A 56,025-nucleotide genomic window follows, 5' to 3' on the forward strand; every position below is an offset into this window, starting at 1 on the left:
CGCCACTGCTACCCCGGGAATCATTCCGCTGGTCGAGGTGGAGGATACGACAACCTATACCATCGGCGTGGGACGCAAGTTCACCGAGAACTGGTCGGGTTCGGTTTCGTTCCTTTACGAACCGGACGAAGGGGACACGGCATCGCCGCTGGCGCCGACCAACGGGCGCAAGGCGATTACGGTTGCCGCGATCTACACGATGGACAACCTGAAGATCACCACCGGCATCAACTACACCAAGCTGGGCGATGCCGACCTGGGAATCGGGGAAAGCGGAAACAAGACCACCGTTGCAACGATGGACGACAGCGACGCGTGGGGTGTCGGCGTCCGCATCGGCTACAGCTTCTGACACCGCAGCAGTGCGGCACCGGCAAGGCCCCGCTTCGGCGGGGCCTTTGCTTTCGGCATCCTGCGCATTACCTATGCGCCCGAAACAAAGGGGCATCCGATGATCTATGGCAGCGGCGGCGAATGGCTGGGGACAAGCGCCAAGCGCATTGTGCTGTTCGGGATGTCGGGCCTGGGCAAAACCTATCTGGCCAATATGCTGCGCGAAGCGGGCGACTGGTTCCACTATAGCGTCGATTACCGGATCGGCACCCGCTACATGGGCGAATTCATCGCCGACAACTTCAAGCGCGAGGCGATGAAGGTTCCTTTCCTGCGGGAACTGCTCTTGTCTGACAGCATCTATGTCGCCAGCAACATCACCTTTGACAACCTGGCGCCGCTGTCCACCTATCTGGGCAAGCCCGGCAGCCCGTCGCGCGGGGGGCTGCCCTTTGACGAATACTGCCTGCGCCAGAACCAGCACCGCCGTGCGGAAATCGCAGCCCTTCTGGACACGCGCCATTTCATGACCCGCGCCCGCGACATCTATGCCATCCCGCATTTCGTCTGCGACAGCGGCGGGTCCATCTGCGAGGTCGTGGACCCCGACGATCCCGCCGATCCGGTCCTGCAGGCCTTGGAACGCGACCTGCTGATGGTCTGGATCAAGGGGTCGGATGCCCATACCGCCGAACTGGTCCGCCGCTTCGACCGCGCACCCAAGCCCATGTATTACCAGCCTGAATTCCTGGAAAAGGCCTGGATCGCCTATCGCGTGGAAAAGGGCCTGGACGGGGACGAGGTCAATCCCGACGACTTCATCCGGTGGACCTATGCCCGCGCCCTGGCCCACCGCCAGCCGCGATACGAAGCCATGGCGCGGCGCGGCGTCACCATCCTGGCCGAGGAAGTGGCCGAAGTCCGAACCCCCGCCGATTTCGACCGCCTGATCGCACGCGCCATCGACCGCAAGGAATGAACCCATGCCCATCACCCTGAACGAGAACCTGCCCGCCTATCGCATCCTGTCGGACGAAGGCGTGATGGTCATGTCTCCGGGCCGGGCGGCGACGCAGGACATCCGGCCGCTGCGCATCGCGCTGCTGAACCTGATGCCCAAGAAGATCCAGACCGAAAACCAGTTCGCGCGGCTGATCGGCGCCACGCCCCTGCAGATCGACTTTCAGTTGATCCGCATGTCCGACCATGAAAGCCGCAACACCGCCGCCGACCATATGGAAAGCTTCTATCGTCCCTTCCGCGATGTTGCCGCCACGGGCGAGAAATTCGACGGCCTTCTGATCACCGGCGCACCGGTCGAAAAGCTTCCTTTCGAGGACGTGACCTATTGGGACGAACTGACCCAGGTGTTCGCCTGGACGCAAAGCCATGTCCATTCCACCTTCGGCGTCTGCTGGGGCGGCATGGCGATGGCCTGGCATTTCCACCGGCTTGAAAAGCACCCCCTGGACCACAAGGCATTCGGCTGCTTCCGCCACCACAACCAGGCCCCTGCGTCCCCCTATCTGCGGGGGTTCTCGGACGATGTGCTGGTCCCCGTCAGCCGCTGGACAGAGGTGCGCCAGCCCGACGTGGACGCCCGCCCTGCCCTGCGCACCCTGCTGGCCAGCGACCAGTGCGGTCCCTGCCTGCTGGAGGATCCGGGCCACCGCGCGCTGTATGTCTTCAACCATTTCGAATACGACAGCACCACGCTCAAGGAAGAATACGATCGCGACGTGGCTGCGGGCAGGCTGATCAACGTGCCGTCGAACTATTATCCCGACGACGATCCGGCCCGCGCGCCGTCGAACCGCTGGCGCAGCCATGCGCATCTGCTTTACGGTAACTGGATCAACGAGATCTATCAGACGACCCAATACGATCTGAACCGCATCGGCGAAGGATAGGACATGGCCCAAACCCCGGACCTTCCCCTGGTCGGCAAGATCACCGAGGCCTTGAAGGCCGCACCCAAGGACATCAGGAAGCTGGTGGAGGGCGCGGACAAGGACGGCATCCTGGATCCGACCTATCCTTATCGCCGGGAACTGGACAAGAAGATCTACGAGGCGCAGATGGACCAGTTGCAGCTGCAACTGGTGCGCATGATGGGGGACGTGGTGGCGACCGGCAAGCGGCTGGTCGTGCTGTTCGAGGGGCGCGACGCCGCCGGCAAGGGCGGCACCATCGAACGCACCCGCGAAAACCTGAATCCCCGATCCGCCAGTATCGTCGCCCTGCCCACCCCGACCGAACGCGAGGCGGGTCAGTGGTATTTCCAACGCTATGTGGACTGGTTGCCCGCCGCAGGGGAAATAACCCTGTTCGACCGAAGCTGGTATAATCGCGGCATCGTCGAGCGCGTCTTCGGCTTTTCGACCGAACAGCAGCGCAACGCCTTTTTCCGCCAGTTGCCAGGCTTTGAACAAACCCTGGTCGATGACGGGATCATCCTGGTCAAGCTGTGGCTGAATGTGGGCCGCGCCGAACAGATGCGCCGCTTTCTGGACCGGGAATCCGATCCTCTGAAGCAATGGAAGCTTTCCCGGATCGATGTGGACGGGCTGGCGAAATGGGACGATTACACCGCCGCGATCCGCGACACGCTGAACCTGTCGCATTCGCCCATCGCGCCCTGGACCGTGATCCGGTCCGACGACAAGCGACGCGCGCGGCTGGCCGCGATCCAGACGATCCTGGGCGCAGTGGATTTTGCGTGCAAAGACATGGATCAGATCGGTGTCGCCGACCCCGCCATCACCGGCGGGCCGGAATTGCTGGACCGGTAAGGAGGGACCGATGGAACTGCGAAACAGCCGGGCCATTGTCACCGGCGGCGCGTCGGGCCTGGGCGCCGCGACCGCGGCATGGTTCCGTGAACAAGGCGCCACCGTGGTCATCCTGGACCGGGACGCGGGGGATGATCCCAACCACGTCCAGGCCGACGTGACTTCGGCCGACAGCACCGCTGCGGCCATTGCGCAGGCCGTGGATCGCATGGGTGGGATCGACATCTGCGTGAACTGCGCGGGCGTGGTCATTGGCGAACGGACGGTCGGGCGGAACGGACCGCATGACCTGGACGCCTTTCGCCGCGTGGTCGACGTGAACCTGATCGGCAGCTTCAATGTCCTGCGGCTGGCGGCAGCGGAAATGGCCCGGAACGGGCGGACCGAGAATGGCGTGATCGTCAACACCGCATCCGTCGCGGCCTTTGACGGGCAAAAGGGCCAGGCCGCCTATGCCGCATCCAAGGCGGCAATCGCGGGCATAACCCTGCCGCTTGCGCGCGATCTGGCGGGCCTGGGGATCCGGGTCTGCGCCATCGCACCGGGCATCTTTGCCACGCCGATGCTGCGCGGGCTGCCGCCCGACGTGCAGGACGGGCTTGCGGCCGAGGTCACCTTCCCGCCCCGGCTTGGCGATCCACGGGAATTTGCCCGCATGGCCGCGCATATTGTCGAAAACGCCTATCTGAACGGCGAGGTGATCCGCCTGGACGGCGCCCTGCGGATGCGGTGATCACCGGTCGTTGAGAGCCGCGCGATGCCCTTGCGCGAGGGTTTCGCGGCCGTTAGCGTTTGGTCAAACCGCCCAACAGGAAGGCCGATTTCATGCGCTTGCTGACAACTACCGCCCTTGCCTCTGCCATCGCCCTGCCCGCCCTTGCGGCGGACCCGGAACTGACCGTCTTCGACTGGGCAGGGTTCGAGGAACCGTCGATCTTCCAGGGCTATGTGGACAAGCATGGCGACAGCCCGACCTATGCCTTTTACGGCGACGACGACGAGGCGTTCCAGAAGGTCGCCTCGGGGTTTCAGGCCGATGTGGCCCATCCCTGCAGTCAGATGGTCAGCAAATACCGCGATGCCGGACTGATCGAGCCTTGGGATACGTCGAAAATCCCGAATTTCGACAAGATCGCGCCCGAGTTCCTGGAATCCGAGGTGTTCAAGGATGACCAGGGCGTGTGGTTCATCCCGACCGACTGGGGCGCGACCGCCATCGCCTATAACACCGAGACGGTCCCGGCCGAGGACGTGTCCACCCTGCAGGTCTTCACCGACCCCAAATACCAGGGCCGCACGTCCCTGCCGGATTCGTCGGACGATGTCTGGGCGCTTGCCTATCTGGCGACCGGGACGACCGACTGGACGGACGTGACCGACGAACAATTCGCCGCCGCGGCCGATTGGCTGCGCCAGGCGCATCAGAACGTCGCGGCCTATTGGGCCGATCCGTCGGAACAGGCCCAGTTGATGGCGTCCGGCGCGGTGGACATCGCCTGGTCCTGGAACGACGGCGTCGTCTATCTGCAAGCCGACAACTATCCGGTGGGCTTCCAGCGGGCGCCAAAGGAAGGATCGTCCACCTTCTTTTGCGGCTATATCAACCTGAAGAACGGGCCGGGCAACGAGGAAAAGGCCTATGACTTCATCAACGCCTGGCTGGAGCCTTCGGCGGGCAAGGCGCTGCTGGACACGATCGGCTATGGGCATACCTCGACCGAGGCGATGGCGACCATTGCCGAGGAGCCTGCCGTAAAGGAAGGTCTGGGCGAGATCGACGCCCCGATCCTGGCGCAGACCCCGAACGATCCGGCGCAGCGCGAAAAGCAGCTGGCCGAGTTCGAGAAGATCAAGGCCGGGTTCTAGGCGGAAAGGCGGGGGACCAGTCCCCCGCACCCCCTTGGGATATTTAGATGAAGAAGAAAGGACGGGGCTTAGGCAGCCTCGTCCTTTTTGCGTGGGATATAGTTCAGGATCGGCGCCAGCCAGCGTTCGACCTCGGACAGGTCCATGCCCTTGCGCGCGGCATAGTCGCGGGCCTGGTCTTCCTCGATCTTCGCCACGCCGAAGTAATAGCTGTCGGGATGCCCGATATAAAGGCCGGACACCGACGACCCCGGCCACATCGCCATGCTTTCCGTCAGCCGCACCCCGGTCGCGGCCTCGGCATCCAGCAGGCGGAACAAGGTCAGCTTTTCGGTATGGTCGGGCTGCGCGGGATAGCCGGGCGCGGGGCGGATGCCCTTGTAGGGCTCTCCGATCAGATCCTGCGGCTTGAAGGTTTCGTCCGCGCCATAGCCCCAGAATTCCTTGCGGACGCGTTCGTGCAGCATCTCGGCCATGGCCTCGGCGATGCGGTCGGCAAGGGCCTTGACCATGATGGCGGAATAATCGTCATTCGCGCGTTCATAGCGGGCCGCGATCTCGGATTCCTCGGGACCGGCGGTGACGACGAAGCCGCCGACATAATCAGGCCGGCCCTCGGGCGCCACGAAATCGGACAGCGCCACGTTCGGGCGGTCGCCGCGCTTCGTCACCTGCTGGCGCAGGGTGTGCAGGGTTGCCAGCGGCTTCGACCTGTCCTCGCCCGTGAACAGGCGGATGTCATCGCCCACCGCGTTGGCAGGCCAGAAGCCCAGCACTGCGCGGGGGTTGAACCACTTGCCGTCGATGATGCGGGCCAGCATCTCCTGCGCTTCCTTGAACAAGGCGCGAGCGGCCTCGCCCTGCTTTTCATCGTCAAGGATGCGGGGATAGACGCCCTTCAACTCCCAGGTTTGGAAGAACGGCGTCCAGTCGATATAGCGCGCGATTTCCGCCAGATCCCAGTCTTCGACGATCCGGGGGCCGGTGAACTGCGGGACAGTGGCGCGGTAGCCGGACCAGTCCACCTTCAGCGCATTGGCCCGCGCCGCAACCAGCGGCAGGCGCTGCTTCGCAGCCTCGGCCCGTTCGTGGCGTTCCGCAACTTCCAGGTATTCGGCGCGGATCCCGTCCACATAGCCCGCCTGCTGGGTGGGCGACAGCAGGGACGACACCACCCCAACAGCGCGGCTGGCATCGGTGACATAGACGGCTGCGCCCTGGTGATAGCGCGGCGCGATCTTGACCGCCGTGTGGATTTTCGAGGTCGTGGCGCCGCCGATCAGCAGGGGCACATGGAAGCCCTCGCGTTCCATTTCCGAGGCGACATGGACCATCTCGTCCAGGGACGGCGTGATCAGGCCGGACAGGCCGATCACATCGACCTGCCGTTCCTTCGCGACCTCGAGGATCTTCTGCGCAGGGACCATGACCCCCAGGTCGATCACTTCATAATTGTTGCAGGCCAGGACCACGCCGACGATGTTCTTGCCGATGTCGTGAACGTCGCCCTTGACCGTCGCCATCAGGATCCTGCCCGCCGCCTGCCGTTCAGTGCCGCCGGTCAGACGCTTTTCCTCCTCCATATAGGGAAGAAGGACGGCGACCGCCTGCTTCATCACACGGGCGGATTTCACCACCTGCGGCAGGAACATCTTGCCCGCGCCGAACAGGTCGCCCACCACGTTCATCCCCGCCATCAGCGGGCCTTCGATGACGTGCAGCGGGCGTTCGGCCTGAAGGCGTGCTTCCTCGGTGTCGGCCTCGATATATTCGGTGATGCCGTTCACCAGCGCGTGTTCCAGCCGTTTTTCGACGGTCCATTCGCGCCAGGACAGATCCTTTTCGCGTGCCTTCTGCCCGCCTTCGCCCTTGAAGCGTTCGGCGATCTCCAGCAGGCGTTCGGTGGCATCGGGGCGGCGGTTCAGGACCACATCCTCGCAGGCGTCGCGCAGATCCGCTTCGATCGCGTCATAAACGGCAAGCTGCCCCGCATTCACGATGCCCATGTCCATGCCCGCCTGGATCGCATGATACAGGAACACAGCGTGCATCGCTTCGCGCACGGGCTCGTTGCCGCGGAACGAGAAGGACAGGTTCGACACCCCGCCCGAGACATGGGCGTGGGGCAGGTTCTGGCGGATCCAGCGGGTGGCCTCGATGAAATCGACGCCATAGTTGTTGTGCTCCTCGATCCCCGTCGCCACGGCGAAGATGTTGGGGTCGAAGATGATGTCCTCGGGCGGGAAGCCCACTTCCTCGGTCAGGATTTCATAGGCCCGCGTGCAGATCTCGATCTTGCGGGCGCAGGTGTCGGCCTGTCCCTGTTCGTCAAAGGCCATGACCACGACCGCCGCGCCATAGGCGAGGCAGAGGCGGGCCTGATGGCGGAACTGCTCCTCGCCTTCCTTCATGCTGATGGAATTGACGACTGGCTTGCCTTGGACGCATTGCAGGCCCGCCTCGATCACCTCCCATTTGGAACTGTCGATCATCACCGGAACGCGGGCGATGTCGGGTTCGGCCGCCAGCAGGTTCAGGTATTCGACCATGGCGGCACGGCTGTCGATCAGCCCTTCGTCCATGTTGATGTCGATGATCTGCGCGCCGTTTTCCACCTGATCGCGCGCAACCTCCAGGGCTGCGGCATAATCGCGGTTGGTGATCAACTTGCGGAAGCGGGCAGACCCGGTGACGTTGGTGCGTTCGCCGATGTTCACGAAGGGAATGTCGGGCGTCAGGACAAAGGGTTCTAGGCCCGACAGGCGCAAGTGACGTTCAAGCATATTCCGGAACCTTTCGGGGGGCATAAGCCGCAACAGCCTCGGCAATGGCGCGGATGTGGTCGGGCGTGGTGCCGCAGCAGCCGCCGACGACGTTGACCAAGCCTTCGCGCGCGAATTCGGCAACCTGCACGGCGGTATCGCCGGGGCCTTCGTCATATTGGCCAAAGGCATTGGGCAGGCCGGCGTTGGGATAGGCGCAGATGTTTGTGTCCGCCACGCCCGCCAGTTCCGCCAGATGCGGACGCATGGCCGATGCGCCAAGCGCGCAGTTCAGGCCCACCGACCAGGGCCGGGCATGGCGGACCGAATACCAAAAGGCGGTGGGCGTCTGCCCCGACAGCGTGCGCCCGGATGCGTCGGTGATCGTCCCCGAAATCACCAGCGGCAAGGCCTGCCCGTGCGCTTCCATCGCTTGGATGCAGGCGAAGATCGCGGCCTTGGCATTCAGCGTGTCGAAGATCGTTTCGATCAGCAGGATGTCGGCGCCGCCTTCAATCAGGCCCAGTGCCTGTTGCAGATAGGCTGTGCGCAGATCGTCAAAGGTGACGGCGCGGTATCCGGGGTCGTTCACATCCGGGCTGATGGACGCGGTGCGGTTCGTCGGCCCGATGGCACCCGCGACGAAACGCGGCCGCCCGTCCTGCGCGGTTGCGCGGTCCAGCGCCCGGCGCACGATGCGCGCGCCCTCGACGTTCAGGTCGTGGACGGCCTCCTGCATCCCGTAATCGGCCTGGGCGATGGTGGTGGCGGAAAAGGTGTTGGTTTCGACGATATCCGCGCCCGCCATGGCATAGCGGTAATGGATCTCCTCGACCGCTTGGGGCTGGGTCAGGATCAGCAGGTCGTTGTTGCCCTGCTGGGGATGATCGGAATGATGGCGGCAGGCATGGCCCGACCCGCGGCCCGTATAATCGTCCTCGGCCAGTCGAAGCTGCTGGATCTGCGTGCCCATCGCCCCGTCCAGGATCAGGATCCGTTCGGCCGCAGCCGCGTCAAGCGCCGCGAAGGCGGGGGATCGGGAAAGTCTGCCGGTCATTGTGTCAACCCTTGCCAGGAAGGCGCAGCTATAGCGACAGGGGCGCGCAACGGCAAATTCATAATCCTACAGAAGATTATGAAAGCGCGGCATATCTCTTTTACCTTGGCTTCAATATCCTCGGGGGGTCCGGGGGGCGAAGCGCCCCCGGCTTATCGCTCACTCGGCGCTGTTACGGGCATAGACATCCTCGTATCGGATGATGTCGTCTTCGCCCAGATAGCTGCCGGTCTGCACCTCGATCAGGACCATGGGCACCTTGCCGGGGTTTTCCATCCGGTGAACGGCGCCCAGCGGCACATAGATCGACTGGTTTTCCGTCACCAGCGTCACCTTGTCATCGACCGTCACCTTGGCTGTGCCCGACACGACGATCCAGTGTTCGGACCGATGCACATGGCTTTGCAGCGACAGGGCCGCGCCTGGCTTCACGACGATGCGCTTGACCTGAAAACGGTCGGCCAGGGCTAGTGTCTCGAACCAGCCCCAGGGGCGGTGATCGCGCGGGAATGCCGTGGCCTGCTTGCAGCCCTTGGCCTTCAGCGCGGTGACGGCGTGGCGCACGTCCTGGGCGCGGCTTTTGTCGGCCACCAGCACCGCGTCCGATGTCGCGACGACCATGACATCCGTCAAGCCGATCCCCACGACCTGCAAGTCGTCGCTGTCCGACCGCAGCAGCACGTCGTGGCAGTCGATCGCGGTGGAATTGCCGTCCGTCACCACCCCGGTGTCCGAGGGTTCCTCCAGCAAGGCCTCGCGCCAGACGGCGTCCCAGCCCCCCAGGTCGGACCAGCGTTCGGAAAAGCGCACCACGGTCAGGTTGCCGGCCTTTTCCATCACCGCATAGTCGATGGACTGGTCGGGCAGGCTGTCCCAAGGCCCCTTGGCCAGCCGCAGAAAGCCGATGTCGTCCTTGGCGTCGTCCAGGGCAGCCAGCACGGGGGACAGGTATTCCGGCGCATGGGCGCGAAAGGCGTCAACCATGATGCTGGCCTTGAACAGGAAGATGCCTGCGTTCCACAGGAAATTGCTTTGTGCCAGCATCTGCGCCGCCGTCGCCGCATCGGGCTTTTCGACAAAGCGGGCCAAGGGCTGAGGGCCGTCGCCCTGGCCCGCCAGTTCCAGATAGCCATAGCCGGTCTCGGGCCGGTCGGGGGTGATGCCGAACGTGACGATCCGCCCCTCGGCCGCCGGTCCCGCGCCCTGCCGCACGGCACGCCCAAAGGCCGCCTCGTCCGGGATCACATGGTCGGAGGGGGCGACCAGCAACAGCCCTTCGGGATCTTTCGCCGCGACCATCAGCGCGGCGACCAGGATCGCGGGGGCGGTGTTGCGGCCCGACGGCTCGATCACGATGGCGCCCGGGCGTATGCCGGCCTGTTCCAGTTGCTCGGCCACGATAAAGCGGAAATCCGCGTTCGTCATCACCACGGGATCGGCAAAGTCCGGTCCTGCCAGCCTGCGGGCCGAGGCTTGGAACAGGGTCTGGTCCCCCATCAAGGGGGCGAACTGCTTGGGAAAGCTCTTGCGGGACACGGGCCACAGGCGGGTTCCCGATCCGCCTGCCATCAGGACGGGGGTGATCTTGGTCATGTAGCTGTCCCTTGCGGCCGGTCTTGTTACGCAAGGGATAGCCTGCGCCGTGGGCTGAGAAAAGCCCGCACATATGAAAAGGCCGGCCCCGAAGGACCGGCCTGCAGCGCGGGGACAAGCCCCTACGCTTATTCGTAGATGTGGATGACCTTGCGGGTCTCGGGCTCGACCACGACGGGGCGGTCGTTGACATAGACGTATTGCACGGTCGAGTTCGGCACCGTCTGGATCGTCGCCGTTTCCGGCACAACGGTGCCAACCGCAAGCTCGCCGTCCAGAACAACGGACTCGGTGCGGTTTTCCATGATATAGGTGCGGGTTTCGGGGGTCAGCGCGTCTTCGCTGACGTCGCCCATGACAGCACCTGCGACGCCGCCGATGGCCGCACCAACCGGGCCGCCAACCGCCGCGCCAGCGATTGCACCGGTCGCCGCGCCGCCAAGGGCGCCGCCGCCGGTGGTGTTCGGGTCGCTTTCGACCTGCGTCACCGAGGTCGAAGGCTGGGTTTGAACGATGGTCGTTTCGGCAAAGCTGGCGCCCGCTGCAAGCGTCGCCACTGCGGTCATGGTCAGAAGGGTTTTCATCGTGATCTCCATTTCCGTATCTGCGTGTAAAATTCGGAAACCGGCGTCGAAGTTCCCGACGATCACGGATTATTGCCGTGACGCCACGGCATTAACCATGTTTCTTCATCGGCTTACCCGCCACATAGGTCTGGCGGATGCTGCGGTCGTCGCCCATGATCTGCAGCACGAACAGTTCCTGTTCCAGCGTTTCAGCCCGTTCCATGCGCAGCGCCATCGCGGGCGTGGCGCGGGCGTCCAGCACCACCAGATCCGCCATGCTGCCGGGCGCCAGTGTGCCGATCTGATCCTCCATGCCCAGGGCCAGGGCATTGCCCCGCGTGATCCAGTGAAAGGCCGACAGCGGTGTCAGCTTTTGCCCGCGCAGTTGCAGGATCTTGTAGCCTTCGTTCAGGGTTTGCAGCATCGAATAACTGGTGCCGCCGCCGACATCGGTGGCGATGCCGCTGACCACGCCCGCTGCCCGCAGCCCTGCCTCGTCGAACAGCCCGGATCCCAGGAACAGGTTCGAGGTCGGGCAGAACACCGCCCGGCTGCCGGTTTCGGCCATGCGCGCGATCTCTCGCGGGCGCAGATGGATGGAATGGCCCAGCAGCAGCTTGTCGGACAGCAGGCCATAGGTTTCATAGATGTCCAGGTAATCGCGGGCCTGGGGATAAAGGCTCAGCGTGAAGTCGATCTCGTCCAGGTTTTCCGACAGGTGCGTCTGGACATGGCAATCGGGATGTTCGCGCACCAGCGCTCCCGCCATCTCCATCTGTTCGGGGGTCGAGGTGATGGCAAAGCGCGGGGTAATCGCGTAGCGCTGGCGCCCCGTTCCGTGCCAGCGGTCGATCAGGGCCTTGCTGTCGTCGTATCCCTGCCGGGGCGTGTCCAGCACCTCGGGCGGGGCATTGCGATCCATCATCACCTTGCCCGCGACCATTGCCATGTTCCGGGCGTGGGCTGCGGAAAACAGCGCCTCGGCGGATTCCTTGTGAACGGAACAGAAGGCAACGGCGGTGGTCGTGCCGTGGTCGGTCAGCAGGTTCAGAAAAGCGTCGGCCATGGCGGGGGCATGGCCCTGCTGGCGAAAGCGCGCCTCCTCGGGGAAGGTATAGGTGTTCAGCCAGTCCAGAAGCTGCGCGCCCCAGCTGGCGATCACCTGCAGCTGCGGGAAATGGATATGCGTGTCGATGAAGCCCGGCAGGATCAGGTGCGGGCGATGGTCGATTTCCGCCAGGTCGGGGCGCGCCAAGGCCGTGTAGTCGTCCACGGCAAGGATGCGGCCATCCTCGACCAGGATCGCGCCGTCCTCGAGGTAGCGGTGGTTGGCGTCGGTGTCCTGTGGGTCGGCATGGAAGCCCAGAACGCGGCCCCGGATCAGCTGTTGCATGGATATTTTCGTGAAGAAGAATTGACGGTCAGCCGCGCGATCAGTTCGGCGGCGGTGAAGGCGGCAATGACGGCCGGGCGCTTGTCATGGGTGAAGCCCGCGCCGATGGGGCAGATCAAGGGCGCAGGGTCCAGGCCCCGTTCGCGGGCAAAGCGGCTGAACTGCGCACGCTTGGTGGCGCTGCCGATCATGCCGACATAGGGCAGGTCGTGCCGCGCCAGTGCCTCGGCCGCCAGCAGGAAGTCGAGCGCGTGGTCATGGGTCAGGATCACCACGGAACTGCCAGGGCGGGCGGCGCGGATCTCGGCCTCGGGCAAGGGGGTCAGGCGTGTTTCGATGCCGGGCGCAGCCTGGGCCAGTTCCTCGGGACGTTGGTCGATCAGCAGGGGGTTGACCGGCAGGGTATGCAGGGCCTGCGCCAGCGCGCGCCCGACATGGCCCGCGCCAAAGACCAGCACATCGGGATGATCCTCGGGCGTGGGGCCATGGCGGTCCAGTTGCAGGACCACGCGTCCCCCGCAGCATTGCCCGATCTCAGGGCCAAGGGGAATGTCCATGCGGGCCTCGGCCTCGTCTGACGCCAGCATGGCTCGCGCGCGGTCGATGGCCATGTATTCCAGCTGGCCGCCGCCGATGGTGCCTTCCACGCGATCGGGGCCGACGAACATCTCGGCCCCCGCATCGCGTGGCGTGGACCCGAGGGCCGATATGACCCGGACCCGGATCATCCCCGCAGCGCCTCAATCGCCATCAGCACGCGCTCGGCCGTGGCGGGGGCGTCCAGGCGGGCCGGTTCGCGGTAACCGCTGAAGGACGCAACGGCCATGTTGATCGCCTCGAAGACGCTGATGCCCAGCATGAAGGGAGGCTCGCCCACGGCCTTGGACCGCTTGATGGTGCGCTCGGTCGCCTCGGACCAGTCGGCAAGGCTGACGTTGAAGATTCGCGGGCGGTCGGATGCCAGCGGCACCTTGTAGGTCGACGGCGCATGGGTGCGCAGCCGTCCCTTGTCATCCCACCACAATTCCTCGGTCGTCAGCCAGCCTGCGCCCTGGACAAAGGCGCCCTCGACCTGGCCCTTGTCCAGCGCCGGGTTCAGCGACCGGCCCACGTCGTGGATCACGTCGGTGCGGTCGATGACGTATTCTCCGGTCAGGGTATCGACCGACACCTCGGACACCGCAGCGCCATAGGCATAGTAATAGAAAGGCCGCCCCCGCCCCGTCGCGCGGTCCCAATGGATCTTCGGCGTCTTGTAGAAACCCGCCGCCGACAGGTGGATCCGCGCCATATAGGCCGCCGCGATCACGTCGTTCCAGGGGATCATGTGGTCGCCCGCGCGGATATGGCCGGGGACGAACCGGACGTCCTCGCGCGGCTGCTGCCAGCGTTCGGCCACGAATTCGACGAGCCGGGCCTTGATCTGCTCGGCCGCGTCCAGCGCCGCCATGCCGTTCAGGTCCGTCCCCGAGGACGCCGCCGTGGCCGAGGTATTGGGCACCTTTTCCGTCGTGGTGCGGGTGATCTTGATGCAGGTGATGTCGCACTGGAAAGCCTCGGCGACGATCTGGGCGACCTTGGTGTTCAGGCCCTGCCCCATCTCGCACCCGCCATGGTTCAGGGCGATGGAGCCGTCGTTATAGACATGGATCAGCGCGCCTGCCTGGTTGAACCAGGTCGCGGTGAAGCTGATGCCGAACTTGACCGGCGTGAGCGCGATGCCCTTGCGGATCACGCCGCCTTTGGCGTTCCAGTCCAGCACGGCCTGGCGGCGGGCCTGATAGTCGCTGGATGCCTCCAGATCGGCGAAGATGCGGGGCAGGATCTGGTCGTTGACCTCCTGGTGATAGGGGGTCAGCTGGCCGTTCTGGTAGAGGTTCGCCTTGCGGATTTCCAGCGGGTCACGGCCCAGGGCATAGGCGATTTCCTCGATCATCCGTTCGGCGACAATCACCCCTTGCGGACCGCCGAAGCCGCGAAATGCGGTGTTGCTGACGGTGTTCGTCTTCATCGGATGGCTGCTGATCCGCACGTCGGGGTAGTAATAGGCGTTGTCCGCGTGAAACAGCGCGCGGTCCGTCACCGGGCCGGACAGGTCGGCGGAAAAGCCGCAGCGGGCATACCAGTCGCCCCGGACGGCGCGGATCTTGCCGGTGTCGTCAAAGCCCACCTCGTAATCCACGACGAAATCGTGGCGCTTGCCGGTGGCGGTCATGTCGTCGTCGCGGTCGGGACGGATCTTGACGGCGCGGTTCCAGCGCTTGGCGGCGATGGCCGCGACGCAGGAAAACAGGTTCATCTGCGTTTCCTTGCCGCCGAAGCCCCCGCCCATGCGGCGCACGTTCACCACGACCGCGTTGTTCCGGCAGCCCAGGACATGGGCGACCATGTGCTGCACCTCGGACGGGTGCTGGGTCGAGACGTTGATTGTCACGTCCTCGTCCTCGCCCGGGATGGCCATGGCGATCTGGCCTTCCAGATAGAAATGGTCCTGCCCGCCGATGTTGAAGCGACCCTTGATGCGACGGGGCGCGGCGGCCATGCCCGCGTCGGCATCGCCCCGGCGCAGCGTCAGCGGGTCGGTGACATAGCCCATGCCCGCGTCCTTCGCGGCCATCGGGTCCAGCGCATGAGGCAGAACGTCATAGGTGATGCGCGCCTTGTGCGACGCGCGCCGCGCTTGGTCGCGGGTTTCCGCGATCACGGCAAAGACCGGCTGGCCCCAGAACAGAACCTCGCGTTCCGCAAAGATCGGGTCGTCGTTCTTGCCATTGGGCGACACGTCGTTGACGCCGGGAATGTCCTCGGCCGTCAGCACGCCCACCACGCCCGGGGATGCCAGCGTTCCCGAAAAATCCATGCCGGTAATCAGCCCGTGGGCGCATTGCGACAAGCCCAGATAGGCGTGCAGCAACCCGTGAGGCTCGGCCAGGTCGTCGGTATAGTCGGCGCGGCCGGTGACGTGCTTGATGGCGCTGTCGTGGATGGTGTCCTGATGGGCCTGGCCGCGAATGGCGGTTTCGTCTTTCATCTCACGCTCCTACGGCTTGGCTCAGGCGCACGGGCAGGCCGGGCTCGGATTGTTCCAGCCAGAAGCGGCGGAACAGGTTGGCGGCGACCGTGCGGCGATAATCGGCGCTGGCGCGCCAGTCGGACAAGGGCTGGAAGTCGTCGGCCACGGCGCGGGCTGCGGCCTCGAACGTCTTGCGGGCGAAGGGCTGGCCAGTCAGCGCGGCCTCGGCCCCCGTGGCGCGCTTGGGCGTGCCCGCCATGCCGCCGAAGCAGATCCGGGCATCGGTGATGGTGCCATTGTCAACGGTCAGGCAGAAACCTGCGGCGACGGCGGTGATGTCGCTGTCGCGGCGCTTGGTGATCTTGTAGGCGGCGATCATGGCCTGCGGATGGGCCGGGATGATGACTTCCTCGACAAACTCGCCCGGCGCACGGTCTTGTTTCCCGTATTCGATGAAGAAGTCCCCCAGCGGCAATTCGCGCCGCGCCGCGCCCTTGCGCAGCACGATCCGCGCGCCCAGCGCGATCAGCAGGGGCGGCGTGTCGCCGATGGGCGATCCGTTGGCGATGTTGGCCCCGATGGTGCCCATGTTGCGCACCTGCCAGCCGCCAATGCGCAGCCAGTAATCATAGGCGGCGGGGATGTGCTGGCGGATCAGGGGCGCGGCTTCGGAATAGGTCACGCCCGCGCCCAGCCGGATCTCGCCATTCTCGACACGCTTCGACTTCATCAGGTGGCCGATGAACACGGCGGGCGAAATGTCGCGCATGAACTTCGTGACCCACAGGCCCACATCGGTCGCCCCTGCGATGATCGTGGCCTTCGGCTCGGCCTCCAGCACGGCGGCCAGGTCGTCGGTGTCGGCGGGGATGACCGCGCGTTCACCGTTCTTCGACAGTTCGACCCGATCGCCCCGCATATCGCGCAGTCTTGCAGCCACAAGCTCGCGTTCCACCGCCAGGGCGTCGGCGGCCTGACCGCCTGCGCGGCTGGCGGCAAGCGCGGCCTTGATGATCGGCTCGTATCCCGTGCAGCGGCAAATATTGCCCTGCAGCGCGACCTCGATATCGGTGGCCGAGGCCTCGGGATTGGTCATCCACAAGCCATACAGCGCCATGATGATGCCGGGCGTGCAAAAGCCGCACTGGCTGCCATGATATTCCACCATCGCCGCCTGGATCGGGTGCAGCCCGCCGTCGGGACCGCGCAGGTGTTCGATCGTCACGACATGGCAGCCGTGGCAGCTTGCCAGAAAGCGGATGCAGGCATTCACGGGTTCATAGACCAGCCCATCATCGGTCAGCCGGCCCACCAGCACGGTGCAGGCGCCGCAGTCGCCCTCGGCGCAGCCTTCCTTGGTGCCGGTCAGCCGCCGGTCGATGCGCAGGAAATCCAGCAGCGTGTCGGATGCCCCGACAGCGGTCAATTCGACGGGCCTGCCGTTCAGCAAAAAGCGCAGCGCGGGTGTCATGGCATTCCTTTGTGGCTGTGGACCCATGGGAAAACCTAGGCCGAAAAAAACGGTTGCGAAATCGGTGCCGACCCGGAAGACTTTACACGATTCCTTGAAAACGGCCTAACATCCATGTCCTATCTTGAAAGCCTGCGCGTCTTTGTCCGTGTGGTCGAACTGGGGTCGATCACCGCGGGGGGCAGGGATCTGCGGCTTTCACCGGCGGTCGCCTCGAACCGCATCAAGGATCTGGAAAACCGATTCGGGGTGCGGCTGCTGAACCGCACCACCCGCAAGCTGACCCCGACCGAGATCGGGCGCGCCTTTTACGACAACGCCCGCCGCGTGATCGACACCCTGGACGAGGCCGAGGCGCTTGTGTCCAGCTTTTCCGGCCGTCCGCAGGGGGTGATCCGCCTGACCGCACCCCTGGGTCTGGGGCGGCGGCTGATCGCGCCGCTGATCCCGCCCTTTTGCGCCGAAAATCCCGGGGTGGATTTCCGCCTGCGGCTGTCGGACCGCAACGTCAATATCGTGGAAGACGCCATCGACTTGGCATTTTTCCTGGGGGAACCTGCCGATTCCGCATTGAAATGGCGCAAGATCGCGGACTGTCCACGCGTGCTGGTCGCATCCCCCGACTATCTCTCGCGCAGCGGGACGCCGAAAGCGCCCGAGGATTTGGTCGATCACAACTGCCTGTTGCTGCGCTATCCCCGCAGCCCGGAATACTACTGGGTTCTGCAATCCGAGGACGGCCCGCAGAAGATGATGGTCAGCGGGCGGTTCGACACCGACGACGGCGATGTTCTGACCGCCTGGGCGCTTGGCGGCGAAGGCATCGCCAACCGGCCGCTTTACGAGGTCGCGACGGACATCAAGGCCGGGCGCCTGGCCGAGGTCTTGCCAGACAACCGGCCCCTGCCCTCGCAGTTCGGCGCCCTGACGCCGCATCGGCGGTTGCAGGATCCAAAGGTGCGGATGTTTGCGGATTTCGCGGTGCGGGAATTGAAAAAGGTGTTCTGACGGCGAAAGACCAGGCGGGCCTTACATCCCCGCCAGATCCGCCGCACCTGCTGCCCGGAACCAGCGGATGATCTGCTCGCGTTCCTGCGGTTCCATATAGGTGACATTCGCCGGCGGCATGGCATCGGTCAGGCCCGCCTGGACATAGATCTCGCGCGCGTGGCGGGCGATGTCGCCGGGGGTTTCCAGGAAAACCCCCTTCGGTGCATGGCGAATTCCCTCATAGCCGGGTTCGCGGGCATGACACATGGAACAGCGGCCCAGCACCGCGTCGCTGACCTGCTGGAATCCTTCAGCCTCGGCAAAGCGGGTTTCCACCGGGGTCAAGGGCCGGGCCTCGGCCTGCTCCAGGCTGTCCTGGTTCAGGCCAGCCGATGACAGCCACATCACCATGATGAACAGCACCACCGTCACCGCCCAGGTCCACCACTGGTATCCCTTGCGGGCGTGCATGGTGTTGAAGAAGTGCCGGATGGTCACGCCCATAAGGAAGATCAGCGCCGCGATCAGCCAGTTGTACTGGCTGGCAAAGGCCAGCGGATAATGGTTCGACAGCATCAGGAAGATCACGGGCAGCGTCAGATAGTTGTTGTGCGTCGAACGCAGCTTGGCAATCTTGCCGTATTTCGGATCGGGCGCCCGCCCGGCCTTGAGGTCCGCCACCACGATCCGCTGGTTCGGCATGATGATGAAGAACACGTTGGCCGTCATGATCGTCGCGGTGAACGCGCCCAGGTGCAGCAGCGCCGCGCGGCCGGTGAAGACCTGCGTATAGCCCCATCCCATCACCACAAGCGCCACGAACAGAAGCAGCATCAGGATGGTCGGCGTCTCGCCCAGGCGCGACTTGCACAGCGTGTCATAGATCAGCCAGCCAAGCGCCAGCGAACCGGCCGAGATCAGGATCGCCTGCCAGGTCGCCAGGTCGGCCTTGGCGGTGTCGATCAGATACAGGTTCGCGCCCGCCCAGTATGTGACCATCAGCAGCGCAGCGCCCGACAGCCAGGTCGAATAGCTTTCCCATTTGAACCAGGTCAAATGCTCGGGCATCTGTTCGGGGGCGACCAGGTATTTGTTGATGTGATAGAAGCCGCCTCCGTGGACCTGCCATTCCTCGCCATGCGCCCCTTTCGGCAGGTGCGGCGCTTTTTGCAGTCCCAAGTCCAAGGCGATGAAATAGAAAGACGAGCCGATCCAGGCGATGGCGGTGATGACATGGGTCCAGCGGATCGCAAAGGCCAGCCATTCCCAGATGATGGTTTGGTCGGGGATCAGGTGCAGCATGGATCAGCTTCCCCGATAGGTGGAATAGCCGAAAGGCGAGACCAGCAGCGGCACATGGTAGTGGTCGTCCTGCGACATGCCGAAGCGGATCGGGATCACGTCCAGGAAACGGGGGCTTTCAGGCGCAACGCCTGTCGTGTCCATCCAGGCACCGGCATGAAACTCCAGTTCATAGGTGCCGGTGGCGAAATCCGCCGCGGGCAGGATCTGGCTGTCAGTGCGGCCGTCGCTGTTGGTCTTCAGCCGCGCAAGTTCGGTCCGCTGGCCGTTCTCAAGACGGAACAGCACCACCTCCATCCCCTCGGCCGGACGGCCTCGGGCCGTGTCCAGCACATGGGTGGTCAGGTATCCAGGCATCGTCGCCCTCCCTTATTATCGCTGTTTTCTTGATAACCGATCCCTTCGCATCCGCACGAGAGGGACCATAAGCAAGGTAGTCTTAAGATTTCGTAGAAAATCCGGCGTTCACTTTGGCGCAAATATCCTCGGGGGGAGCGCGAAGCGCGTGGGGGGCAGACAGCCCCCCAGCCTACCCCGCCAAGCGCGCCACGGCCTTTTCGGCACGCGCCCGCAGATCACGCGGGTCGGCCGTCAGCAGCCGGTGATCATCGACGACCGCCCTGCCCCCGACATAGACCGCACGGGGGCGGATCGGCGCACAGAAGATCAGCGCCGCGACCGGATCCCATTGCCCCGCCAGCGGCAGGTCCGACACGTCCCACAACACCAGATCCGCCTGCATCCCGGGCTTCAGCGCGCCGATGTCGCTGCGGCCCAGAACACGCGCCCCGCCAAGCGTGGCGATCTCCAACGCCTCGCGCGCGCCCATGGCAGCCGGTCCGTCCTTGAGCCGCGCGACCAGCATGGCCTGCCGCGCCTCCAGCCCCAGATGGCTGCAATCGTTGCTGGCCGACCCGTCCACGCCAAGGCCCACCGGCACGCCCGCATCGCGCATGGCGCGGACAGGCGCGATGCCGCTGGCCAGCCGCGCATTGGAACAGGGGCAATGCGCCACCCCGGTGCCCGTGCGGGCGAACAGGTCGATCTCGGGCGCGGACAGCTTCACGCAATGGGCGTGCCAGACATCGTCACCCGTCCAGCCCAGGCTTTCGGCGTAATCGCCCGGCAGCATCCCGAAGTTGTCCAGAGAATAACGGACATCCTCGTCATTCTCGGCCAGGTGGGTGTGCAGGCGCACGCCCTTTTCCCGCGCCAGGATCGCCGCATCGCGCATCAGTTCCCGGCTGACCGAGAAAGGCGAACAGGGCGCAAGCGCCACCTGCACCATCGAACCCTCTGACCTGTCGTGGAAGGCATCGACCACCCGTTCGCTGTCGCGCAGGATCGCGGCCTCGTCCTCGACCAGAGCGTCGGGCGGCAGGCCGCCCTTGCTTTCGCCGATGGACATGGCCCCGCGCGTGGCTGTGAAGCGGATGCCGATCCCCTGCGCCGCCTCGATGCTGTCATCCAGCCGCGATCCGTTCGGGAACAGGTACAAGTGGTCCGACGAACAGGTGCAGCCCGACAGCGCCAGTTCCGCAAGCCCCACCTCGGCCGACAGGCGGATGTCATCCGGCGTCATCCGCGACCAGATGGGATAAAGCGTGCGCAGCCAGCCGAACAGCGCCGCGTCCTGCGCGGCGGGCACCGCGCGGGTCAGGGTCTGGAACAGGTGGTGATGGGTGTTGACCAGCCCTGGCGTGATGACGCAGCCCGCAGCCTCGATCACCGTCGCACCATCGCGCGGCAGGTTTTCACCCGCCGCGACGATCTTTCCATTCTCGATCAGGACATCGCCGCCCCGGATCTCGCGCCGGGCGTCGTCCATGGTGACGACGACCTCGGCGCCCCGGAACAGCGTCCTAGTGGTCCGCGACATGACCCGCCGCCCGCAGCTCTTCCTCGTCCACATGGGCTGCGCCGTTGTAGAACCAGTTCAGCACGACCGCACTGATCGCCGCCAGCAGGATGCCGGAATGGATCAGCGGGTGGATCGCGTGGGGCATCCACTGGTTGAAGTTCGGCGCGACCAGCGGGATCATCCCCATGCCCACCGAGATCGCGACGATGAACAGGTTGTGCCGGTTGCTGGCGAAATCGACACGCGACAGGATGCGCACGCCGGTCGCCGCCACCATGCCGAACATCACCAGACCCGCCCCGCCCAGGACGGTCGTGGGCAGGCTTTCGACAAGCGCGCCCATCTTCGGGATCAGGCCCAGCACGATCATGATCGCGCCGCCCGCCACGCAGACAAAGCGCGACCGGATGCCGGTGACGCCCACAAGGCCCACGTTCTGCGAGAACGAGGTATAGGGGAAGGTATTGAAAATGCCCCCGATCACGGTGCCCAGGCCGTCGGCGCGCAGCCCTGCGGCCAGCGACTTCTGTTCCATCGGCTTCTTGCAGATATCCGACAACGCCAGGAACATACCCGTGCTTTCGATCAGCGTCACCAGCATGACCAGCACCATCGTGGCGATCATGATTGGATCGAATGTCGGCATCCCGAAATGGAAGGGCTTGATCACCGCGAACCATTCCGCCGAGGCGACCTTGTCGAAGCTCATCATGCCCAGCATGGCCGCGACGACGCCGCCCACGACGATGCCCACCAGCACCGCGATGTTGGACAGGAAGCCACGGGCGAATTTCGACACCAGCAGGATCGTGCCCAGCACCAGAACCGCGATCAGGATGTTCTGACCGGCTGCATAAAGCGGATTCTGCACCGTTGGCGCCAGCGTCACGCTGGCCGGCACCTCGCCTGCCGCGCGCGCAGCCTCAAGCCAGGCGGCGGCAGCGGGATCGACGATCTTGGGCGCGGTCGGCCCGACCTGAAGGCCGAAGATCCAGTTGATGCCGATGGGCATCAGGCTGATGCCGATGGTCAGGATCAGCGTGCCCGTCACGACCGGCGGAAAGAACCGCAGCATCCTGGAGATGAAGGGCGCGATGAAGATGCCGATGATCCCCGCCGCGATGATCGCCCCGAACAGGGCGCGCGCGCCTTCGTGGCCGGGCAAGGACGTGGCGACCGCGACCATCGGGCCGACGGATGCAAAGGTCACGCCCATCATCACGGGCAGCTTGATCCCGAAATACTGGGTCGCGCCAAGGCTCTGGATGATGGAGACGATGCCGCAGACGAAAAGGTCGGCGGAAATCAGGAATGCCACCTCCTCGGGCGGCAGGTTCAGTGCGCGCCCGACGATCAGCGGAACCGCGATCGCGCCCGCATACATGACCAGCACGTGCTGGAATCCAAGCGTGAACAGCTTGGGGGCGGGCAGCATCTCATCCACCGGATGAACGCCCCCCTGATAGGTTGCATCAGACATAGCGGACCTCCCTTTCCACGGCTGTCTTGTTTCGTTCAGATCTCGACCTTCGCGGCCTTTCCCTGTTGTTTCGCCAGTTCCAGAACCGCCGCCGCGACGGCCAGATCCTGCAAGCCGACGCCCGTTCCGTCGAAGATGGTGACCTCGGCATCGCCGCGTCCCGGATGGTTGCCGATGATGACCTGGCCTATCGCGGTGACATCGCTGTCGGAAATCAGTTTCCGTGCGCTTGCGTGCTGGAATTCACCGATGCTGAGTGATTGGGCAATTTCGTCGGTGAACAGGCGCGCGCGGGCGACAAGCGCCGGATCCAGTTCCTGCTTGCCCTTGGTGTCGGTGCCCATGGCCGCGATATGAGTTGGGCCCTGAACATGGCCGTCCATCAGAAGCGGCTCGAAGGCCGAGGTGATGGAGATGATCACGTCGGCCTCGGCCCCCAGTTGCGGCAGGTCCACCGCCTCGAAGGGCAGGCCCAGTTCCGTGGCCGTGTCGGCCAGCCGGGACAGCATCTCGGGATGGGGGTTCCAGCCGATCACCTTCTCGAAGGCGCCGAAGCGCACGGCGGCGCGCATCTGGAAGGCGGACTGGTGGCCCGCCCCGATCATGCCCAGCACCCTGGCACCCTGCGGGGCCAGGTACTTGCTGGACACGGCACTGGCCGCCGCCGTGCGCAGCGCGGTCAGCAGGTTGCCCCCGACCGCCGCCGACACGCGGCCCGTATCCGGGTCGAACAGGAACACGGTGGACTGGTGGTTGATCAGCCCGTGGCTCGCGTTGTTGGGCCAGTAGCCCCCGGCCTTCAGGCCCAGTGTCAGCCCGGCCCCGTCAAAGCCGCCCTTGAAGCCGTAAAGCGCGTCTTCGTGCCCCAGGGCCTCGCGCACCACGGGGAAGTTGCGGGCATCCCCGCGCGCCATGGCGGCAAAGACTGCCTCGACCGCGTCGAACGCGGCCTCGGGGGTCATCAGGCCGGCGATCTCGCCTTCAGGAACGACCCACATCAATAGGCCTTTCCGCGCGCCGAGACCGGCCACAGGGTTTCCACCTTGCCGTTCCGGACACCCACATACCAGTCGTGGACGTTGCAGGTCGGATCGCAATGGCCCGGCACCAGCCGCAGCTTGTCGTTGACCTTCAACACACCGTCGTCGTCCTGGATCACGCCGTGTTCGTCGCTGCACTTGATGTATTTCACGTCGTCGCGGCCATAGACGAAGGGCAGGCCGCTGTCGACCGACTGCGCCTTCAGCCCCGCGTCCACCACCGCCAGATGCGGCTTGGCGTGCGACATCACGCTGGTCAGGATGAACAGCGCGTTTTCCCATTCGCCCTGGTCGATGCGCTTGCCGTCCGCGTCGTGGATGCGGCCGTAATCCGCGTCCATGAAGGCGTAGGAGCCGCATTGCAGCTCGTTATAGACGCCCGAGTTGCTTTCGAAGTAATAGCTGCCGGTGCCGCCGCCGCTGACCAGTTCCGGCTCCAGCCCGATGACCTTCAGCGCCTCGACCGCGTCGGTCACCTGGGCGATGGCCGCGTCCAGCTTGGCCTTGCGGTCGGCAAAGCTGTCCATGTGCTGCATCGCGCCCTGATAGGCCTGGATGCCGGTGAACTTCACGCCCGGTGCGGCATCGATGGCACGCGCGATCTCGACCACTTCGAGCGTGGTCTTCACGCCGCAGCGGCCCGCGCCGCAGTCGATCTCGACGAAGCATTCGATGGTGGTGCCGTGCTTTTGCGCCGCAGCCGAGAGGTCCGCCACGTTCGCCACGTCGTCCACGCAGACGATGATCCGGCCGCCCGAGATCTTGGGCAGCCGCGCCAGCCGGTCGATCTTGGCCGGGTCGCGCACCTGGTTCGAGACCAGGATGTCGGTGATCCCGGCGCGGGCAAAGACCTCGGCCTCCGACACCTTCTGGCAGCAGACGCCGATGGCCCCGCCCAGGTCCATCTGCAGCTTCAGCACGTCCACGGACTTGTGCATCTTGCCATGCGCCCGGTGGCGCATCCCGTGCGCCGTGGCATAGTCGCCCATCTTCCTGATGTTGCGTTCCAGCGCGTCCAGATCCAGGATCAGGCAGGGCGTCTGGATGTCACCCTCGTCCATGCCCGGCAGCGCCGGCACGTCGAAGCCGACTTCCAGAGTGTCGAAGTTCACGTCATTCGACTTGATGGGTGCGTTCATGATTGCGCTCCTTGGATCCAGGGCAGCCTGTCCAGATCGACATTGCCGCCGGTGATGATGATGCCGACGCGCTTGCCGGCGAATGCGTCGCGGTTCTTCAGGATGGTGGCCAGCGGCACGGCACTGGAGGGCTCCATCACCACGCGCAGGTGCTTCCAGATCAGCTTCATCGCCTCGACGATCTCGGCGTCGGACGCCGTGTAGATCTCGGAGACGTGGTTGCTGACGAAGTGCCAGGTCAGATCCTTCAGCGGCACCAGCAGTCCGTCGGCGATGGTCTTCGGCGCGTCGTCCGCGATGATGTGGCCCGCCTTGAAGCTGCGATAGGCGTCGTCGGCCTGTTCCGGTTCCGCCGCGATGACCTTGGTTTCCGGGGCCAGCGTCGCAAGCGTCAGGCAGGTGCCCGAGATCATGCCGCCCCCGCCGATGGGCGCCACCACCATGTCCAACCCGTCGGTCTGTTCCATGAACTCGCGCGAACAGGTACCCTGCCCCGCGATCACCCGCGGGTCGTTGTAGGGATGGACGAAATCGCCCCCGGTCCGCGCCTGGACCTCGGCGAAGGTCGCCTCGCGCGAACTGGTGGAGGGCTCGCATTCGGTGATCACGCCCCCATAGCGGCGCACGGTGTCCTTCTTGGCCTGCGGCGCGGTGCGCGGCATCACCACGTTGCAGGGGATGCCCCGGCGCATGGCTGCATAGGACAGGCACGATGCGTGGTTGCCCGATGAATGGGTCGCCACGCCCTTGGCCGCCTGCGCCTCGTCCAGGCCGAAGACGGCGTTGGCGGCGCCGCGCACCTTGAAGGCCCCCGGCTCCTGGAAGTTCTCGCATTTGAAGAACAGTTGCGCGCCGGTCAGGTCGTTCAGGTAATCGGAGGTCCGCACCGGCGTGCGGCGGATATGGGGCTGGATACGCTCATGCGCGTTCAGCATATCCTGATAGGTCGGGATATACATGGCGTCCCTCATCACGCGGCCTTTTGCATGGCGGGCACGCTGCGGCGGTAATGGTCCTGCGCGGCGGCGACGCCGGAACCCAGCTTCACCGGCAGGCCCAGGTCGGCCATGACCATTTCCGCCGTAGCGATGCCCGACAGGGCCATCACGTCGGTCAGGCTGCCCAGGTGGCCGATGCGGAACACCTTGCCCGCGACATCGCCAAGCCCGGTCCCGAAAGCCACGCCATAGGCGTTCAGCGCGTGGCTGACGATCTTGTTGGCATCGAAGCCTTCCGGCACGCGGATCGCACTGACGCTGTCCGAGTACAGTTCCGGCCGCTTGGCGCAAAGCTGCATCCCCCAGGCGCCGACCGCGCGGCGCACACCCTCGGCAATGCGGTGGTGGCGGGCAAAGACGTTCTCCAGCCCTTCGTCCAGCAGCATCTCGCAGGCGACGTTCAACCCGTTCAGCAGCCCGACCGGCGGCGTGTAGGGATAGCCGTTGGCGCCATAGCCTTTCGCCATGTCGCGGATGTCGAAGAAGGTGCGCGGCAGCTTCGCCGTCTCGACCGCAGCCATGGCTTTCGGCGAGAAGCCGACGATGGCCAGGCCCGGGGGCAGCATGAAGCCCTTCTGGCTACCGGTCACGGCAATATCGACGCCCCATTCGTCCATGCGGAAATCATAGCACGCGATCGACGAAACCCCGTCCACGAACAGCAGCGCCGGGTGGCCCGCATTGTCCAACGCGCGGCGGACGGCGGCGATGTCGCTGCGCACACCCGTCGCAGTCTCGTTATGGGTGGCAAGGACAACCTTGATCTGTTGGCTCTTGTCGGCGGTCAGGATTTCCTCGAACCGGTCGGCGGGAACGCCCTCGCCCCATTCCTGGGCGACGACCTCGACGTCCAGGCCGTGGCGCTGGCACATGTCGATCCAGCGGTGGCTGAACATACCGTTGCGCGTGGCCAGAACCTTGTCGCCGGGCGACAGCGTGTTGGTGATCGCGGTTTCCCAGCCGCCGGTGCCCGTCGACGGAAAGACGAAGACCTTCCCCTGCGTCGTTTTCAGCACCTTCTTCACCCCTTCCAGCGCGGGGTGCAGGATCCTGCCGAAGACCGGGCTGCGATGGTCGATCGTGGGCATGTCCACGGCCTTGCGCAGGATCTCGGGGATGTTGGTGGGGCCGGGAATGAACACGGGATTCTGGCTGGTCATGGCTGTTCCTCCTCTGATAAGCGCATAATACCCCTTGCGGCCAGAGGTCACAATTTTTCTGGAAAACATTTCCATTTTGGCGCTAAAAACTGAAATACCATGCCTGAACATGGTCTTGCCATTTTTCAGACCGCGAAACGGATTACTGCGGTTTTGGCAATGTATTCTTTAGAAAAGGATGAAAATGTCTGAACCCATCCGCCGCCGGGGCCGGCCACGCAGCGCCAAGGACACGGGCGGCACCGTGCAGGTGCTGGACCGTGCGCTTGACATCCTGGACCTGCTGGCTGCCCATCCCGGCCTGACGCTGTCCGAGGTCGCGGACCGCATCGGCCAGTCGCCTTCCACCGTGCACAGGCTGCTGCATTCGCTGGCCGCGCGCGGCATGGTGGAAAGCGATCCGGCCACGCAGGCCTGGAACATCGGCCCCGCAACCTTTCGGCTGGGTTCGGCCTTCATGCGGCGATCGGGGATCGTTGAACGCGCCCGCCCCATCCTGCACGCCTTGATGAAGCATACTGGGGAAACGGCAAACCTGGGGATTTTGAACGGCGATGCGGTGCTGTTCGTCAGCCAGGCCGAAACCCATGAAACCATTCGTGCCTTTTTTCCGCCCGGCACCCGGTCCCCCCTGCACGCATCGGGCATCGGCAAGGCGCTGCTAGCATTCGGCCGCCCCGAGACTCTGCAGGCCTATCTGGACAGCGCAAGCCTTGCAGGCTTTACAGACAAGACGCTGGTGACGCCCGACGCGCTGACCCGGGACATGGCCCGCATCCGGTCGCGCGGCTTTTCCTTTGATGACGAGGAACGGACCCGCGGGATGCGCTGCATCGCCGCCCCGGTCTTTGACCTGACGGGCGAGGCGATTGCCGGGGTCAGCGTCAGCGGCCCCACCCACCGGATCGGGCACGAACACGTCAAGACGCTGGGCGCAGTCGTGGCGGCAGCGGCGGCGGAACTGAGCCACGCGATGGGCGGATAGAAAAAAGGCTTCGCGATCGCTCGCGAAGCCCGCTGGTTGCGATCCCGTGTCGCGATCAGTGCCCGCCGAAGAAGGCGAACTTGATCACGAACAGGGCGGCCACGATCCAGGTCGCGGCATGGACCTGGGACGCCTTGCCGGTCAGCAGCTTGATCACCGCATAGCTGATGAAGCCGAACGCCAGGCCATTCGCGATGGAATAGGTGAAGGGCATGACCAGGGCGGTCAGCACGGCGGGGGCGGCTTCGGTCACGTCTTCCCAGGCGATCTCGGACAGTTCCCGCACCATCAGGGTCGCCACATACAGCAGCGCGGGCGCGGTGGCATAGGCCGGCACCGACCCCGCCAGCGGCGCGAAGAACATCGCCAGCAGGAACAGCACCGCCACCACAAGCGCCGTCAGCCCCGTGCGCCCCCCCGCCTGCACGCCCGCCGCGCTTTCGACATAGGCGGTGGTAGAGGACGTGCCCAGCATCGACCCGACCGTGATCGCGGTCGAATCGGCCATCAGCGCGCGGGACAGTCCGGGATTGGTATGGGCCGGTCCTTCCTTCAGCAGCCCTGCGCGCTTGGCGACGCCGATCAGGGTGCCCGTGGCGTCAAAGACCTCGACCAGGACCATGACTAGGATCACGTGGAAGATGCCGTAATGCAGCGCGCCCATGATATCCAGTTGCAGGAAGGTCGGCCCGATGGCGGGCGGCATGGACATGATCCCGCCGAACTGCGTGACGCCCAGCAGGATGGCGGCAACCGTAATGACCAGGATGCCGATCAGGATGGCACCCGTCACCCGCATGGCGTCCAGCGCCACGATGATGAAGAAGCCCGCGATGGTCAGCAGCGTGCCGGGGTTGGTCAAATCGCCCAGCGTGACCAGCGTCGCGTCGCTGTTGACCACGATGCCCGACGATTGCAGCGCGATGATGCCCAGGAACATCCCGATCCCCGCCGCCACGCCGCTGCGCATCGACACCGGGATCCCCGCCACCAGCCAGCGGCGGATGCCGGTCGCCGACAGGATCAGGAAGATGATGCCGCTGATGAAGACCGCGCCCAGCGCCTGTTGCCAGGTGAAGCCCATCGCACCGACCACGGTAAAGGCGAAAAAGGCGTTCAGCCCCATCCCCGGCGCCATGCCGATGGGCCAGTTGGCCCACAGCGCCATGACCGCCGATCCGATGGCGGCGGCAAGGCAGGTCGCCACGAAGACCGCGTTGCTGTCCATGCCCGTGGTGGACAGGATGGAAGGGTTGACGAAGATGATATAGGCCATTGTCAGGAAGGTGGTGATCCCTGCGATCACCTCGGTCCTGACGGTGCTGCCGTGCTGGGCCAGCTTGAAGTAGCGTTCCATGGGTTTTCCCTCCCGCGGCTCCTCCGGCCGCCATGGGGGGCAGCTTATGGGGGCTGTGACTGGCGCAACAATCGGCGCGAACCCGCAAGTCTTTCAATGGCTTTTTGAAACCGCCCGCGATCTTTGCCGATTCCTTGATACAGAATGTCGTCCCTGCCCGCTTGCCGTGCAGGTGCGGGCGCGCTTTGCTGTGCCCAGGATGCCACAGGAAGGATGCCCCATGCGCTATAGCCGCGACTTGCGAGGATATGGAGAAACCACCCCCGACCCGCAATGGCCCGGCGGCGCCCGGATCGCCGTGCAGATCGTCGTCAACTACGAGGAGGGCGGCGAGAACAGCATCGAACATGGCGACGCCGCCTCCGAGGCCTTCCTGTCCGAGATCATCGGGGCCCAGCCCTGGCCGGGCAAGCGGCACTGGAACATGGAATCGATCTATGACTATGGCGCGCGGTCGGGTTTCTGGCGGCTGCACCGGATGCTGCGCGACATTCCCGTGACGGTCTATGGCGTGGCGACCGCGCTGGAACGCAGCCCCGAACAGCTGGCCGCGATGAAGGCTGCCGGGTGGGAGATCGCGACCCACGGGCTGAAATGGATCGACTATCGCGACATCCCGCGCGAGGTCGAGGCGGATCACATCGCCCAGGCGATCGACCTGCATACCCGCGTCACCGGCGAACGCCCGCGCGGCTTTTATCAGGGGCGCACGTCGATGAACACGGTGGCGCTTGGCTGCGAGGAAGGCGGCTTCGAATACCTGGCCGACACCATCGCGGACGAGTTGCCCTATTGGCACGTCCACAACGGCAAGCCGCAGTTGATGGTGCCCTATACGATGGACGCCAACGACATGAGGTTTTCATCGGGCCAAGGCTTCGGCACGGGCACGGATTTCTTCGACTATCTGCGCGACAGCTTTGACGTGCTGTATGCCGAAGGCGCGGCAGGCGCGCCCAAGATGATGTCCGTCGGCCTGCATTGCCGCCTGGCCGGGCGGCCGGGGCGCGCGATGGCGATCCAGCGGTTCCTGGACCATTGCCGCGCCCATGAAGGCGTCTGGTTCGCCAGCCGCCTGGACATTGCCCGGCACTGGGCCGAGGTGCATCCGTTCCAGCCGCGCCAGCGGCCGTCCGAAATGGACCGCGACAGCTTTGTCGCGAAATTCGGCGGCATCTATGAACATTCGCCTTTTATCGCCGAACGGGTCTGGGATGGGGAAATGGGCGCGGTCCATGACAGCGCGGCGGGCCTTGCCGCGCGGATGGCGCAGGTCTTCCGCAGCGCGCCCGACGCGGAACGGCTGGGCGTCCTGACCGCCCACCCCGATCTGGCGGGCAAGCTGGCGCAGGCGAAACGGCTGACCGCCGACAGCACCGCAGAACAGGCCAGCGCGGGGCTGGACAGCCTGACCGATGACGAACGCGCCACCTTCACGCGCCTGAACGACGCCTATGTCGCCAAGCACGGCTTTCCCTTCATCATCGCCGTGCGCGACCACGACAAGGCAGGCATCATGGCCGCCATGCAGTCCCGCATCGACAACGACACCCAGACCGAGCGCGCCGAGGCCGAACGCCAGGTCACGCGCATCGGCGAACTCCGCCTGAAAGAGGCTTTGAAATGACCGACCTGTCCCCTGACCTTCCCCCCGCCGGCGCGCCGACGGGCGACATTGCCGAAGTTCCGGTCGCGCAGCCACAGCGCGTCCCCTATGCCGGTCCCGTGGCGGGGCTGCCGCCGCAGACCGGGATGACCACCGACACGGCGGTCTTTACCGAGGCTTACGCCGTCATCCCCCGCACCGTGATGCGCGATATCGTCACCAGCTATCTGCCCGGCTGGGAAGGAATGCGGATGTGGATGATCGCCCGGCCCTTGTCGGGCTTCGCGGAAACCTTCAGCCAGTATATCGTCGAACTGGCCGAGGGCGGCGGATCGGACAATCCCGACGACGACCCCGAAGTCCAGCACGCCCTGTTCGTGACCGGCGGGTCCATGTCGGTCACCATCGACGGGGCCGAGCATCTGCTGACACCGGGAGGCTTTGCCTATGTGCCCCCCGGCACGCCTTGGTCGGTCAGGAACACCACGCCCGGCAACACCGGGTTCCACTGGTGGCGCAAGCGGTGGCAGCCCTGCAACGGCGTGGACAAGCCCGATCCGATCATCACGCAGGAACAGGACATCCCGCCCTCGATGATGCCCGACACCGATGGGGCCTGGGGCACCACGCGCTTCATGGATCCGGCCGACCTGCGCCACGACATGCACATCACGGTGGTGACCTTCAAGCCGGGCGGCTCGATCCCCTTCGCCGAAACCCATGTTATGGAACACGGGCTGTTCGTGCTGGAGGGCAAGGCCGTCTATCGCCTGAACCGCGACTGGGTCGAGGTCGGTCCCGGCGATTATATGTGGCTGCGCGCCTTTTGCCCGCAGGCCTGCTATGCGGGCGGGCCGGGACCGTTCCGGTATCTGCTCTACAAGGACGTGAACCGCCACGCGCCCTTGTGGCCCAACAGATAGGCAAGCCGGGCATCGCGCCCGGCCTTTTTCACAGCGCGTATATCTGCCCGAACTTCTGTTCCAGATAGGCCAGCAGCGGTTCGGGCGAAACGTCGGCGCCGGTCGCCTCGCCGATCAGGGCGCGCGGGCGCTTTATCCCACCATGGCGCTGCACGTTTTCCCGCAGCCATTCGACGGCGGGCGCGGCGTCGCCTGCGGCAAGCGAGGCGTCCAGGTCGGGCACGGCGTCCCGCATGGCCTGGTTCAGGCAGCCCGCAAAGACGTTGCCCAGGGCATAGGTCGGAAAATAGCCTAACAGCCCAACCGCCCAATGCACGTCCTGCAGGACGCCGTTCGCGGGGCGGTCCACCACAACGCCGAAATCGCGCAGGAAGCGGGCGTTCCAGGCCTCGACCAGATCGTCCGTGGACAGCTTGCCCGCGATCAGGTCGCGTTCCAGATCGAACCGCATCATGATGTGCAGGTTGTATTGCACCTCGTCGGCCTCGGTGCGGATGAAGCCGGGGGTGACGCGGTTCACGGTGGCATAGAAGGCGTCGGGGTCGGTGATGTTCAACCCGCCAAAGGCATCCCCCATGCGGTTGAACAGCCAGCCCGTGAAGGCACGGCCCCGGCCCATCTGGTTTTCATAGATGCGGCTCTGGCTTTCATGGACGCCCATGGACACGCCGCGGCCCAGCGGCGTGAAGGCATAGTCGTCGTCGATGCCCAGCTCATAGCTGGAATGGCCGACCTCGTGGATGGTGGAATAGATGCAGTTGAAGGGATCGGCCTCGACCACCCGCGTGGTGATGCGGCTGTCCTGCCAGCGGCCGCTGCTGAAGGGATGGACGGCAATGTCCATCCGCCCCCGCGACCAGTCATAACCGAAGGCCGTCGCGCAGATGCGAGCCAGCCGGATCTGGGTTTCCTGCGGGAAATGGCCCGTCAAAGGCTGCGGCTGACGCTCGGCTCCCAACACGTCCTCGCGCAGGGCCACCAAGCGCGGGCGCATGGTGTCGAACAGGGCCGCGATCTCGGCCCCCGTCATGCCCTGCTCGTAATCGTCCAGCAGCGCGTCATAAGGATCGCCGCCGTCGGCCAGGGCCGCGGCCTCGTCCTGCTTCAACACCAGGACCTGGTCCAGCGTCGGCAGGAAATCCTCGGGCGCGTCATTGGCACGCGCGTCCGCCCAGATGCCTTGGGACAGCGAGGTCAGCCGCGCCAGTTCCTGAGCCAGCTTGGCCGGGATGCGGCTTGCGCGGTTGAAATCGCGGGCGATCAGTTCGACGGACCGCGCCTCGGCCTCGGACTGCGGTTCGGCCACGTCCAGCCATTCGCCGATGCGCGGGTCCGTGCGGCGTTCGTGCAGGACGGCCTCGATCGCGGCCATCTCCTCGGCCCGCTGCTCGACCGCGCCGCGCGGCATGACGGTTTCCTGGTCCCAGCCCAGGCGTTCGGCGACCGAGGACAGCGCCTCGGTCTGGCGCTGAAAGGCAAGCAGGTCGTTGATGGCCGTCATCGGATGGTCCCCCTGACCGAGGTTTCATGCGGAAAGCGCGCATGATGCCTTGCCCGGATGATAAGTGCAAACAGCACGACCGCGCCGACCTGATGCGACAAGGCCAGTCCCAGGGGCGAGGCGTGGATGACGTTCATGATGCCAAGGCCCACCTGGGCGGCGACCGCAGCCAGCATGACCGTGAAAGCGCCCCGCGTCACCGGATGGGGCGACCGGCGGGCGCGCAACCAGACCACCACGGCAAAGATCGCCAGCAGGTAACCCACCATGCGGTGGACGAACTGCACCAGAGCCGGGTTCTCGAACAGGTTGCGCCAGCCAAGGGCGGGATCCCAGATCGCCGCCGGGATCCATTCGCCGCCCATGGTGGGCCAGCCGGTATAGGTCCGGCCCGCGTCGATGCCCGCGACCAGCGCCCCGATAAGGATCTGCACAAAGGCTAGGTGCATCAGGCCCGTGGACATGGAGAACAGCTTGGGTTCGCCCGCGCGGCGGGCGCGCAGCAACTCGGCCTCACTGCGCCCCAGCAGCAGGACATACCAGGCGATCAGGCCCAGGATCACGAAGGCCAGCCCCAGATGGGTGGCCAGGCGATAGGATGCCACGCGGGTCATGCCCTCGACCAAACCGGAACTGACCATCCACCAGCCGATGGCCCCTTGCAGCCCGCCTAACGCGCCCAGGCCCAGCAAGCGCGGCGTCCAGCCCACAGGAATGCGTTTGCTGGCCAAGAAAAACACAAAGCCCGCCGCCCAGACAAGGCCGATCAGCCGGCCCAGCAGGCGATGCGCCCATTCCCATAGATAGATCTGCTTGAACCCCGCCAGATCCATGTCGGAGTTTACCTCGACATATTGGGGGATCTGCTTGTAAGCCTCGAATTCCGATTGCCATTCCGCGTCCGACATGGGTGGAATGGTGCCCGTGACGGGCGCCCATTCGGTGATGGACAGGCCCGATCCGGTCAGGCGCGTCGCCCCGCCAAGCGCGATCATCGCCAGGACCATCACGAACAACACCATCAGCCAGATGCGGATGGCGCGCCGCGCGCCGCGCGAGGCCGCGTCGATCATGCCGGTCGTGGTCACGGGGCGGCTGGGGGCGGCGGGGTCGAGAACTTCCTGGAAAATGGGGCGCTTGGCCATCGCTTGCTCCTTCAGGCGGACAGTGGGGTGGGTCAGCGCCGGGTCAATTGCCGCAGCATCCCGTGCAGGATGCGCACGTCGCCGCGCGTCAGCGCCAGGCGCGACCACATGTTGCGCAGGTTCAGCCGCATCGACGCGGCCTTGGTCTCGGGAAAGAAGAAGCCTGCCTCGCCCAGCCTTTCCTCGAAGTGGTCGCCCAGCTTCTCGATCTCCAGCCGGTCGGCCAGGGCAATCGCCTCGGGGCGGGCATGGTGGGGCGACGGTTCGGGCGGCAGGATGTCGCGCCCGTATTCGTAACCCATCAGCAGCACGGCCTGGGCCAGGTTCAGCGACGGGAAGTCGGGGTTCACAGGCACCGTCACGATGGCATTGGCACGGGCAACGTCGTCGTTTTCCAGCCCCGTGCGTTCCGGGCCAAAGATGATCGCGCAACGCCCCGGATGAGCGCGGGCCATGTCCATCGCCGTCGCCGGGGTATGGACGGGCTTGGACAGTTCCCGCCCCCGCGCGGTGGTGGCAAAGGCAAAGTCGATCCCTTCCATGGCTTCGGCCAGGGTCGGGAAGATCCGCGCGTGGTCCAGCACCTGCCCGGCCGCACCCGATGCCATGGCAATCGCGCGCGGATTGGGCCAGCCGTCGCGGGGATCGACCAGCCGCATCTCGGTCAGGCCGAAGTTCAGCATGGCGCGGGCAGCCGCGCCGATGTTTTCGCCCATCTGCGGGCGGACCAGAATGATGACGGGCAGGCGGGTGCTTTCCATGCGGGGCAGATAGTCCGTCTGGCGGCGGGCGGCAAGCTGCGCTATGGGCGGGATAAAGGAGTTCCGCCATGCCTGACGCCGCACAAGTCGCCCCGCAGCTTTACCTGATGACGCCCGCGGGCGCGCAGGCATCCACCCTGGGGCCGCAACTGGCGGCGGTGATGGACGCCTTTCCGGTGGCCTGCCTGCGCATCCGCGCAGGGGCCGAGGAGGACGAATTGGGCCGCATCGCCGATCTGGCCCGCGAAATCGCCCATGCGCGCGACGTGGCCGTGGTGATCGACGACCTTGTGGCGCTGGCGCAGCGGCATGGGCTGGACGGGGTGCATCTGACCGATGGCGCAAAGGCCGTCCGCTATGCCCGCAAGGAACTGGGCGCGGATGCCATTATCGGCGCTTTTTGCGGCAGTTCGCGTCACGAAGGGATGAACGCGGGCGAGGCGGGGGCGGATTACGTCAGCTTTGGCCCGGTGGGCGACAGCGCGCTGTATCGCGGCGAACCCGCGCCGCTGGATCTGTTCCAGTGGTGGTCCGAGACGATCGAGGTGCCGGTCGTGGCCGAAGGCGCCATTACCCGGGATCTGCTGGCGCACCTGTCCCCGGTCAGCGACTTTGTCGCCATCGGCCCGGAAATCTGGTCAGCCGAGGATCCGGTGGCCGCGCTGACGGCGCTCTGGGGCTAGATATCGAAGCGTTCGCGGGCGCCTGCGGCAAAGCGGCGCAGGATCAGCGGGTAAAGCTGGTGTTCGCGTTCCAAGACGCGGGCGGCCAGCGTTTCGGGCGTGTCGCCGGGTTCGACGAGAACGCGCGCCTGGCCCAGGATCGGGCCTGAATCCAGGTCGGACGTGACCTCGTGGACGGTGGCGCCGGCTTCCTCATCCCCGGCCTCGATGGCCCGGGCATGGGTGCGCAGGCCGGGATATTTGGGCAGCAGCGACGGATGGATATTGATCATCCGGCCTTCGAAGCGGTCGATGAAGGCGGGCGTCAGGATGCGCATGAAGCCCGCAAGGCAGATGATGTCGGGACGGGCGCCCAGCAGCGGTTCCAGAAGTGCGGCCTCGAAGGCGGCGCGGTCGCCATTATAGGCGCGGTGATCCACGGCGGCGGTAGGCACGCCCAGGGCCGCCGCCTTGGCAAGCCCGGCGGCAGCAGGATCGTTCGAGGCGACCAGAACCGGCTGGGCCGGATGATTGCCTGCCTGCATATCCTCGACCAGGCGGACCATGTTCGATCCGCTGCCCGAAATCAGGATGGCGACACGCTTCACGCAAGCGTCCCGTGGTACCGGACGCCCTGCCCTGCGGTGACGCGGCCAAGGCGGTGGACCGTCTCGCCCTGCGCGGCCAGCAGGTCAGCCAGCGCATCGGCCCGGTCAGAGGCGACCGCCAGGATCATGCCGATGCCGCTGTTGAAGGTCTTCAGCATCTCGGCCGCCTCGATCCCGCCCGCCTGCGCCAGCCAGCGGAAGACCGGCGGCAAGGTCCAGGACGACAGGTCGATTTCCGCGCCCAGATCCTTGGGCAGGACGCGCGGCAGGTTCTCGGTGATGCCGCCGCCGGTGATATGGGCCAGGGCATGAACCCCGCCCGCCCGGATCGCCGCCAGGGCGGGCTTGACGTAAAGCCGCGTGGGCGTCAGCAGCGCCGTGCCCAGGTCGCCGTCGCCGAATGGCGAGGCCGCGTCCCAGCCCAGCCCCGCGTGTTCCGCGACCTTGCGGACCAACGAATAGCCGTTGGAATGCACCCCGTCCGATGCCAGGCCCAGCAGCACGTCGCCCTCGGCCACGCCCGCAGGCAGGGCCGTGCCGCGCTGCATTGCGCCGACCGCGAACCCGGCCAGGTCGAAGTCGCCGTCGTGATACATACCCGGCATTTCCGCCGTCTCGCCGCCGATCAGGGCGCAGCCCGCGGTCTTGCACCCCCTTGCGATGCTTTCGACGACGCGCGCGCCTTCGTCCACCGACAGCTTGCCGGTGGCGAAATAATCCAGGAAGAAGAGCGGTTCTGCCCCCTGGCAAACCAGGTCGTTGACGCACATGGCGACAAGATCCTGACCGATGCCGTCCAGGTGGCCGGTGTCAATGGCGATGCGCAGCTTCGTACCGACGCCATCGGTCGCCGCGACAAGGACCGGATCGTCATATCCCGCCGCGCGGGGGTCGAACAGCGCGCCGAAGCCGCCAAGCGCATCCATCACGCCGGGACGCGCAGTCGCGGCGGCGGCAGGCTTGATGCGTTCGACAAGCGCATTGCCCGCGTCGATATCGACGCCCGCATCGCGATAGCTGATCCCGTTCTTGGTCATGGCGGTCCCCGGCTGAATCTGCGCATCCGATAACGGAAGGCGCCAACCGGGGCAACGGTGATCGCGCTTGACCCATGGCGCGCACATGATTAACCCAAGAACCGCTGGGGGCCTGTAGCTCAATGGTCAGAGCAGGGCGCTCATAACGCCTTGGTTGGGGGTTCGAGTCCCTCCGGGCCTACCAAACCCCTGCGTCATGTCATGCAAAATGCCCGCCGGATGAACCGACGGGCATTCGGGCTTCACGGAGCGGAAGCCGACCGGATTCTTACGAATCCAGCTTTTCGACCCTGGGGGCGGCTTTCGCGATTTCGATCCGGCGGGGCTTCAGCGCCTCGGGGATTTCGCGGACCAGGTCGATATGCAGCATCCCGTCGGCATTGCTGGCGCCCTCGACGCGCACATGGTCGGCCAGCGTGAACTTGCGTTCGAACGCACGGGTGGCGATGCCGCGATGCAGATAGGTGCGGGTGTCGTCTTCCTCGGCCTTGCGGGCGGACACGATCACGGCGCCGTCCCGAACCTCAACAGACAGGTCGTTTTCGGCAAAACCCGCCACCGCGATCGAGATGCGATAGGCATTCTCGCCCGTCTTCTCGATGTTGTAGGGGGGATAGGTCGGCGCGGACACGTCGGCCGACAGGGCACGGTCCATGACGTCTGCCAGGCGGTCAAAACCGACCGAGGCACGATACAGGGGGGTCAAGTCAAAGTTGCGCATGGTCACATCCTTTTCAAGCGATGCAGAGTCTGCCCCCCGGTTGCCGGGCGGGCGATCTTGCCAGCGCCAATCTGGCCGCCGGCAATGCAGATTTAAGAAAGCGCCAAGCCTGTTCAAGACCCCTGCCCCGGTCTTTTCAACAACCTGTGATCGGCGCTAGAACGGGTCATGGATTTGTTGATGTCCCTTCCCGTTTCGCTGCCCCTGACGGATCTGTCAGCCGTCGTCCTGCTGTTCGCCGTCTGGTTCGGGATCGGCTGGTTCACCGAACGGCCGCCCGCGGGCAAGCCGTCGGTTTCGGTCCTGATGACGCGGTTCCGGCGCGAATGGATGATGCATTTCCTTGCCCGCGACCCGCGCATCTTTGACGGCAACATCCTGACCAGCCTGCGCGACGGCACGGCCTTTTTCGCATCGGCCTGCATGATCGCCACCGGCGGGATCCTGGCGCTGATCGGCAATACCGACCAGTTGCAGACCCTGGCCGACGGGTTGGCCCTGGAAGGCGGCGGCATCCTGTGGGAACTGAAGCTGCTGGTGACGATGTTCTTTGTCGTCAATGCCTTCCTGAAATTCGTCTGGGCGCACCGGCTGTTTGGATATTGCGCCATCATGATGGGCGCGGTGCCCAATGATCCCGACGATCCGATGGCGCGCGACCGGGCGATGCAGGCGGCGGATCTGAACATCACCGCCGCGCGCAGCTTCAACGCGGGGCTGCGCAGCGTTTATTTCGCGCTTGGGTCGCTGGGATGGCTGGCAGGGCCATGGATCCTGATGCTGGGCACGGACGTGGTGCTGTTCGTGACCTGGCGGCGGGAATTCGCCTCGACCTCGCGGCAGGTGATCATGCGCAGTCTGCCACCGCCCCGCTTGCCCGATCATGCCAGACTGCCCCTGTCAGGACCACCGCCCCCGCAGCCGTAAGCGCGATCCCCACATAGCCGCTGGAGGCCCAGCCCCAGCCCGCCGACAGCGCCAGTCCCGCCAGGAAGGGTCCAAGCGCATTGGCGGCGTTGAAGGCCGCGTGGTTCATCGCGGCGGCCATGTTCTGGGCACGGCCCGCGACATCCATCAGCCGGGTTTGCAACGGAATCACCAGGCCCGCCCCTGCCGCCAGCAGGAACGACGACAACACCATCATCGGCCAGTTACCCACCGCAAAGGATGCAAAGCCTTGGGTCGCCGCCATCGCGGCCAGGCTGACATAGGCCGCACGGATCTGTCCCACCCGTTCAGTCAGCCGGCCCGCGACCAGGGTGCCCAGCGTGCCGCCCACGCCAAAGACAGCCAGCGCGAGGGGGATCGCATAGGCGGGCGCGTCGGTCGTGGCGATCATGGCGGCGGTCAGGAAGGCATAAACGGCAAAGAAGCCGCCAAACCCGATGGCCCCCACCGCCAGCAGCCACAGCACGCGCGGGTTGCGCAAGGCCTGCAATTCATCCCAGGGCCGGGCGTCCGGATTGCCGCCGATGCGCGGGGCGACTTTCAGGATCAGCCATGCCGACAGCAGTGCGATAAAGCCCGGCAGGGCAAAGCCCCATCGCCAGCCGATGCTTTGCCCCAGCCAGCCGGCCAGCGGCACGCCCACGATATTGGCGACCGTCAGGCCGATGATGACCTGTGCGGCGCCCCGCGCCCGATGCTCTCGCGGCAGGGCATCGGCGGCATACAGCATCGCCACGCCCAGGAAACCGCCATGCGGCAGACCGGCCAGGAACCGCATTCCGGTCAGCGCGGCAAGCCCCGGCACCACCGCAGCGGCCAGGTTCATCAGGCCATAGAACGCCATCAGCGCGGCAAGATAACGGCGGCGCGGCAAGCGCGCGCCCATGATCGAGGTCAGGGGCGCCCCGATCACGACGCCCAGGGCATAGGCGCTGATGACATGGCCCGCCTGCGGTTCCGTTATGCCCAGATCGCCCGCGAAATAAGGCAGCAATCCCATCGCCGCGAATTCCGAGGTGCCGATGGCAAAGGCGCCAAGCGCCAATGCCAGAATGGCATAGCGGAGATTACCGTGTTCAGTCATGCGCGCGTTCCTGTGGGTGGTTGCCCTAACATCATGCTGCATTGCAGCAAAGGCAACCCCGACAGTGCCCAAATCTGCATTGCATGGAATGCAAGGCCTAGAGATATCCGCGCTGAAGCAGGATCCAGACCGTGGCTGCTGCCAGAACAAGCAGTCCCAGCACGACCGAGGCCGCAAAGCCGATCGCCCGGCCCTGCCAGCAGGACAGTTCGCCAAGCGGCTGAAGATGCGTGATCAACGCCTGATGCGCACGCGACAGGCCAGGCAGGTCCAGTTGCCGGGCGACCTTGGGCTGGGCGGACAGCTGGTCGGCCTGCGCCAATGTCCAGGCTTGCTTGCGCAGCCGCCGCGGCAAGGCACCGCCCCGGCGGCGCAGCATCACCGACAGCGGCGGCCGTTCGCCCCGGCGCGCACCGCCGAAACGGGCGGCGATCAGGCGCGACACCTCGTCCGCCATGTCGCGGATGTCGTCGGCATTGGTTGCATTTCGCGTCATGGGGACAGTCTAGCGGCTCTGGTCCGGGGGCGCCAGACGATCTAGGATCGCGGGCATGAGACTGAATCACAGCATCACCGGCCCCGCCGAGGGCCTGACCGTCCTGATGGTCCATGGCCTGTTCGGGCAGGGCCGCAACCTGGGCGCCGTGGCGCGCCGCCTGGCCGAACGGCGGCAGGTCGCCATTGTGGACATGCGCAACCACGGCAACAGCTTTCACGACCCGGACCACGGCTATCCCGCGCTTGCGGAGGATCTGGCGCAGGCAATCGCCGACCTGGGCGGGCGGGTCGATCTGGTCGGGCATTCGATGGGCGGCAAGGCGTCCATGGTTCTGGCGCTGACACGGCCCGACCTGGTGCGCAAGCTGGCGGTCATGGACATCGCGCCGGTTGCCTATACCCATTCGCAGGATGCGCTGATCGACGCGATGGCGTCGCTGGACCTGGGAGCCATCGACCGCCGCAGCGCCGCCGACGCCGCCCTGGCAAGGCAGGTGGACGATCCGGGCGTTCGGGCCTTTCTGTTGCAATCGCTGGATCTGAAATCCGACCCAAAGGCGTGGCGCCTGAACCTGCCGGTCCTGCGCGACCAGATGGACAAGTTGGTCGGTTGGCCCGAGAACCTGCCCAAGGCGTCCTTCAATGGGCCGGTTCTGGAGATCGCCGGCGAACGGTCGGACTACGTCACCGACGCAGGCCAGGCCGCCCTGCGCGAGCATTTCCCCCAAGCCCGCGTCGTGCGCGTCAAGGGCGCAGGGCACTGGCTTCACGCCGACGCGCCCGAGGCGGTAGCGCAAATCCTTGTCAGCTATCTGGGCGAGGGTTGAGGGCGCCAGCAGTCCAGATCGAACCGCGCCACACCGGTATCCCCCGGCACCGTCGTCTTGCCGCTGAAGGCAATCACTTCGCAACCCGTGGCCTGGGCAGCGGCCCGGGCCATCAAGGCGGGGATTTCCTGACGGGAGGGGCGGGCGATAAAGGTTGTCCGCACGACCTCGGCCCGGTCGTCCTTGTGAAAGACGGCAAAGTCGATGTTGTGCAGCCGGATATCGTGCCGCGCCGCGTCCAGCATCCCCGGCGACGGGCTGGCGCAGGCGCACAGGATCAGAAGAAGGAAAAGGCAACGCATGGCATCCTTCTTGCCATGCCTTGTCTTAAGGCAGGGTTAACGGCCGCCTTGTTCCTCCATCCGGTCAGCCAGGGATTCGGCGCGTGCGGCCAGTTCGGCCATCGCCTCCTTCAGGTCGGACGGAATGGTCGGCACCTCGACGCGCACGGGGTTGGACTGCAAGCGGTTCAGGTGCCGCTCGGCCTTTTCGGCGCGGTCCTCCATGGTCGCCAGCCGGTCCGCCAGCATCAGCCCCGCCAAAAGCAGCAGGCGCGGTTCGGGCGTCCGACCCGCCTGGGACAGGATATGCTGCGCCTCGGTGTCCAGAAGGGCTGCGGCGCGTTGCAGCAACCGTTCCTCGCCATCTTGGGCGGCCAGGCGGTATTCCTTGTGCCCGATCGTGAACTCGACCTCGGCCATTACCGGTCCTCCTGCGGGATGTCGCTGTTCTGGATGGTTTCGGGAACCCCGCCGGCATCGCCCGCAACTTCAGGCGTGGCAACAGGCGCGGGGCCGTCCTCGGCCAGCAGCCGCTCGACCTCGGCCATCAGGGCGCCAAGCTGGGCTGCCTCGGCCGCGCGGGCGGCGCGCAGGGCCTCGATCTCGGCCTCGAGCGCGACGGTGACGGTCTCGATGACGTCCCCTTCTCCGGCCGCGGCCTGGATCAGGGCGCGGTTCGCCGCAGCCAGGTCGTCATTGGCGGCAGCCAGTCGCGCGGCCTGTTCGGCCATGTCCTGCTGTTCCAGCCGGTCCGTCAGCGCCTCGATCCGGGCATAGGCCGCCTCGAGTTCGGCCCGAAGATCCGCGCCGGGCACTGGATGAACCACCCCGCCGCGATCCAGGAACTGGTCGATGCGGTCCAGTGCGGCACTCAGGCGGCGTTCGCTGACAGAGATATCGCTCATCGGCGGTCCTTTCAAAGCGTCACCTTGGTTGTGGCATTGCGTCCGGCCCATGACAAGCCTGCCCGCTTGGCGCGCCTGCCGCAGCACCCTATAAGACGGGCGACGAAAGGACATTCCATGCGCGAAGCCACCATCACCCGCACCACCGCCGAGACGCAGATCGAGGTCGCGCTGAACCTGGACGGGACCGGCGTTTACGACAACCAGACAGGGGTGGGCTTTTTCGATCATATGCTGGACCAGTTGTCGCGCCATTCGCTGATCGACCTGACCATCCGCGCCAAGGGCGATCTGCACGTGGACGACCACCACACGGTCGAGGATACGGGCATCGCCATCGGCCAGGCCCTGACCCGCGCACTTGGCGACAAGAAGGGCATCCGTCGTTACGGCAGCTTCCTGCTGGCAATGGACGATTCGCTGGTGCGCGCGGCCCTGGATCTGTCCGCCCGCCCCTTCCTGGTGTGGAACGTCGATTTCCCGACCGAGAAGATCGGCGGCTTCGACACCCAGTTGGTGCGCGAGTTCTTTCAGGCGCTGTCCACGCATGGCGGCATAACGCTGCACGTGGACCGTATCCATGGCATCAACAGCCACCACATCGCCGAGGCTGCCTTCAAGGCCGTGGCCCGTGCCCTGCGCGACGCGGTGGAACCTGATCCGCGCATGGCGGGCGTGCTGCCGTCCACCAAGGGGGCGCTGTGATGCGGGTCGCGCTGATCGACTATGACAGCGGCAACCTGCATTCGGCGGAAAAGGCGTTCCAGCTGATGGGCCGCGACGCCGGGGCCGAGATCGTCGTGACGGCGGACCCGCAAGTGGCGGCCAGGGCCGACCGGATCGTGCTGCCGGGCGACGGCGCCTTTCCCGCCTGCCGCACCGCCTTGGGCGAGGTGGACGGCATGGCCGAGGCGTTGCACGAGGCCGTTCTGCGCCGCGGCGTGCCCTTCATGGGCATCTGCGTGGGGATGCAGATGCTGGCCACCACCGGCCACGAATACCGCGAAACCCCTGGCCTGGACTGGATCGGCGGAGAGATCGGCGCCATCGCCGCCCCCGGCCTGAAGGTGCCTCATATGGGCTGGAACGATCTGGTGATCGACCGACCGCATCCGGTGCTGGAGGGAATCGCCACGGGCGATCATGCCTATTTCGTCCACAGCTGGCAGTTCCAGGTTGCCGATCCGGCGCAACTGCTGGCCCATGTGGATTACGGCGGGCCGGTGACGGCGGTCGTGGGGCGCGACAATATCGTGGGCACCCAGTTTCATCCCGAAAAATCTCAGGCAGTCGGGCTGCGGCTGATCGCGAATTTCCTGGCCTGGAAGCCCTGAGCAGCGTCCTTGTCCGTTGCTAAACCGATGTTAACACTTCGTTAACCATCCGCCGATATGCCTCTGCGGACGGCTGTGTTTCCGGCCGTCCAGGGTCCGGTCAGCCGGGCCGTCCTCAAACCAGGGCGACGGGCGTATAGATTATCAGTTCACGGTGCTGACCGTCAGTCAACGCATCACAACGAACCCGGAGAACGTGAACGAACCAGCCCCCTGGTCGAACCTGCTGAACAAAACAATCACGATGCCGGGCGCGACGCTGTCGACGATCACCATCAGTGACGACGACGGCAGCTTCCAGAGCGGACGCTATGCCCCCGATACGACCGGACAAACGGTGACAGCGGGGGTAACCTTTGGCAACGACGCGCAGCCCGTCCCGGCCGGAACGCCGTTATCGTTTCACACCTCTACCATCATCAAGAGCACCACGGCCAATGCCGATGGCAGTGTTGACCAGTTCAGGGCATTGTTTCCCCGCAAGCTGATTCCCGGTTCCATCGGCACTGAACTGGGGGGGCGATATTCGGTCTTGCTGATGCCCCTGGCACGCGCCGACGGCACATATCCAACCTTCAGCCTGGCCAAGTCCTACACCGCCCAGGCTGTGCAGCCTCTCGGGCGGGCCGCTGATGCGGTCGCCTATCCCCCTGCTGTAACCTGCTTTGGGATGGGAACGATGATTGACACGGTTTCTGGCCCCTGCCCGGTGGAAACGCTGCGCCCCGGCGATCTGGTCCTGACGCGGGACGGGGGGCCGCAGCCCCTGCGCTGGCAGGGCGGTTCGCACGTCACGGCGCAAGGGTTAGGGGAGCGGCCAAATCTGCGGCCCATCCTGATCCGCGCGGGCGCCCTTGGCGCAGGCAGCCCGAACCGGGATCTGGTCGTCTCGCCCCAGCATCGGGTTCTGGTCCGATCCCGCATCGCCCACCGGCTGTTCAAGGACGGAGAGATTCTGGTCGCCGCCCGGCATCTGATCGGGTTGCCGGGAATCGAGGTGACAGTGCCTGCCGGCGGCATCACCTATTTTCACCTGCTGTTCGACCGGCATGAAATCGTGATGTCGGACGGCGCCTGGTCCGAAAGCCTGTTCGCCGGCCCGCAGGCGCTGAATTCTGTCAGCGATGCCGCGCACAGAGAGATTTTTGCCCTTTTCCCCGACCTGGCCGCAGGTCTTGCCCCGCAGCCCGCCCGGCGCCTGCTGACAGGGCGCGAGGCGCGGCAGCTGGCCGACCGCCAGCGGCGCAACCTGGGGCGGCGGAACCTGGTCGAATCGCTGTGACGGCGGATGCCCCCGGCCAGGCCAGGGGCGTCACGTGGTTCATTTGACGGTAATGCGCCCGTCAAGCGCGGGCTTATAGGCCCCGTCCTGCGCGCCCAGATAACCAGCGACCACCTCGGCCAGATCAGGGCCAAAGTCATAGGCGTTTTGCGCCTTCGTCTCGAAGACATCGTAACCGTCGCCGCCTGACCGCATATAGTTGTTGGACACGACCCCATAGGTCGCGGCGGGGTCGATGGGCTTCCAGTCGCCATCCGCCATCACCATCACGTCGCTGATCCGGCTGCCGGGTTCCGCCGCCGGATCGACGGTGTATTTCAGCCCCGCCACCTGCGAGAAGCGTCCTGCGCTTTCCTCATACTGGCTGGCGCCGTTTTCCAGGGCCGTCACCACATCCGCCCCTTTCAGCTGAAAGGTCGCCAGCGTGTTCTGGAACGGCAGAACGGTATAAACCTCTCCCATCGTGACCGGCCCCTGGTCAATCGAGGCGCGCAATCCTCCGCCATTGGCGATGGCAATGGTGATTCCCTGGTCCTCCACCCGCTCCAGCATCGCATCGGTGACCAGGTTGCCCATCTCGCATTCCTTCACCCGGCAACTGGAGCGGTCGCCGTCGATGGGGGCTGCGGTTTCGGCCACGACCTTCTGGCGCAGTTCCTCGATGGGGGCGGCCATTTCCTTGACGCGCGCCGCGATGGCTTCGTCTTCGGGGACAGAATTGTCCAGCAGGACCGGCTGTCCCTCGGCCTTGGTCAGGGTGCCGTTGTCATCAAAGGTCAGCGTCAGGTGGCCCAGGTATTTGGAATAGGCATAGGCGGTTGCAATGGGAACCTCTGTGCCGTCAGGTCCGGCGACCATCGTAGGATACGGCCCCTCGGCGCCTTCCATGTCGCCCAGCAAGGTGTGGGAATGCCCGCCGACGATCGCATCCAGGCCGGGAACCTCCTTGGCGAAATCCTGGTCGCGCAGATAGCCGACATGGGTCAGGGCGACGATCTTGTTCACCCCCTGATCGGTCAGTTCCTGCACATCGGCCTTGAGGCTGTCGATGTCGTCCTGGAAAATCACGTTCGGGCCAGGCGATGCCGTTTCAGGCGTGTCCATCGCCAAGGCGGAAACGATGCCGATCTTTTCGCCCCCGACATCAAGCGTCACGGCATTCTCGACCTTGCCGTTCAGCACATTGGATTGCGACAGGTCCAGGTTCCCGGACAGGACCGGAAACTCGACCCCGTCCGCCAGGATCGCCAGCCCTTCGGGGCCGTCATCAAATTCGTGATTGCCCACGGCCATCGCGTCATAGCCGATGGCGGTCATGAATTCGGCAACATCCTTGCCCTTGTAGGTCATATAGAACAGCGACCCCTGATACTGGTCGCCCGCGTCCAGCACGATCACATTGCCGCCTTCGGCGGTAATTTTGTCGCGCAGTTCCTTGACCTTGGCCGCCACCCGGGCAACGCCACCGAAACACTCTCCAGCGGCCGTGGTTTCCGCGTCGCACGTGCTGTCGAATTCGTTGATCGCCTCGATCCGGCTGTGCAGATCGTTGGTGTGCAGGATATGCAAAACCGTATCTGCCTGGGCGGCGCCTGCGAAAAGCGCCGCAGCCGAAGCGGCGGTCAGAAGGCGAAATGCCATGGTGATTCCTTTCTTCCCGGTGGGTCGGATCGAAAGGAAGATTGGCCCAGCATGGCGAAAGGGTCAAATGGGCGAAGGCTGTCGCTTGACCCGGGGCATGGTCCGGCGGCAAATGCGGCCATGATGATCTACAAGATTTTCCGCCCCTCGGAATGGGCCCATTTGCAAACTGCGGGCATCTCAAGGGGTGCGCCAGTCGATCTGGCAGACGGATACGTGCATTTCTCGACGGCGGCGCAGCTTGGCGTCACGCTGTCCAAGCATTTCGCGGCAGAGGGGGATCTGATCCTGCTGGCCTGCGATCCGACGGGGCTTGGCGAAGATCTGCGGTGGGAGCCGTCGCGCGGCGGCGATTTGTTTCCCCATCTTTACCGTTCCCTGGCCTTGGGGGATATCGCCTGGTCGCGTGTCATCCGGCGCGGCGACAACGGCCACGAAGCGGGACCGCTGGAATGAATGTAGTCGAGAAACTGGGCCTTGCCGCGCTGCACCGGATGGACCCGGAACGCGCGCACGATCTGTCCATCCGCGCGCTGTCGGCCGGATTGGCTCCCTTGCCCGGATCGCCTTTCACATCCGACCGTCTGCGGGTCACGCTGGCGGGGTTGGATCTGTCAAATCCGATTGGACTGGCTGCCGGATACGACAAGAACGCCAGGGTTGTTGCCCCCCTGATGGGCGCAGGCTTCGGCTTTATCGAACTGGGTGCCGCCACGCCCCGCCCGCAACCGGGCAACCCCAAGCCGCGCCTGTTTCGCCTGACCGAGGACGGGGCCATCATCAACCGCTTCGGCTTCAACAACGACGGCGCCCTGGCCATCGCATCCCGCATGGCCGCGCGTCCCCAAGGCATTCCTGTCGGCCTGAACATCGGGGCCAACAAGGACAGCGCGGATCGTGCGGCCGATTTCGCGGCGGTGGTGGATGTCGCAGGCGCGTCGGGGGATTTCCTGACGGTCAACGTTTCCTCGCCCAATACGGAACGGCTGCGCGATCTTCAGGGCGCAGAGGCGCTGACCGCGCTGCTTCGCGGTGTGCTGCGGGCCAGGGACAGCCTGCCAACGCGGCGCCCGGTCTTTCTGAAGATCGCCCCCGACCTGACGGAAGGGGAAATCGACGACATCGCCGCCGTGGCCCTGGATTGTGCCGTCGATGGTATCATCGCAACGAACACCACCCTGTCGCGCGATGGTCTGGCAAGCCCCCATGCCAAACAGGCGGGCGGGCTGTCAGGGCGTCCGTTGTTCGAACGATCGACCGTGATTCTGGCAAAGTTGTATCGCGCGACGGACGGCGCCATACCGATCATCGGTGTGGGGGGCATTTCGTCAGCCGAGGATGCATGGGAAAAGATCCGCGCGGGAGCTAGTGCCGTGCAGATCTATTCAGCCCTGATCTATCAGGGCTTTTCGCTGGTGACGCAGATGGCGAAAGCCCTGGATGCCAGATTGCACGACCAGAACGTTACCTTGGAAAGCCTGCGCGGCAGCGGTGCCGCCGAGTGGTCTCAAAGATAGTCCTCACCAAGCCCCAGCAACTGGTTCATGCTGTGCGAGGGCTCGGGACATCCCGCATCGCCGATCACGCGAGCGGGAACGCCGGCAACCGTCTTGCAGGACGGCACATCGTGCAGGACCACCGAACCTGCGGCGATGCGCGAATGGTGCCCCACGTGGATATTGCCCAGAACCTTGGCGCCCGCCCCAATCATCACCCCGTCGCCGATCTTTGGGTGACGGTCGCCGTCTTCCTTGCCGGTGCCGCCCAGTGTCACGGAATGCAGCATCGACACGTCGTTGCCGACCGTGGCCGTCTCGCCGATGACAATGGAATGGGCGTGGTCGATCATCACGCCGGTGCCGATCCGTGCCGCTGGATGGATATCCACGCCGAAACATTCCGAACAGCGCATCTGCACGAAATAGGCCATGTCGCAGCGTCCCATCTGCCACAGCCAATGCGCCATGCGATAGGCTTGCAGTGCCTGAAACCCCTTGAAGAACAGGATCGGCTGCAACAATCGGTGCGTCGCCGGGTCGCGGTCATAAACCGCCATCAGGTCAGCCCGCGCGGCATCCCCCAGTTCGGGCGAGGTGCGATACGCCTGGTCCGCGATCTCTCGCAGAATTTGCTCGCTCATCTCGCCGCTGGCCAGCTTGAGCGAGAAGCGATAGGCCAAGGCCGCTTCCAGGCTGTTGTGATGCAGCAACCCTGCATGGATCAGCGCCCCCAGCAAGGGTTCATCGCGGACCGCCGAACGCGCCTCGTCCCGCAGCTGCGCCCAGATCGCATCGCGGTCCAGGCCCAGGTTCTTCTTGGTGCTGCTTTGCATGTTCATGTCACAGGTCCAGGCCAGTCTTCGGCCCTTCTTAGCGCGAACAGGCGGCAGGGAAAAGGACGGGCATCAATCCGGCAGCCGCAGTTCCATCCAGTGAACCGCAAGCCTGACCTTTCCGCCCGTGAATCCCCCCCTTCACCGGTCATCAGCAGCGTCGCGCTGTTGTAATAGGTCATGGGGGCACCCAGCATCCCGCGCGCCCATGAACCCGCGCCCTTGCCCAGCCCCTGACCAAAGCGGTTGTTCGAATCCGCCGTGCCCAGCCGCCAGGTCGCCAGCCCCCCGGTCAGGGCCTGCGTGACCCGGGCGACAGCCCCGATCACCATGGCACCGGCCGGAATCGCGATGCCGGTATCGAAGGATGCGCCGATGCCCACGGTCACGTCTCCCTCGGCCATTCCGAAGGCAAGCCCCGATCCCCTGGCGCCAAACGTCATGGCGCCCATGAACCAGCCTTGTCCATCGAAGACGGCCTCGACCCCGCGATCGGCCACAAAGGCACGCATCCCGCGCGACGGCACCACGAAGACCCAGCCGCCGTTCGCACCAACCGCGATCCGTCCGCCCTGCCCTGCCCAAGCCCCTGACGCCCCCGAAGGAACACCCCAGGATTGTCCGTCGATCACCGCCTCGGGCGGCACGGCGACCGATGCGCTTTCCAGCACGGCATTGGTCAGGCCGTCCAGACGCATCAACGCCTCGTTCACCGTGACGTGCTTCTGGGCCTGGGCCGGTTGCAGCAGCGGCAGTTGAAGCCGCATGGTTTCATTGGCCATTGAAAATCCTCCTGACAAAGGGTCCGGGGCCGAACTGGTCGGACAACTGGGCAACGGCGGCGACAAAGGCGCCGCCGCTGGCCGCATCGTTCCAGACCTGTTCTGGCACGGTGTATTCGGGGACACTGACATCCGCTTCGTGCAGGACGACGCCATCCCGCAGGATGCGGACGCGATAGCGTTCGCGAACCTCGCCCAAGGGGATCTCTGCGCCATCCCAGCCGTCGCCCTCGACACGGCTGCGGCGAATCCAGCTTAAGGCGCGACCCTGGGCACGCAGATGGCAGGGGGCATAGGGCCGCAGCCCGATCCCCCGCGCCTGGGTCATCAGCGCCCGATAGCTGGGATCGTCAAAGGCCCGCCGCGCCGGGCCGATGCGCCAGAACCGTTCCTGCCCCCTGGCCGAAGGCGGCAGCGCCACCTGTTGCGCCGCGCCGTCCAGCATCACCACGACGCTGCCCTTGGGCCAGACCTCGGGCATGATACCGTCGGTGCCGGCCTGACGCGCAGCCTGTCGCCGATGTCCCACAGATCCTTGTCCACGGGAACGGCCTTGGAAAACTGGATAACCTCCCAGTTCTCCAACGACCCGTCCCCGATTGCCAAGGCATTCCCGCCCGCCAAAAGCGCCTTCAGCCCCACCGACCGGAGTGACGCATCCTTCAACCGGATGCGCAGGGGCGCACCGCGGTCGATCACCCCGGGCCGCGCGCGGTGCAGCGGCGTTTCGGTTCGGCCGACAAAGGCGCGCCGCAGCAGCGTGGTGTTCAGTTCGAACCCGCCCGTCTCCTCGATCGAGGAATAGGCGACCACCGACCCGGGCCAGGGCTTGGCCGTGGCGGCCAGAAAAGGCGCGTGCGGCTGTTCGTCACCCTTCAGCAGCGGCAGGTCCAGAAACAGGGACCAGACCGGCAATGGCGGATTATAACGCCCGACAAAGCCGTCATCCTCGTTCGTGGCCGCCTGACGATAGACGCCCGGTTCGACCCTGACGGCATCAACCGTCACAGCACCCGCGCGTTCGACGCGGTCGATCCTCCAGCGTTTGGGTTCGGCACGTCCGTCATCCATGCGGATCACGTCGCCCGGACCCAGATCGCCAAGCGACGGGGGCAGCGCAAAGCGGGCGGTATCCCGCGACACCACCGATTCCGCCAGCCAGCGTTCGGCAATGGCGCGGCCCTCGGCACGTGTCAGGGACATCGGAAATTCGCTGTCGCTGGCCGTGTTTCCCTGGGCATCGGCCAGGCTGGCCTCGGCCGTGGCCGTGGCATAGTCGCTCCCGGCCTCGACATGGGACAGGCGCAGCCGCCCGGACAGTTCCGCCTGGGCAAGACGCAGGGTTTCGAAGCCCTGAACCTCGTTGCCAACCGCCAGATGCTCGCGCCCCAGGGTGCGCTTGACCAGCCCGTCGCGGGGGACAAAGCGCAGGCAGCCGTCGCGTTCCACCGCGTCGATGCCATGGGCAAGCAGAATGGGTTGCAAGGCAGCGCGTGACGATTCCCCGCCGTTGACGTGGAAACCGCGCACCACACCCGTGACGGCGCTGACATCGAAATTTGCCACTCCGGCCTCGCGGCAGATGTCGGCAATAACGGATGCCAGCATCACCGACCCGGCCCGACCGTTCAGCCAATGGCCACGTTGCCAGGCGGGACCATCGGACCACAGGTCAGGCCGTCCCGGAAAGGCCGGAAAGGGCCGCGCGTCCCAGCACCACACATGCGCCCGGTCCAGGACCACCATGCGCCCACCCCCCGCCTTGGCGGGATTGTTAGCGGGCCTAGACCAATAGGACGTAACGGCCTGGATATAGGCGGCCTGGATCGCATCGTCGCGCTGACCGCTGGAATAATGCGGCAGCGTGCTTTCCGAACTCATGGCGTCCAGGAACTTGTTCGGCTGGTTCGTGGCCTTGTCCAGGGCCGCGCAGCCGTATTCGGTGAACCAGATCGGCTTCGATCCCGGCACCCAACCTGTCGCCTGCCGCGAGCGCACCCCGTTCGGGCGGTCGTAATGCAGGTTCTGCCACCAGCCTGCCAGATCCTTGTATCGCCAGACCCACGCCTCGTCATAAGCGCCGTCCGTGATCGGCGTCCGCCGTTGAGCGTCGCGGTCGGCGTCGCTGGCATAATACCAGTCGTATCCCTCGCCACCACAAACATTGGCTTCCAGATAGGCGGGGTTGCCGATCCGGCCCCAATGGGCATCCAGGTGATCTTCGGCGTCTCGCCAATCGGACAGCGGCATATAGTTGTCAATGCCGACAAAGTCGATGTCCGGATGCGCCCACAGCGGGTCCAGGTGAAAGAACAATTCGCCCCCGCCCGGATGGTGGCCGAAATACTCCGACCAGTCGGCGGCATAGCCGATTTTGACGAACGGCCCCAGGATCGCCCGAACGTCCTGGGCCAGGCGGCACAACTGCTGGACTGCGGGATAGCTGTTCCCCGCGCCGCGAATCTGGGTCATGCCGATCATTTCCGACCCGATCAGGAAGGCGTCGATCCCGCCTGCCGCTGCGCATAGATGGGCGTAATGCAGGATGAACCGGCGATAGGACCATTCGTCAGGCCCGTGATAAGATACCGCGTCCCCCTCCCGGCGGAAATCCTCGGCCGCAGCGGCGCCAAAGAACGCATCGACCTGGGCCTTGGCCGCAGCGGTGCCGTCAACAGACCCAGCCCGCCCCGGCGCGACCGAGGTCGTGATCCTGCCGCGCCAGGGCATGACCGGCTGCTCGTCCCCGCCATAAGGATCAGCCAGCCCATTGCCCGCCAACTGCTCCATCAGGATGAACGGATAAAACACCGCCTTGCGCCCCGATTGCGCAATGGCCCGCAGCCCTTCGACGACCGCCCCATCCGCAGGCGTCCCGCCATAGATCGGCCGGTCGTTCACCCGCGCGACCTGGACCGCGGCCTCTCGGCCAATGCCCGCAACCGTCCAGGACATTTCGGCGCCATCGATCTCGTTCTGCTCGACCTTGGGCTGGACCGTGCAGCGGTCGATCCGCAGGTCGCTGCCGAACCAGGACACGACCAGCGACACCGACCCAACATTCGGCAACTCACGCCCCAGAATGTTCATCGAGGCGGTGAAATCCGTTCCTCCCATCGGCGTGTTCACATTCGTGGACCGCAACTCCCCCAGGCCCAGATCCTGGTTGACCGGCGTGGTCGCAAGTGAATATTCGCCCGTACCGGGGATCAGCGCGACCGCGCGCACGTCGTGGGACAGACCGCTGCCGTCCTGCGCGGGCGAGGTCACCTCGAAGCTCAGCTGGGGCATCCGGTTGCCCCAGGCCTCCAGATTCAGATCCTCCAGCACGACATAGGCCAGACCGCGATAGGCAGGCGCCAAGCCTCCTTCATGCGCCGCAATGGCGGGATCGGGACGCTGGTCCTCGTCGCCGTTATAGACCCTCATGTTCAGGTCGTCGGCCGAGATTTCCTCGCCATCCGCCCAGACGCGGCCTACGCCCAAGATCCGCCCTTCGCACAGTGCAAGAGCGACGGACAGGCGATAGCTGATCTGCGTAACCGTGGACCGGGGCGTGCCCTTGCCCCCTCCCGCATCCTCGGACCGCGCGATTTCTTCAAGCGGAGAAGCCCAGATCACGTGTCCCGGCAGGCGCATCTGGCCCCAGATGCGCGGGATCGGCGCGCCTTCCCCCGCGGTCTGCAGGCGCAGGCGGTCGATGCGGCCGGTTTCCACGGCCTTGGACCCGCTGCCCAACAGCCGCTGGTCGATGACGCGGCCCACCGTCGCACCGACCGCGCGGCCGATCACGGCACCCGACAAGCCCAGAACCGCGCCGCCGAAGCTTCCGCCAATCGACGCCCCTACGGCGGACAGCACGATGGTCGCCATGATGGCCTCCTAAGACTTGAAATCAGGGAAAGCGGAACCGGGCAGCGATCCGGTTCTGCCAAGGCGTCGTCAACGGACTGTCGATGACGCCATGCGCGTTATAGGCATGGATGAAGCGCGGCGCCTCGCCGGCGTCGGACAGGATGCCCAGATGCTTGGCCACCGCCCCTGCCCGCATTCGGAACAACAGCACGTCGCCTGCCTGCATCGCCTGGTCGCGGCAGACAGGCACCAGATGGCGCAGCGCGGCTTCCATCAGCACCTCGTGACCGCCGCCTTCGCCCCAGTCGGGGGTATAGGGCGGAGGCGCCTCCGGCTCGGTGCCATGGCACTCGCGCCAGACGCCCCGGATCAATCCCAGGCAGTCACAGGCCACGCCCTTGACACTGGCCTGATGCTGATAAGGCGTGCCGATCCACGCCCTGGCCACGGCCACGACATCATCCACCACGGCGCGACCCCGCTTGCGGCGCCATGATCCAGTCTTCCGACGGAAGATGAGGAAAGCCGCGAAAGTTGATGAAATTATTGAACTTATCCCGGCAGGTCGCGGCGCGCTTGTCGCATCCTGCCACAAGCCGGATCCGATCCCCGATAAGGGGCGCGATCCCAAGAGCCTGCCACAACTCGATCTTGCGATCGCCCTTCGGCAATGCGTCGTCGTTCTTGACGGTGGCGCCCAGCCCCTCGGCTTCGCCGGACAGGACCAGCAGGCTGCCCCTCTCGAACCATCCCGCCTCATAGGCCGGAAAGCCCGCGAACCGCAGGATGCGCCCGTCCTCGATGGCAGCAATAGTCGCCTGGGCGGCAAAGGTCTCTCCGCCCAAGGCCAGCTTGCACTGGCCATCCCCCAGGCGGGCGGAACAGCGGGGATGGAACACCCTGCCCCGCGCGGCGTTCAGCGGTTCCGACAACCCTCGCAGTTCGGCGCGGAACGCCCCCTGGGACCGGGCGATTTCCCCCAAACTGCCGGCAAAGACCAGCCGCCGGGCCGCCAGGTTTGTCCAGTCCACCTCCCACATCCTGACTTCGGCCCCATCCCAACGGCCTGCAAGCACATCCTTTTCCGTGATGGCGTCATCGGACAGCGCCCCTTCGGCCTCGGAGTTGTCGACCGAAAGCCCTGTTGCCTGAACCAAGGCGCGGGCGGACATACCGTGGTCGGGGCGGAACCGGACGCCCTCAAAGGTCAGGACCGCATCATGGTCGGTGAACCCCAGCACCATCCCGTCCGCCCGCCGCACCATCCAGGCGCGCGCGATTGTCGTGGCCGTCATACCCGCACCTCGATCACCGGGATGGCAGGCATCTCGCCCGCCTGGAAGGACGCCACCGACACCGCGATCCGGTCGGTATCGAACCGCACCGGCACGTCGAATTCGAAGCCCGCCGTGACCTCGGCCCCCGGCTCGGGCGCGTCGCTGAAGGTGATCAGTCCCTTGGCATGATCGACCCCGTAATGGATGCCTGGAAAGACCTCGTTTCCGCCAATACCCGCGCGAACGGTGTCCTTGACCGGCTTGTCGATCGGCCGGGCATAGCGGCCCGGCCCCGACGCATAGGTTTTCGCCAGTTGAAAGACCCGCGTCACGCCGTCGCCCTGCCCGATCACCTGGTCGTCAAAGGCCGGTGCGCGCGACGGCAGGCAGCTTTTGTAATCCGACCAGTCCTTCCAGCGGAACCCGTGCAGTTGGCCCGCCCGCGCCTCGAAGAACGCAACCAGGGCCGACAGGTCGTCCAGCGACCGCAGTCCCATGCCCGCGTCGTAACGGCGGCGGGCGTGCGCCCATGGAGTGTTGCGCTCCTCGAAACCGCTGGCAAGCGCCACGATCTCGGTCCGGCGTTCTGGACCGCCAATGGAACCGAAGGACAGGTTCGCCGGAAATCTTACCTCGTGAAACGCCATGTCCGCCCTGCTTCAGCTGTTGCGTTCGCCGCGCGCCAGAACGCGGCCCAATTGGGCAGCGATCTGCGACTGGCTGCGTTGGAAGCCCGCGACATCGGGCGTGGTGACGTTCACCGTGACGTTCATCGGACGCGATCCGCCCCCGGCAGACGCCACCCCCAGCCTGCCATCCGCTCCCCGGCGCAACGGCATGATCGCCTCGGGACCGGC

53 protein-coding genes, 1 tRNA gene and 1 pseudogene (2 of these 55 only partly in view) are annotated in these 56,025 nt (G+C 65.5%); 19 read left to right on the forward strand and 36 right to left on the reverse strand.

The annotated features are described in order from the left end of the window. The 6 genes from Q5701_RS02775 to Q5701_RS02800 all read left to right on the forward strand — a co-directional run. On the forward strand, positions 1 to 352 hold the 3' end of the coding sequence (locus Q5701_RS02775) for an OmpP1/FadL family transporter (protein WP_306753634.1). Its footprint begins 824 nt before the window's first position; 352 of the gene's 1,176 nt are visible here — the last part of the coding sequence; the start codon falls outside the window, past its left edge; it ends in the stop codon at positions 350 to 352. Positions 353 to 451: 99 nt separating this feature from the next. Beyond that, positions 452 to 1,312 carry an ATPase gene (locus Q5701_RS02780; RefSeq protein ID WP_306753636.1) on the forward strand — a complete coding sequence of 287 codons (861 nt, stop codon included), beginning with the start codon at positions 452 to 454 and terminating at the stop codon, positions 1,310 to 1,312. Positions 1,313 to 1,316: 4 nt separating this feature from the next. Continuing rightward, positions 1,317 to 2,243: a homoserine O-succinyltransferase gene (locus Q5701_RS02785; RefSeq protein WP_306753637.1), complete on the forward strand. Its 927-nt coding sequence runs from the start codon at positions 1,317 to 1,319 to the stop codon at positions 2,241 to 2,243. Positions 2,244 to 2,246: 3 nt separating this feature from the next. Next, positions 2,247 to 3,125: a polyphosphate kinase 2 gene (gene ppk2 / locus Q5701_RS02790; RefSeq protein WP_306753639.1), complete on the forward strand. Its 879-nt coding sequence runs from the start codon at positions 2,247 to 2,249 to the stop codon at positions 3,123 to 3,125. A 10-nt stretch (positions 3,126 to 3,135) separates the two neighbouring features. Beyond that, the gene (locus tag Q5701_RS02795; RefSeq protein WP_306753641.1) at positions 3,136 to 3,858 is read left to right on the forward strand and encodes an SDR family NAD(P)-dependent oxidoreductase; all 723 of its coding nucleotides are present in this window, start codon (positions 3,136 to 3,138) and stop codon (positions 3,856 to 3,858) included. Positions 3,859 to 3,950: 92 nt separating this feature from the next. Then, entirely contained in the window at positions 3,951 to 4,991 is a 1,041-nt protein-coding gene (locus Q5701_RS02800; protein WP_306753642.1) for an ABC transporter substrate-binding protein, read from the forward strand. A gap of 68 nt (positions 4,992 to 5,059) precedes the next feature. On the opposite strand, the gene metH is transcribed toward Q5701_RS02800, so the two are convergent. The 8 genes from metH to xdhA form a co-directional block, all read right to left on the reverse strand. Then, the gene (gene metH / locus Q5701_RS02805; protein WP_306753643.1) at positions 5,060 to 7,774 is read right to left on the reverse strand and encodes a methionine synthase; all 2,715 of its coding nucleotides are present in this window, start codon (positions 7,772 to 7,774) and stop codon (positions 5,060 to 5,062) included. Continuing rightward, positions 7,767 to 8,810, reverse strand: coding sequence for a homocysteine S-methyltransferase family protein (locus tag Q5701_RS02810; RefSeq protein WP_306753645.1), 1,044 nt, complete (start codon positions 8,808 to 8,810; stop codon positions 7,767 to 7,769). Before Q5701_RS02810 ends, metH begins: the two co-directional genes overlap by 8 nt. 159 nt (positions 8,811 to 8,969) lie before the next feature. Next, the gene (locus Q5701_RS02815) at positions 8,970 to 10,403 is read right to left on the reverse strand and encodes a mannose-1-phosphate guanylyltransferase/mannose-6-phosphate isomerase (RefSeq protein WP_306753647.1); all 1,434 of its coding nucleotides are present in this window, start codon (positions 10,401 to 10,403) and stop codon (positions 8,970 to 8,972) included. A gap of 128 nt (positions 10,404 to 10,531) precedes the next feature. Continuing rightward, a complete protein-coding gene (locus Q5701_RS02820; RefSeq protein ID WP_306753649.1) occupies positions 10,532 to 10,987 on the reverse strand; it encodes a DUF1236 domain-containing protein in 456 nt (151 codons plus the stop codon). 91 nt (positions 10,988 to 11,078) lie between these two features. After that, on the reverse strand, positions 11,079 to 12,362 hold the full coding sequence (gene guaD / locus Q5701_RS02825) for a guanine deaminase (RefSeq protein WP_306753650.1): 1,284 nt from the start codon (positions 12,360 to 12,362) through the stop codon (positions 11,079 to 11,081). Further along, entirely contained in the window at positions 12,350 to 13,090 is a 741-nt protein-coding gene (xdhC, locus tag Q5701_RS02830) for a xanthine dehydrogenase accessory protein XdhC (protein ID WP_306753651.1), read from the reverse strand. Before xdhC ends, guaD begins: the two co-directional genes overlap by 13 nt. Beyond that, positions 13,087 to 15,393 carry a xanthine dehydrogenase molybdopterin binding subunit gene (gene xdhB / locus Q5701_RS02835; RefSeq protein WP_306753653.1) on the reverse strand — a complete coding sequence of 769 codons (2,307 nt, stop codon included), beginning with the start codon at positions 15,391 to 15,393 and terminating at the stop codon, positions 13,087 to 13,089. Before xdhB ends, xdhC begins: the two co-directional genes overlap by 4 nt. A 1-nt stretch (position 15,394) precedes the next feature. Beyond that, positions 15,395 to 16,846, reverse strand: a complete 1,452-nt coding sequence (gene xdhA / locus Q5701_RS02840; protein ID WP_306753654.1) for a xanthine dehydrogenase small subunit — start codon at positions 16,844 to 16,846, stop codon at positions 15,395 to 15,397. A gap of 114 nt (positions 16,847 to 16,960) precedes the next feature. On the opposite strand from xdhA, the gene Q5701_RS02845 reads away from it, so the two are divergent. After that, complete coding sequence (locus Q5701_RS02845; protein ID WP_306753655.1) at positions 16,961 to 17,854, forward strand: LysR family transcriptional regulator; 894 nt, start codon at positions 16,961 to 16,963, stop codon at positions 17,852 to 17,854. 21 nt (positions 17,855 to 17,875) lie between these two features. Here the strand turns inward: Q5701_RS02845 and Q5701_RS02850 are convergent, their stop codons facing one another. From Q5701_RS02850 to bhcA, 8 genes are all read right to left on the reverse strand, one after another. Continuing rightward, positions 17,876 to 19,138, reverse strand: coding sequence for a urate hydroxylase PuuD (locus Q5701_RS02850; RefSeq protein ID WP_373568611.1), 1,263 nt, complete (start codon positions 19,136 to 19,138; stop codon positions 17,876 to 17,878). A gap of 3 nt (positions 19,139 to 19,141) precedes the next feature. Next, positions 19,142 to 19,495: a hydroxyisourate hydrolase gene (gene uraH, locus Q5701_RS02855; RefSeq protein WP_306753656.1), complete on the reverse strand. Its 354-nt coding sequence runs from the start codon at positions 19,493 to 19,495 to the stop codon at positions 19,142 to 19,144. A 172-nt stretch (positions 19,496 to 19,667) separates the two neighbouring features. Further along, positions 19,668 to 21,017 (reverse strand): 8-oxoguanine deaminase, encoded by a 1,350-nt coding sequence (locus Q5701_RS02860; RefSeq protein WP_306753657.1) that lies wholly within the window; start codon positions 21,015 to 21,017, stop codon positions 19,668 to 19,670. Then, positions 21,001 to 22,479 (reverse strand): nucleobase:cation symporter-2 family protein, encoded by a 1,479-nt coding sequence (locus Q5701_RS02865; protein ID WP_306753658.1) that lies wholly within the window; start codon positions 22,477 to 22,479, stop codon positions 21,001 to 21,003. Before Q5701_RS02865 ends, Q5701_RS02860 begins: the two co-directional genes overlap by 17 nt. Before the next feature lie 35 nt (positions 22,480 to 22,514). Next, on the reverse strand, positions 22,515 to 23,477 hold the full coding sequence (gene bhcD, locus Q5701_RS02870) for an iminosuccinate reductase BhcD (protein WP_306753659.1): 963 nt from the start codon (positions 23,475 to 23,477) through the stop codon (positions 22,515 to 22,517). Continuing rightward, positions 23,477 to 24,658 (reverse strand): 3-hydroxy-D-aspartate aldolase BhcC, encoded by a 1,182-nt coding sequence (gene bhcC / locus Q5701_RS02875; RefSeq protein ID WP_306753660.1) that lies wholly within the window; start codon positions 24,656 to 24,658, stop codon positions 23,477 to 23,479. Before bhcC ends, bhcD begins: the two co-directional genes overlap by 1 nt. Beyond that, on the reverse strand, positions 24,655 to 25,629 hold the full coding sequence (gene bhcB / locus Q5701_RS02880) for a beta-hydroxyaspartate dehydratase BhcB (protein WP_306753661.1): 975 nt from the start codon (positions 25,627 to 25,629) through the stop codon (positions 24,655 to 24,657). Before bhcB ends, bhcC begins: the two co-directional genes overlap by 4 nt. Further along, positions 25,629 to 26,816, reverse strand: a complete 1,188-nt coding sequence (gene bhcA, locus Q5701_RS02885; RefSeq protein WP_306753662.1) for an L-aspartate--glyoxylate aminotransferase BhcA — start codon at positions 26,814 to 26,816, stop codon at positions 25,629 to 25,631. Before bhcA ends, bhcB begins: the two co-directional genes overlap by 1 nt. A gap of 184 nt (positions 26,817 to 27,000) precedes the next feature. Between bhcA and bhcR the strand changes: the two genes are divergently transcribed. After that, on the forward strand, positions 27,001 to 27,801 hold the full coding sequence (gene bhcR, locus Q5701_RS02890) for an HTH-type transcriptional regulator BhcR (RefSeq protein ID WP_306753663.1): 801 nt from the start codon (positions 27,001 to 27,003) through the stop codon (positions 27,799 to 27,801). A gap of 55 nt (positions 27,802 to 27,856) precedes the next feature. Here the strand turns inward: bhcR and Q5701_RS02895 are convergent, their stop codons facing one another. Then, complete coding sequence (locus Q5701_RS02895) at positions 27,857 to 29,158, reverse strand: NCS2 family permease (RefSeq protein WP_306753664.1); 1,302 nt, start codon at positions 29,156 to 29,158, stop codon at positions 27,857 to 27,859. 220 nt (positions 29,159 to 29,378) lie between these two features. Here Q5701_RS02895 and puuE point away from each other — a divergent pair, with 220 nt between their 5' ends. Together puuE and Q5701_RS02905 are read left to right on the forward strand one after the other, a co-directional pair. Next, complete coding sequence (gene puuE / locus Q5701_RS02900) at positions 29,379 to 30,785, forward strand: allantoinase PuuE (protein ID WP_306753665.1); 1,407 nt, start codon at positions 29,379 to 29,381, stop codon at positions 30,783 to 30,785. Beyond that, positions 30,782 to 31,687 (forward strand): bifunctional allantoicase/(S)-ureidoglycine aminohydrolase, encoded by a 906-nt coding sequence (locus Q5701_RS02905; protein WP_306753667.1) that lies wholly within the window; start codon positions 30,782 to 30,784, stop codon positions 31,685 to 31,687. The genes puuE and Q5701_RS02905 overlap by 4 nt, the downstream gene beginning before the upstream one ends. 28 nt (positions 31,688 to 31,715) lie before the next feature. Here Q5701_RS02905 and Q5701_RS02910 read toward each other — a convergent pair whose 3' ends face one another. Genes Q5701_RS02910 through Q5701_RS02920 form a run of 3 tightly spaced genes read right to left on the reverse strand, consistent with a single transcriptional unit; the run spans position 31,716 to position 35,094 of the window. Beyond that, a complete protein-coding gene (locus Q5701_RS02910) occupies positions 31,716 to 33,188 on the reverse strand; it encodes a carboxypeptidase M32 (protein ID WP_306753668.1) in 1,473 nt (490 codons plus the stop codon). Beyond that, positions 33,185 to 34,333, reverse strand: a complete 1,149-nt coding sequence (gene ctaA, locus Q5701_RS02915) for a heme A synthase (RefSeq protein ID WP_306753669.1) — start codon at positions 34,331 to 34,333, stop codon at positions 33,185 to 33,187. Before ctaA ends, Q5701_RS02910 begins: the two co-directional genes overlap by 4 nt. A 32-nt stretch (positions 34,334 to 34,365) precedes the next feature. Then, entirely contained in the window at positions 34,366 to 35,094 is a 729-nt protein-coding gene (locus tag Q5701_RS02920) for an RNA methyltransferase (RefSeq protein WP_234853439.1), read from the reverse strand. Between the two features lie 68 nt (positions 35,095 to 35,162). On the opposite strand from Q5701_RS02920, the gene Q5701_RS02925 reads away from it, so the two are divergent. Then, positions 35,163 to 35,777 carry a thiamine phosphate synthase gene (locus tag Q5701_RS02925; RefSeq protein ID WP_306753670.1) on the forward strand — a complete coding sequence of 205 codons (615 nt, stop codon included), beginning with the start codon at positions 35,163 to 35,165 and terminating at the stop codon, positions 35,775 to 35,777. Here the strand turns inward: Q5701_RS02925 and purN are convergent. After that, a complete protein-coding gene (purN, locus tag Q5701_RS02930) occupies positions 35,774 to 36,364 on the reverse strand; it encodes a phosphoribosylglycinamide formyltransferase (RefSeq protein WP_306753671.1) in 591 nt (196 codons plus the stop codon). The two genes, Q5701_RS02925 and purN, sit on opposite strands and share 4 nt — an antisense overlap. Further along, positions 36,361 to 37,401: a phosphoribosylformylglycinamidine cyclo-ligase gene (gene purM / locus Q5701_RS02935; protein ID WP_306753672.1), complete on the reverse strand. Its 1,041-nt coding sequence runs from the start codon at positions 37,399 to 37,401 to the stop codon at positions 36,361 to 36,363. Before purM ends, purN begins: the two co-directional genes overlap by 4 nt. Positions 37,402 to 37,509: 108 nt before the next feature. Between purM and Q5701_RS02940 the strand changes: the two genes are divergently transcribed. Further along, positions 37,510 to 37,585, forward strand: a tRNA-Ile gene (locus Q5701_RS02940). A gap of 84 nt (positions 37,586 to 37,669) precedes the next feature. On the opposite strand, the gene Q5701_RS02945 is transcribed toward Q5701_RS02940, so the two are convergent. Further along, positions 37,670 to 38,122 carry an Hsp20 family protein gene (locus Q5701_RS02945; RefSeq protein WP_306753673.1) on the reverse strand — a complete coding sequence of 151 codons (453 nt, stop codon included), beginning with the start codon at positions 38,120 to 38,122 and terminating at the stop codon, positions 37,670 to 37,672. Between the two features lie 180 nt (positions 38,123 to 38,302). Between Q5701_RS02945 and Q5701_RS02950 the strand changes: the two genes are divergently transcribed. Continuing rightward, entirely contained in the window at positions 38,303 to 39,049 is a 747-nt protein-coding gene (locus Q5701_RS02950; RefSeq protein WP_306753674.1) for a DUF599 domain-containing protein, read from the forward strand. On the opposite strand, the gene Q5701_RS02955 is transcribed toward Q5701_RS02950, so the two are convergent. Next, on the reverse strand, positions 38,970 to 40,154 hold the full coding sequence (locus Q5701_RS02955; protein ID WP_234853445.1) for an MFS transporter: 1,185 nt from the start codon (positions 40,152 to 40,154) through the stop codon (positions 38,970 to 38,972). The two genes, Q5701_RS02950 and Q5701_RS02955, sit on opposite strands and share 80 nt — an antisense overlap. Before the next feature lie 97 nt (positions 40,155 to 40,251). Beyond that, positions 40,252 to 40,650 carry a hypothetical protein gene (locus tag Q5701_RS02960; protein WP_306753676.1) on the reverse strand — a complete coding sequence of 133 codons (399 nt, stop codon included), beginning with the start codon at positions 40,648 to 40,650 and terminating at the stop codon, positions 40,252 to 40,254. A 55-nt stretch (positions 40,651 to 40,705) separates the two neighbouring features. Here Q5701_RS02960 and Q5701_RS02965 point away from each other — a divergent pair, with 55 nt between their 5' ends. Continuing rightward, positions 40,706 to 41,479, forward strand: a complete 774-nt coding sequence (locus Q5701_RS02965) for an alpha/beta fold hydrolase (RefSeq protein WP_306753677.1) — start codon at positions 40,706 to 40,708, stop codon at positions 41,477 to 41,479. On the opposite strand, the gene Q5701_RS02970 is transcribed toward Q5701_RS02965, so the two are convergent. The 3 genes from Q5701_RS02970 to Q5701_RS02980 are packed head-to-tail and all read right to left on the reverse strand — an operon-like array spanning position 41,461 to position 42,665. Further along, a complete protein-coding gene (locus Q5701_RS02970; protein WP_306753678.1) occupies positions 41,461 to 41,781 on the reverse strand; it encodes a hypothetical protein in 321 nt (106 codons plus the stop codon). The two genes, Q5701_RS02965 and Q5701_RS02970, sit on opposite strands and share 19 nt — an antisense overlap. A 36-nt stretch (positions 41,782 to 41,817) precedes the next feature. Next, a complete protein-coding gene (locus Q5701_RS02975) occupies positions 41,818 to 42,180 on the reverse strand; it encodes a cell division protein ZapA (RefSeq protein WP_306753679.1) in 363 nt (120 codons plus the stop codon). Further along, on the reverse strand, positions 42,180 to 42,665 hold the full coding sequence (locus Q5701_RS02980; RefSeq protein ID WP_306753681.1) for a hypothetical protein: 486 nt from the start codon (positions 42,663 to 42,665) through the stop codon (positions 42,180 to 42,182). The genes Q5701_RS02975 and Q5701_RS02980 overlap by 1 nt, the downstream gene beginning before the upstream one ends. Positions 42,666 to 42,782: 117 nt before the next feature. Between Q5701_RS02980 and hisB the strand changes: the two genes are divergently transcribed. The 3 genes from hisB to Q5701_RS02995 all read left to right on the forward strand — a co-directional run bounded on the left by hisB (position 42,783) and on the right by Q5701_RS02995 (position 45,281). Beyond that, complete coding sequence (gene hisB / locus Q5701_RS02985; RefSeq protein WP_306753683.1) at positions 42,783 to 43,370, forward strand: imidazoleglycerol-phosphate dehydratase HisB; 588 nt, start codon at positions 42,783 to 42,785, stop codon at positions 43,368 to 43,370. Then, entirely contained in the window at positions 43,370 to 43,999 is a 630-nt protein-coding gene (gene hisH / locus Q5701_RS02990) for an imidazole glycerol phosphate synthase subunit HisH (RefSeq protein WP_306753684.1), read from the forward strand. Before hisB ends, hisH begins: the two co-directional genes overlap by 1 nt. Before the next feature lie 196 nt (positions 44,000 to 44,195). After that, entirely contained in the window at positions 44,196 to 45,281 is a 1,086-nt protein-coding gene (locus Q5701_RS02995) for a Hint domain-containing protein (RefSeq protein WP_306753685.1), read from the forward strand. Positions 45,282 to 45,320: 39 nt separating this feature from the next. Here Q5701_RS02995 and Q5701_RS03000 read toward each other — a convergent pair whose 3' ends face one another. Then, a complete protein-coding gene (locus Q5701_RS03000) occupies positions 45,321 to 46,922 on the reverse strand; it encodes a bifunctional metallophosphatase/5'-nucleotidase (protein ID WP_306753686.1) in 1,602 nt (533 codons plus the stop codon). 120 nt (positions 46,923 to 47,042) lie between these two features. On the opposite strand from Q5701_RS03000, the gene Q5701_RS03005 reads away from it, so the two are divergent. Together Q5701_RS03005 and Q5701_RS03010 are read left to right on the forward strand one after the other, a co-directional pair. Continuing rightward, a complete protein-coding gene (locus Q5701_RS03005; protein WP_306753687.1) occupies positions 47,043 to 47,378 on the forward strand; it encodes a DUF952 domain-containing protein in 336 nt (111 codons plus the stop codon). Further along, positions 47,375 to 48,439 (forward strand): quinone-dependent dihydroorotate dehydrogenase, encoded by a 1,065-nt coding sequence (locus Q5701_RS03010; RefSeq protein WP_306753688.1) that lies wholly within the window; start codon positions 47,375 to 47,377, stop codon positions 48,437 to 48,439. The genes Q5701_RS03005 and Q5701_RS03010 overlap by 4 nt, the downstream gene beginning before the upstream one ends. Here Q5701_RS03010 and cysE read toward each other — a convergent pair. The 7 genes and pseudogenes from cysE to Q5701_RS03045 all read right to left on the reverse strand — a co-directional run. Further along, positions 48,430 to 49,260, reverse strand: a complete 831-nt coding sequence (cysE, locus tag Q5701_RS03015) for a serine O-acetyltransferase (protein WP_306753689.1) — start codon at positions 49,258 to 49,260, stop codon at positions 48,430 to 48,432. The genes Q5701_RS03010 and cysE overlap by 10 nt on opposite strands. Continuing rightward, entirely contained in the window at positions 49,257 to 50,036 is a 780-nt protein-coding gene (locus Q5701_RS03020; protein ID WP_306753690.1) for a DUF2793 domain-containing protein, read from the reverse strand. Before Q5701_RS03020 ends, cysE begins: the two co-directional genes overlap by 4 nt. Next, a pseudogene (locus Q5701_RS03025) lies at positions 50,026 to 53,909 on the reverse strand (baseplate multidomain protein megatron). The gene Q5701_RS03020 and the pseudogene Q5701_RS03025 overlap by 11 nt, the downstream one beginning before the upstream one ends. Before the next feature lie 22 nt (positions 53,910 to 53,931). Beyond that, positions 53,932 to 54,357 carry an NlpC/P60 family protein gene (locus Q5701_RS03030; protein WP_373568644.1) on the reverse strand — a complete coding sequence of 142 codons (426 nt, stop codon included), beginning with the start codon at positions 54,355 to 54,357 and terminating at the stop codon, positions 53,932 to 53,934. Next, positions 54,350 to 55,186: a phage/gene transfer agent baseplate hub protein gene (locus Q5701_RS03035; RefSeq protein WP_306753692.1), complete on the reverse strand. Its 837-nt coding sequence runs from the start codon at positions 55,184 to 55,186 to the stop codon at positions 54,350 to 54,352. Before Q5701_RS03035 ends, Q5701_RS03030 begins: the two co-directional genes overlap by 8 nt. Further along, entirely contained in the window at positions 55,183 to 55,815 is a 633-nt protein-coding gene (locus Q5701_RS03040; RefSeq protein ID WP_306753693.1) for a DUF2460 domain-containing protein, read from the reverse strand. Before Q5701_RS03040 ends, Q5701_RS03035 begins: the two co-directional genes overlap by 4 nt. 12 nt (positions 55,816 to 55,827) lie before the next feature. Further along, positions 55,828 to 56,025, reverse strand: partial view of an RcGTA-type gene transfer agent tail tape measure protein gene (locus Q5701_RS03045; RefSeq protein ID WP_234853463.1) — the end only. 459 nt of this gene lie beyond the right edge of the window; the window shows 198 of its 657 coding nt (coding positions 460-657); its start codon lies beyond the right edge, outside the window — the gene reads right to left on this strand; it ends in the stop codon at positions 55,828 to 55,830.

It is taken from the genome of Paracoccus actinidiae, assembly GCF_030863885.1.
GTDB lineage: Bacteria > Pseudomonadota > Alphaproteobacteria > Rhodobacterales > Rhodobacteraceae > Paracoccus > Paracoccus everestensis.

Coding starts and splice junctions, on each gene's coding strand:
- puuE (WP_306753665.1), top strand. CDS start 29,379: ATGCGCTATAGCCGCGACTTGCGAGGATATGGAGAAACCACCCCCGAC.
- Q5701_RS02850 (WP_373568611.1), bottom strand. CDS start 19,138: ATGCTGCACCTGATCCCCGACCAAACCATCATCTGGGAATGGCTGGCC.
- bhcD (WP_306753659.1), bottom strand. CDS start 23,477: ATGTGGGTCGTTCCTGAAGGCGAGATCGCCGGCCTGATGACCCCCGAG.
- Q5701_RS02800 (WP_306753642.1), top strand. CDS start 3,951: ATGCGCTTGCTGACAACTACCGCCCTTGCCTCTGCCATCGCCCTGCCC.
- Q5701_RS02950 (WP_306753674.1), top strand. CDS start 38,303: ATGTCCCTTCCCGTTTCGCTGCCCCTGACGGATCTGTCAGCCGTCGTC.
- ppk2 (WP_306753639.1), top strand. CDS start 2,247: ATGGCCCAAACCCCGGACCTTCCCCTGGTCGGCAAGATCACCGAGGCC.
- Q5701_RS02905 (WP_306753667.1), top strand. CDS start 30,782: ATGACCGACCTGTCCCCTGACCTTCCCCCCGCCGGCGCGCCGACGGGC.
- xdhB (WP_306753653.1), bottom strand. CDS start 15,393: ATGAAAGACGAAACCGCCATTCGCGGCCAGGCCCATCAGGACACCATC.
- Q5701_RS02780 (WP_306753636.1), top strand. CDS start 452: ATGATCTATGGCAGCGGCGGCGAATGGCTGGGGACAAGCGCCAAGCGC.
- Q5701_RS02980 (WP_306753681.1), bottom strand. CDS start 42,665: ATGAGCGATATCTCTGTCAGCGAACGCCGCCTGAGTGCCGCACTGGAC.
- Q5701_RS02845 (WP_306753655.1), top strand. CDS start 16,961: ATGTCCTATCTTGAAAGCCTGCGCGTCTTTGTCCGTGTGGTCGAACTG.
- Q5701_RS03010 (WP_306753688.1), top strand. CDS start 47,375: ATGAATGTAGTCGAGAAACTGGGCCTTGCCGCGCTGCACCGGATGGAC.
- Q5701_RS02925 (WP_306753670.1), top strand. CDS start 35,163: ATGCCTGACGCCGCACAAGTCGCCCCGCAGCTTTACCTGATGACGCCC.
- Q5701_RS03035 (WP_306753692.1), bottom strand. CDS start 55,186: ATGACGGCCACGACAATCGCGCGCGCCTGGATGGTGCGGCGGGCGGAC.
- Q5701_RS02860 (WP_306753657.1), bottom strand. CDS start 21,017: ATGTCGCGGACCACTAGGACGCTGTTCCGGGGCGCCGAGGTCGTCGTC.
- Q5701_RS03000 (WP_306753686.1), bottom strand. CDS start 46,922: ATGGCATTTCGCCTTCTGACCGCCGCTTCGGCTGCGGCGCTTTTCGCA.
- Q5701_RS02945 (WP_306753673.1), bottom strand. CDS start 38,122: ATGCGCAACTTTGACTTGACCCCCCTGTATCGTGCCTCGGTCGGTTTT.
- bhcC (WP_306753660.1), bottom strand. CDS start 24,658: ATGAACGCACCCATCAAGTCGAATGACGTGAACTTCGACACTCTGGAA.
- Q5701_RS02910 (WP_306753668.1), bottom strand. CDS start 33,188: ATGACGGCCATCAACGACCTGCTTGCCTTTCAGCGCCAGACCGAGGCG.
- Q5701_RS02970 (WP_306753678.1), bottom strand. CDS start 41,781: ATGCGTTGCCTTTTCCTTCTTCTGATCCTGTGCGCCTGCGCCAGCCCG.
- guaD (WP_306753650.1), bottom strand. CDS start 12,362: ATGCAACAGCTGATCCGGGGCCGCGTTCTGGGCTTCCATGCCGACCCA.
- hisH (WP_306753684.1), top strand. CDS start 43,370: ATGCGGGTCGCGCTGATCGACTATGACAGCGGCAACCTGCATTCGGCG.
- Q5701_RS02785 (WP_306753637.1), top strand. CDS start 1,317: ATGCCCATCACCCTGAACGAGAACCTGCCCGCCTATCGCATCCTGTCG.
- bhcB (WP_306753661.1), bottom strand. CDS start 25,629: ATGAGGGACGCCATGTATATCCCGACCTATCAGGATATGCTGAACGCG.
- purM (WP_306753672.1), bottom strand. CDS start 37,401: ATGACCAAGAACGGGATCAGCTATCGCGATGCGGGCGTCGATATCGAC.
- ctaA (WP_306753669.1), bottom strand. CDS start 34,333: ATGGCCAAGCGCCCCATTTTCCAGGAAGTTCTCGACCCCGCCGCCCCC.
- Q5701_RS02810 (WP_306753645.1), bottom strand. CDS start 8,810: ATGACCGGCAGACTTTCCCGATCCCCCGCCTTCGCGGCGCTTGACGCG.
- Q5701_RS02820 (WP_306753649.1), bottom strand. CDS start 10,987: ATGAAAACCCTTCTGACCATGACCGCAGTGGCGACGCTTGCAGCGGGC.
- metH (WP_306753643.1), bottom strand. CDS start 7,774: ATGCTTGAACGTCACTTGCGCCTGTCGGGCCTAGAACCCTTTGTCCTG.
- uraH (WP_306753656.1), bottom strand. CDS start 19,495: ATGCCTGGATACCTGACCACCCATGTGCTGGACACGGCCCGAGGCCGT.
- Q5701_RS02920 (WP_234853439.1), bottom strand. CDS start 35,094: ATGGAAAGCACCCGCCTGCCCGTCATCATTCTGGTCCGCCCGCAGATG.
- bhcR (WP_306753663.1), top strand. CDS start 27,001: ATGTCTGAACCCATCCGCCGCCGGGGCCGGCCACGCAGCGCCAAGGAC.
- Q5701_RS03020 (WP_306753690.1), bottom strand. CDS start 50,036: ATGGCCAATGAAACCATGCGGCTTCAACTGCCGCTGCTGCAACCGGCC.
- bhcA (WP_306753662.1), bottom strand. CDS start 26,816: ATGACCAGCCAGAATCCCGTGTTCATTCCCGGCCCCACCAACATCCCC.
- hisB (WP_306753683.1), top strand. CDS start 42,783: ATGCGCGAAGCCACCATCACCCGCACCACCGCCGAGACGCAGATCGAG.
- xdhA (WP_306753654.1), bottom strand. CDS start 16,846: ATGACACCCGCGCTGCGCTTTTTGCTGAACGGCAGGCCCGTCGAATTG.
- Q5701_RS02815 (WP_306753647.1), bottom strand. CDS start 10,403: ATGACCAAGATCACCCCCGTCCTGATGGCAGGCGGATCGGGAACCCGC.
- Q5701_RS02955 (WP_234853445.1), bottom strand. CDS start 40,154: ATGACTGAACACGGTAATCTCCGCTATGCCATTCTGGCATTGGCGCTT.
- cysE (WP_306753689.1), bottom strand. CDS start 49,260: ATGAACATGCAAAGCAGCACCAAGAAGAACCTGGGCCTGGACCGCGAT.
- Q5701_RS03005 (WP_306753687.1), top strand. CDS start 47,043: ATGATGATCTACAAGATTTTCCGCCCCTCGGAATGGGCCCATTTGCAA.
- Q5701_RS02975 (WP_306753679.1), bottom strand. CDS start 42,180: ATGGCCGAGGTCGAGTTCACGATCGGGCACAAGGAATACCGCCTGGCC.
- Q5701_RS02865 (WP_306753658.1), bottom strand. CDS start 22,479: ATGTCTGATGCAACCTATCAGGGGGGCGTTCATCCGGTGGATGAGATG.
- Q5701_RS02895 (WP_306753664.1), bottom strand. CDS start 29,158: ATGGAACGCTACTTCAAGCTGGCCCAGCACGGCAGCACCGTCAGGACC.
- Q5701_RS02960 (WP_306753676.1), bottom strand. CDS start 40,650: ATGACGCGAAATGCAACCAATGCCGACGACATCCGCGACATGGCGGAC.
- Q5701_RS02965 (WP_306753677.1), top strand. CDS start 40,706: ATGAGACTGAATCACAGCATCACCGGCCCCGCCGAGGGCCTGACCGTC.
- Q5701_RS02795 (WP_306753641.1), top strand. CDS start 3,136: ATGGAACTGCGAAACAGCCGGGCCATTGTCACCGGCGGCGCGTCGGGC.
- Q5701_RS03040 (WP_306753693.1), bottom strand. CDS start 55,815: ATGGCGTTTCACGAGGTAAGATTTCCGGCGAACCTGTCCTTCGGTTCC.
- xdhC (WP_306753651.1), bottom strand. CDS start 13,090: ATGATCCGGGTCCGGGTCATATCGGCCCTCGGGTCCACGCCACGCGAT.